At 73.4% G+C, this 55051-nt stretch carries 55 protein-coding genes, 1 other RNA gene and 2 pseudogenes (1 of these 58 cut by a window edge); 27 read left to right on the top strand and 31 right to left on the bottom strand.

Features of this window, described 5'->3' with window-relative positions; all coding sequences use genetic code 11:
- From IE251_RS38600 to tgmA, 5 genes are all read right to left on the bottom strand, one after another.
- A protein-coding gene (locus IE251_RS38600; RefSeq protein WP_189757614.1) for a sensor histidine kinase crosses the window boundary here: on the bottom strand, nt 1-539 show its beginning. The gene continues 649 nt to the left of window position 1, outside the view; 539 of the gene's 1188 nt are visible here — the first part of the coding sequence; its start codon is at nt 537-539; its stop codon lies beyond the left edge, outside the window.
- A gap of 51 nt (nt 540-590) precedes the next feature.
- Nucleotides 591-2798, bottom strand: a complete 2208-nt coding sequence (locus IE251_RS38595; protein WP_189757613.1) for an MMPL family transporter — start codon at nt 2796-2798, stop codon at nt 591-593.
- A 416-nt stretch (nt 2799-3214) separates the two neighbouring features.
- A complete protein-coding gene (gene tgmC, locus IE251_RS38590) occupies nt 3215-4339 on the bottom strand; it encodes an ATP-grasp peptide maturase system methyltransferase (protein WP_189757612.1) in 1125 nt (374 codons plus the stop codon).
- The gene (tgmB, locus tag IE251_RS38585; protein ID WP_189757611.1) at nt 4336-5301 is read right to left on the bottom strand and encodes an ATP-grasp ribosomal peptide maturase; all 966 of its coding nucleotides are present in this window, start codon (nt 5299-5301) and stop codon (nt 4336-4338) included. The genes tgmC and tgmB overlap by 4 nt, the downstream gene beginning before the upstream one ends.
- Nucleotides 5301-5567: a putative ATP-grasp-modified RiPP gene (tgmA, locus tag IE251_RS38580; RefSeq protein WP_189757610.1), complete on the bottom strand. Its 267-nt coding sequence runs from the start codon at nt 5565-5567 to the stop codon at nt 5301-5303. The genes tgmB and tgmA overlap by 1 nt, the downstream gene beginning before the upstream one ends.
- Nucleotides 5568-6014: 447 nt before the next feature.
- Between tgmA and IE251_RS38575 the strand changes: the two genes are divergently transcribed.
- Entirely contained in the window at nt 6015-7193 is a 1179-nt protein-coding gene (locus IE251_RS38575; RefSeq protein WP_229897128.1) for a tetratricopeptide repeat protein, read from the top strand.
- Nucleotides 7190-7711, top strand: coding sequence for an NUDIX domain-containing protein (locus IE251_RS38570; protein WP_189757608.1), 522 nt, complete (start codon nt 7190-7192; stop codon nt 7709-7711). The genes IE251_RS38575 and IE251_RS38570 overlap by 4 nt, the downstream gene beginning before the upstream one ends.
- 157 nt (nt 7712-7868) lie before the next feature.
- On the opposite strand, the gene rnpB is transcribed toward IE251_RS38570, so the two are convergent.
- The 4 genes from rnpB to IE251_RS38550 all read right to left on the bottom strand — a co-directional run bounded on the left by rnpB (nt 7869) and on the right by IE251_RS38550 (nt 9974).
- Nucleotides 7869-8269: RNase P RNA component class A (gene rnpB, locus IE251_RS38565), an RNA gene on the bottom strand.
- Between the two features lie 58 nt (nt 8270-8327).
- Complete coding sequence (locus tag IE251_RS38560; protein WP_189757607.1) at nt 8328-8849, bottom strand: TetR/AcrR family transcriptional regulator; 522 nt, start codon at nt 8847-8849, stop codon at nt 8328-8330.
- Nucleotides 8842-9270 carry a DUF4260 family protein gene (locus IE251_RS38555; RefSeq protein WP_189757606.1) on the bottom strand — a complete coding sequence of 143 codons (429 nt, stop codon included), beginning with the start codon at nt 9268-9270 and terminating at the stop codon, nt 8842-8844. The genes IE251_RS38560 and IE251_RS38555 overlap by 8 nt, the downstream gene beginning before the upstream one ends.
- Nucleotides 9271-9347: 77 nt before the next feature.
- On the bottom strand, nt 9348-9974 hold the full coding sequence (locus tag IE251_RS38550; RefSeq protein ID WP_189757605.1) for a TetR/AcrR family transcriptional regulator: 627 nt from the start codon (nt 9972-9974) through the stop codon (nt 9348-9350).
- Between the two features lie 62 nt (nt 9975-10036).
- Between IE251_RS38550 and IE251_RS38545 the strand changes: the two genes are divergently transcribed.
- The 5 genes from IE251_RS38545 to IE251_RS38525 all read left to right on the top strand — a co-directional run bounded on the left by IE251_RS38545 (nt 10037) and on the right by IE251_RS38525 (nt 14880).
- On the top strand, nt 10037-11650 hold the full coding sequence (locus tag IE251_RS38545; protein ID WP_189757604.1) for an FAD-dependent oxidoreductase: 1614 nt from the start codon (nt 10037-10039) through the stop codon (nt 11648-11650).
- A gap of 333 nt (nt 11651-11983) precedes the next feature.
- Nucleotides 11984-12730, top strand: coding sequence for a MerR family transcriptional regulator (locus IE251_RS38540; protein WP_189757603.1), 747 nt, complete (start codon nt 11984-11986; stop codon nt 12728-12730).
- Nucleotides 12727-13293 carry a hypothetical protein gene (locus tag IE251_RS38535; protein ID WP_189757602.1) on the top strand — a complete coding sequence of 189 codons (567 nt, stop codon included), beginning with the start codon at nt 12727-12729 and terminating at the stop codon, nt 13291-13293. The genes IE251_RS38540 and IE251_RS38535 overlap by 4 nt, the downstream gene beginning before the upstream one ends.
- Before the next feature lie 68 nt (nt 13294-13361).
- Nucleotides 13362-14144, top strand: a complete 783-nt coding sequence (gene yaaA, locus IE251_RS38530) for a peroxide stress protein YaaA (protein ID WP_189757601.1) — start codon at nt 13362-13364, stop codon at nt 14142-14144.
- A gap of 73 nt (nt 14145-14217) precedes the next feature.
- On the top strand, nt 14218-14880 hold the full coding sequence (locus tag IE251_RS38525) for a bifunctional 4-hydroxy-2-oxoglutarate aldolase/2-dehydro-3-deoxy-phosphogluconate aldolase (protein ID WP_189757600.1): 663 nt from the start codon (nt 14218-14220) through the stop codon (nt 14878-14880).
- Here IE251_RS38525 and IE251_RS38520 read toward each other — a convergent pair.
- Genes IE251_RS38520 through IE251_RS38510 form a run of 3 tightly spaced genes read right to left on the bottom strand, consistent with a single transcriptional unit; the run spans nt 14852 to nt 17905 of the window.
- On the bottom strand, nt 14852-16288 hold the full coding sequence (locus tag IE251_RS38520; RefSeq protein WP_189757599.1) for a bifunctional RNase H/acid phosphatase: 1437 nt from the start codon (nt 16286-16288) through the stop codon (nt 14852-14854). The genes IE251_RS38525 and IE251_RS38520 overlap by 29 nt on opposite strands.
- 19 nt (nt 16289-16307) lie before the next feature.
- Complete coding sequence (locus tag IE251_RS38515) at nt 16308-17051, bottom strand: zinc ribbon domain-containing protein (RefSeq protein WP_189757629.1); 744 nt, start codon at nt 17049-17051, stop codon at nt 16308-16310.
- 17 nt (nt 17052-17068) lie between these two features.
- On the bottom strand, nt 17069-17905 hold the full coding sequence (locus tag IE251_RS38510) for a Nif3-like dinuclear metal center hexameric protein (RefSeq protein WP_189757598.1): 837 nt from the start codon (nt 17903-17905) through the stop codon (nt 17069-17071).
- A 188-nt stretch (nt 17906-18093) separates the two neighbouring features.
- Between IE251_RS38510 and IE251_RS38505 the strand changes: the two genes are divergently transcribed.
- Nucleotides 18094-19398 carry a hypothetical protein gene (locus IE251_RS38505; RefSeq protein ID WP_189757597.1) on the top strand — a complete coding sequence of 435 codons (1305 nt, stop codon included), beginning with the start codon at nt 18094-18096 and terminating at the stop codon, nt 19396-19398.
- A 95-nt stretch (nt 19399-19493) separates the two neighbouring features.
- Nucleotides 19494-19652, top strand: a complete 159-nt coding sequence (locus tag IE251_RS38500; protein WP_189757596.1) for a hypothetical protein — start codon at nt 19494-19496, stop codon at nt 19650-19652.
- A 99-nt stretch (nt 19653-19751) separates the two neighbouring features.
- On the opposite strand, the gene IE251_RS38495 is transcribed toward IE251_RS38500, so the two are convergent.
- The 3 genes from IE251_RS38495 to chsH3 all read right to left on the bottom strand — a co-directional run bounded on the left by IE251_RS38495 (nt 19752) and on the right by chsH3 (nt 22722).
- Nucleotides 19752-20690, bottom strand: a complete 939-nt coding sequence (locus tag IE251_RS38495) for a 3-oxoacyl-ACP reductase (protein ID WP_189757595.1) — start codon at nt 20688-20690, stop codon at nt 19752-19754.
- A 12-nt stretch (nt 20691-20702) separates the two neighbouring features.
- A complete protein-coding gene (locus tag IE251_RS38490) occupies nt 20703-21779 on the bottom strand; it encodes a Zn-dependent alcohol dehydrogenase (protein WP_189757594.1) in 1077 nt (358 codons plus the stop codon).
- A gap of 85 nt (nt 21780-21864) precedes the next feature.
- The gene (gene chsH3 / locus IE251_RS38485; protein WP_189757593.1) at nt 21865-22722 is read right to left on the bottom strand and encodes an enoyl-CoA hydratase ChsH3; all 858 of its coding nucleotides are present in this window, start codon (nt 22720-22722) and stop codon (nt 21865-21867) included.
- 324 nt (nt 22723-23046) lie between these two features.
- On the opposite strand from chsH3, the gene IE251_RS38480 reads away from it, so the two are divergent.
- Together IE251_RS38480 and IE251_RS38475 are read left to right on the top strand one after the other, a co-directional pair.
- Nucleotides 23047-24516, top strand: coding sequence for a sensor histidine kinase (locus IE251_RS38480; RefSeq protein WP_229897127.1), 1470 nt, complete (start codon nt 23047-23049; stop codon nt 24514-24516).
- Between the two features lie 61 nt (nt 24517-24577).
- Entirely contained in the window at nt 24578-25219 is a 642-nt protein-coding gene (locus tag IE251_RS38475) for a response regulator transcription factor (protein WP_189757592.1), read from the top strand.
- 52 nt (nt 25220-25271) lie between these two features.
- Here IE251_RS38475 and IE251_RS38470 read toward each other — a convergent pair whose 3' ends face one another.
- The 3 genes from IE251_RS38470 to IE251_RS38460 form a co-directional block, all read right to left on the bottom strand.
- The gene (locus tag IE251_RS38470; protein ID WP_229897126.1) at nt 25272-26054 is read right to left on the bottom strand and encodes a hypothetical protein; all 783 of its coding nucleotides are present in this window, start codon (nt 26052-26054) and stop codon (nt 25272-25274) included.
- Nucleotides 26054-26593 carry a SigE family RNA polymerase sigma factor gene (locus IE251_RS38465; RefSeq protein WP_030789749.1) on the bottom strand — a complete coding sequence of 180 codons (540 nt, stop codon included), beginning with the start codon at nt 26591-26593 and terminating at the stop codon, nt 26054-26056. The genes IE251_RS38470 and IE251_RS38465 overlap by 1 nt, the downstream gene beginning before the upstream one ends.
- A gap of 77 nt (nt 26594-26670) precedes the next feature.
- Complete coding sequence (locus IE251_RS38460; protein ID WP_189757590.1) at nt 26671-27882, bottom strand: thiolase C-terminal domain-containing protein; 1212 nt, start codon at nt 27880-27882, stop codon at nt 26671-26673.
- A gap of 162 nt (nt 27883-28044) precedes the next feature.
- Here IE251_RS38460 and IE251_RS38455 point away from each other — a divergent pair, with 162 nt between their 5' ends.
- From IE251_RS38455 to IE251_RS38435, 5 genes are all read left to right on the top strand, one after another.
- Nucleotides 28045-29790, top strand: coding sequence for an MFS transporter (locus IE251_RS38455; protein ID WP_189757589.1), 1746 nt, complete (start codon nt 28045-28047; stop codon nt 29788-29790).
- 251 nt (nt 29791-30041) lie between these two features.
- Nucleotides 30042-30695, top strand: a complete 654-nt coding sequence (locus tag IE251_RS38450; RefSeq protein WP_189757588.1) for a class I SAM-dependent methyltransferase — start codon at nt 30042-30044, stop codon at nt 30693-30695.
- A gap of 22 nt (nt 30696-30717) precedes the next feature.
- Complete coding sequence (locus IE251_RS38445; RefSeq protein WP_189757587.1) at nt 30718-31653, top strand: N-acetylmuramoyl-L-alanine amidase; 936 nt, start codon at nt 30718-30720, stop codon at nt 31651-31653.
- Between the two features lie 83 nt (nt 31654-31736).
- Entirely contained in the window at nt 31737-32585 is an 849-nt protein-coding gene (locus IE251_RS38440; RefSeq protein WP_189757627.1) for a DUF5336 domain-containing protein, read from the top strand.
- Between the two features lie 106 nt (nt 32586-32691).
- Nucleotides 32692-33702, top strand: coding sequence for an LLM class F420-dependent oxidoreductase (locus IE251_RS38435; RefSeq protein ID WP_189757586.1), 1011 nt, complete (start codon nt 32692-32694; stop codon nt 33700-33702).
- Here IE251_RS38435 and IE251_RS38430 read toward each other — a convergent pair.
- Nucleotides 33699-34271 (bottom strand): hypothetical protein, encoded by a 573-nt coding sequence (locus IE251_RS38430; RefSeq protein ID WP_189757585.1) that lies wholly within the window; start codon nt 34269-34271, stop codon nt 33699-33701. The genes IE251_RS38435 and IE251_RS38430 overlap by 4 nt on opposite strands.
- 198 nt (nt 34272-34469) lie before the next feature.
- Between IE251_RS38430 and IE251_RS38425 the strand changes: the two genes are divergently transcribed.
- Nucleotides 34470-34763 (top strand): hypothetical protein, encoded by a 294-nt coding sequence (locus IE251_RS38425; protein WP_189757584.1) that lies wholly within the window; start codon nt 34470-34472, stop codon nt 34761-34763.
- A 91-nt stretch (nt 34764-34854) separates the two neighbouring features.
- Here the strand turns inward: IE251_RS38425 and IE251_RS38420 are convergent, their stop codons facing one another.
- From IE251_RS38420 to IE251_RS38410, 3 genes are read right to left on the bottom strand one after another with little or no spacing between them, the layout of a single operon-like run.
- Nucleotides 34855-35925, bottom strand: a complete 1071-nt coding sequence (locus IE251_RS38420) for a prenyltransferase/squalene oxidase repeat-containing protein (RefSeq protein WP_189757583.1) — start codon at nt 35923-35925, stop codon at nt 34855-34857.
- Entirely contained in the window at nt 35922-36668 is a 747-nt protein-coding gene (locus IE251_RS38415; RefSeq protein WP_189757582.1) for a class I SAM-dependent methyltransferase, read from the bottom strand. Before IE251_RS38415 ends, IE251_RS38420 begins: the two co-directional genes overlap by 4 nt.
- Nucleotides 36662-38161 (bottom strand): glycosyltransferase family 4 protein, encoded by a 1500-nt coding sequence (locus IE251_RS38410; RefSeq protein ID WP_189757581.1) that lies wholly within the window; start codon nt 38159-38161, stop codon nt 36662-36664. The genes IE251_RS38415 and IE251_RS38410 overlap by 7 nt, the downstream gene beginning before the upstream one ends.
- A 220-nt stretch (nt 38162-38381) precedes the next feature.
- On the opposite strand from IE251_RS38410, the gene IE251_RS38405 reads away from it, so the two are divergent.
- Complete coding sequence (locus tag IE251_RS38405) at nt 38382-39014, top strand: TetR family transcriptional regulator (protein ID WP_189757580.1); 633 nt, start codon at nt 38382-38384, stop codon at nt 39012-39014.
- 776 nt (nt 39015-39790) lie between these two features.
- Here IE251_RS38405 and IE251_RS38400 read toward each other — a convergent pair.
- The 4 genes from IE251_RS38400 to IE251_RS38385 all read right to left on the bottom strand — a co-directional run bounded on the left by IE251_RS38400 (nt 39791) and on the right by IE251_RS38385 (nt 43059).
- Nucleotides 39791-40849 (bottom strand): NAD(P)/FAD-dependent oxidoreductase, encoded by a 1059-nt coding sequence (locus IE251_RS38400; protein WP_189757579.1) that lies wholly within the window; start codon nt 40847-40849, stop codon nt 39791-39793.
- Between the two features lie 110 nt (nt 40850-40959).
- Nucleotides 40960-41193, bottom strand: a complete 234-nt coding sequence (locus IE251_RS38395; RefSeq protein WP_189757578.1) for a ferredoxin — start codon at nt 41191-41193, stop codon at nt 40960-40962.
- Nucleotides 41194-41196: 3 nt separating this feature from the next.
- Nucleotides 41197-42648 (bottom strand): aldehyde dehydrogenase, encoded by a 1452-nt coding sequence (locus IE251_RS38390; protein WP_189757577.1) that lies wholly within the window; start codon nt 42646-42648, stop codon nt 41197-41199.
- A gap of 54 nt (nt 42649-42702) precedes the next feature.
- A complete protein-coding gene (locus IE251_RS38385) occupies nt 42703-43059 on the bottom strand; it encodes a hypothetical protein (protein WP_189757576.1) in 357 nt (118 codons plus the stop codon).
- Nucleotides 43060-43120: 61 nt separating this feature from the next.
- Here IE251_RS38385 and IE251_RS41515 point away from each other — a divergent pair.
- Both IE251_RS41515 and IE251_RS38380 read left to right on the top strand, forming a co-directional pair.
- Nucleotides 43121-43291 (top strand): annotated as a pseudogene (locus tag IE251_RS41515) (XRE family transcriptional regulator); the annotation flags it as partial.
- Nucleotides 43292-43337: 46 nt separating this feature from the next.
- Nucleotides 43338-44363 carry a Strvi_7410 family MBL fold metallo-hydrolase gene (locus IE251_RS38380; RefSeq protein WP_189757575.1) on the top strand — a complete coding sequence of 342 codons (1026 nt, stop codon included), beginning with the start codon at nt 43338-43340 and terminating at the stop codon, nt 44361-44363.
- Between the two features lie 13 nt (nt 44364-44376).
- On the opposite strand, the gene IE251_RS41845 is transcribed toward IE251_RS38380, so the two are convergent.
- Genes IE251_RS41845 through IE251_RS38365 form a run of 3 tightly spaced genes read right to left on the bottom strand, consistent with a single transcriptional unit; the run spans nt 44377 to nt 46851 of the window.
- Complete coding sequence (locus IE251_RS41845; RefSeq protein WP_189757574.1) at nt 44377-45621, bottom strand: MAB_1171c family putative transporter; 1245 nt, start codon at nt 45619-45621, stop codon at nt 44377-44379.
- Nucleotides 45621-46256 carry a hypothetical protein gene (locus tag IE251_RS38370; RefSeq protein ID WP_229897125.1) on the bottom strand — a complete coding sequence of 212 codons (636 nt, stop codon included), beginning with the start codon at nt 46254-46256 and terminating at the stop codon, nt 45621-45623. The genes IE251_RS41845 and IE251_RS38370 overlap by 1 nt, the downstream gene beginning before the upstream one ends.
- Complete coding sequence (locus IE251_RS38365) at nt 46249-46851, bottom strand: helix-turn-helix domain-containing protein (RefSeq protein ID WP_189757573.1); 603 nt, start codon at nt 46849-46851, stop codon at nt 46249-46251. The genes IE251_RS38370 and IE251_RS38365 overlap by 8 nt, the downstream gene beginning before the upstream one ends.
- 244 nt (nt 46852-47095) lie before the next feature.
- Here IE251_RS38365 and IE251_RS38360 point away from each other — a divergent pair, with 244 nt between their 5' ends.
- Entirely contained in the window at nt 47096-48133 is a 1038-nt protein-coding gene (locus IE251_RS38360; protein WP_189757572.1) for an ATP-grasp domain-containing protein, read from the top strand.
- 10 nt (nt 48134-48143) lie between these two features.
- Here IE251_RS38360 and IE251_RS41505 read toward each other — a convergent pair whose 3' ends face one another.
- Both IE251_RS41505 and IE251_RS41840 read right to left on the bottom strand, forming a co-directional pair.
- Nucleotides 48144-48305, bottom strand: coding sequence for a hypothetical protein (locus IE251_RS41505; RefSeq protein ID WP_307784800.1), 162 nt, complete (start codon nt 48303-48305; stop codon nt 48144-48146).
- 63 nt (nt 48306-48368) lie between these two features.
- Nucleotides 48369-48494 carry a hypothetical protein gene (locus IE251_RS41840; protein WP_267925009.1) on the bottom strand — a complete coding sequence of 42 codons (126 nt, stop codon included), beginning with the start codon at nt 48492-48494 and terminating at the stop codon, nt 48369-48371.
- A 411-nt stretch (nt 48495-48905) separates the two neighbouring features.
- Here IE251_RS41840 and IE251_RS38350 point away from each other — a divergent pair, with 411 nt between their 5' ends.
- The 6 genes and pseudogenes from IE251_RS38350 to IE251_RS38325 all read left to right on the top strand — a co-directional run.
- Nucleotides 48906-50108 carry an SCO2321 family membrane protein gene (locus IE251_RS38350; protein ID WP_189757571.1) on the top strand — a complete coding sequence of 401 codons (1203 nt, stop codon included), beginning with the start codon at nt 48906-48908 and terminating at the stop codon, nt 50106-50108.
- A complete protein-coding gene (locus tag IE251_RS38345) occupies nt 50105-50758 on the top strand; it encodes an SCO2322 family protein (RefSeq protein WP_189757570.1) in 654 nt (217 codons plus the stop codon). The genes IE251_RS38350 and IE251_RS38345 overlap by 4 nt, the downstream gene beginning before the upstream one ends.
- A gap of 235 nt (nt 50759-50993) precedes the next feature.
- The gene (locus IE251_RS38340) at nt 50994-52094 is read left to right on the top strand and encodes an energy-coupling factor transporter transmembrane component T (RefSeq protein ID WP_229897130.1); all 1101 of its coding nucleotides are present in this window, start codon (nt 50994-50996) and stop codon (nt 52092-52094) included.
- Nucleotides 52091-53773, top strand: a complete 1683-nt coding sequence (locus IE251_RS38335) for an ABC transporter ATP-binding protein (protein ID WP_189757568.1) — start codon at nt 52091-52093, stop codon at nt 53771-53773. The genes IE251_RS38340 and IE251_RS38335 overlap by 4 nt, the downstream gene beginning before the upstream one ends.
- The gene (locus IE251_RS38330) at nt 53770-54588 is read left to right on the top strand and encodes an ECF transporter S component (protein ID WP_189757567.1); all 819 of its coding nucleotides are present in this window, start codon (nt 53770-53772) and stop codon (nt 54586-54588) included. The genes IE251_RS38335 and IE251_RS38330 overlap by 4 nt, the downstream gene beginning before the upstream one ends.
- Before the next feature lie 346 nt (nt 54589-54934).
- A pseudogene (locus IE251_RS38325) lies at nt 54935-55051 on the top strand (lytic transglycosylase domain-containing protein); the annotation flags it as partial.

Raw genomic sequence — 55051 nt, 5'->3', positions numbered from 1 at the left:
AGTTCGGCGGTCAGTCGCTCCTGCCGCTCGTTGCTCTGGCCGACGAAGCGGTGGATCCACAGGCCGAGGCCGGTGCCGATGGCGTAGGCGGCGAGGGTGAACACCGTGTTCCCGGTGAGGAATTGGGGGCTCCAGCCCTGGCCGAGCGTGCCGCCGAACACGGTGAGGGCGGCGGCGCCGCCGCTGAGGGCGACCGCCTCGCGGGGTGTGCGGGTGTAGAGCCAGAACTGCGGCAGGGACACGACGTAGAAGGCGGCCCCGCCGTCGAGGAGGTACGAGCTGCTGCCGAGGGCGAGGGCGAGGAGGCCCAGGTAGGCCCGGCGGTTCAGGAGGCGGGTGCGCGGTCGGGCGAGGGTGAGGGCGTGGCACAGCGCGATCAGGGCGAGCAGGCCGAACATCCAGCCCTTGCGGGCCGGCGACCGGTCGAGCACACCTCCGGCCGTCGGCAGCAGTCCGAACAGGACCCAGACCGCCGTGTTCCACAGCCGGATCCGGTCCGGGGTGAGCCGGTCGCTCGGCTGCTGCTGCCCGTGGGCCACGCTGACTCACCTCATCCGTAAGGGTGTTCGGAATCCTATCGGCGGTGGTGGTCAGTTCACCGGCTCCAGGGGGCGGGCCGGGGGTTCGGCGGCGGTGGCGCGGGCGCGGCGCACACCCCGGGAGGGCCACCAGTTGGCCTCGCCGAGCAGGAGCATCAGGGAGGGCAGGACCAGCATGCGGATGACAAAGGCGTCCAGCAGGACGGCGACGGCGAGGCTGAAGCCGATCTGCTTCATCTCGATCAGGTGCAGGGCGGCGAAGCTGGCGAAGACGGTGACCATGACGACGGCGGCGCTGGTGACCACGCCGGCCGAGCTGCCGATGCCGTCGATGACGGCCTTGCGGGTGGGGACTCCGCGCAGCGCGGCCTCCCGGATGCGGCTGATCACGAAGACCTGGTAGTCCATGGACAGGCCGAACAGGATCACGAAGAGGAAGAGGGGGACGCGGGAGCCGATCGATCCGGTGGAGGTGAAGTCGACCAGGCCCTCGGCCCAGGTGTGCTGGAAGACCAGGACCAGGATGCCGAGCGAGGCGGCGGCGGACAGCAGGTTGAGGACGATGCCGACCAGGCCGAGGACGACGGAGCGGAACGCCCGGACGGTCATGGCGAAGGTGACCAGGAGGAGGGCGCCGATGATGAGCGGCAGCTTCTGTTCCTGGTGGGCCGGGTAGTCGGCGTAGCGGGCGACGTCTCCGGTCACGGCGGTCTCGGCGCCCGGAACCTGGCCGACGGTCTCGGGGACGTAGCGCTCGCGGATGTCCTCGAGGGAGGACTGGGCCTCGTCCGTGCTGACGTGGTACGGGACTTGGAGCTGGAGCATGCTGATCCGCCGGTCGGCCGAGGTGGTCAGGGCGGAGGTGCCGCTCAGGCGCGGGTCGTCCTTGACGTCGGCGGCGAGGGCGCGCAGGGCGGCGGTGACCTCGGCGGAGCGGCCGGCGTCGGCGCGTACGACGACCTGGTGCATGGACTTCAGCTCGGGGAAGGCCGCGTTGAGCCGGTCGTAGACCCGCATGGCGGCGATGGAGCGGGAGTGGGTCTCGCGGCCCATGTCGGTGAGTTTCAGACCGAGGACCGGGGCGGCCAGGGCGAGCAGCGCGAGGACCGTGACGAGGAGGGTGGCGGCGGGCCGCTTGGTGACGGGCCGCAGCACGGCGGCGGTGAACCGCCCGGGCCCGGTCCGGTACGTCCGCTGCTTCTTCGGCGCGAGCCCGCGGGCGGCCCGCCGCTCGGCCCGGCGCTCCGCCCGCATGCCCATCTTGGCGAGCAGCGCGGGCAGGACGGTCAGGGAGCTGACGACGGCGACGAGGGTGACGACGATCGCGCCGGTGGCGATGGAGGAGAAGATGACGTCGTCGGCGAGGTAGAGGGTGGCGCTGGAGACGGCGACGGCGAGCCCGGAGAGGACCACGGCACGGCCGGAGGTGGCGGCGGCGATCTCCACGACGGCCCGCGGGCTGAGCCGGCCACCGCCACGGGCGCGTTCCTCCCGTTCCCGCTTGAGGTAGAAGAGGGTGTAGTCGACGCCGACGGCGAGGCCGATCAGCAGGATGATGTTGGTGCCGACGCCCGCGTCGGGGAAGACGTGCGAGGCCACCATCGACAGCCCCACGGCCGCCACGATCGAGGACAGGGCGAGCAGCAGCGGTACGAGGGCCATGGCGATGGAGCTGAAGACGAGCAGCAGGGTGATCAGGGTGACCGGCAGGGCGATGACCTCGGTGCGCGAGAGGTCGTCGCCGCGCAGCTTCTCGACGCCCTTGCTGATGGAGGGCGAGCCGGTCTCCTCGATCCTCAGCCCGGGGTGGGCCTTCTGCACGGCGGCGGTTTGCGCGAGCAGCGGCTCGACGTGTTTCTTGCCTTCCAGCTCGGGCCCGTCGAGGGTGACGGTGACCCGTACGGCGGTGTGCCGCGCGTCCCGCACCGGTTCCGCGACGGAGCGGACCTCCGGCAGCCTCCGCATCAGGGCGGTGATGTCGGCGGCGGCCGCGTCGGCGTCAGCGGTGTCGAGCCGTCCGCCGCCGGGCTTGGCGGTGATCAGGACGTGTTCGACGGGCCGCTGCTGCAACCCGCCCTCGGCGGCGATCGCCTCACCGCGCCCCGCCTCGCCGATCCGGAAGTCCTCGGTGGTCGCCGCGTTGGTACCGACGGCGATACCGACCCCGAGACACAACACGACGAACACCAGCCAGCCGGCGATCCCCCGCCAGGGGTGCGCCGCACTCCAACCAGCCATACGCACAGGGAAATTCCTCATGCCGACCATGCTCTCGGCGGGGGGCACGGCGCCGACAGCGGCGACCGGTTGAACCTGGGGTCCACCGGGTGGTGGACGGGGGTACGGCGGAACGTACCTGATGGCCCCCATAACGCGGCAAATGGCGAGCGTCTTCGGCAACAACTCCGCGAAGACACGGGAGCAATTGGTTCAGCTCAGTGTCCGAGATCGAGGCCCGCATCGAGGATGTGCAGCACCTCATCGGGCGCCTCAGCCGCTACGAGGCTCGCATACGTGCCGTCGGTGTCCTCGATGAGACATGGTCGATCACATCCGGAATCCCGGGCACGGGCTTGCTTTTCTCTGATACACAGAGTGACCGCCGACTGGGAGTGGACCAGGGGCTGGCCAGGCCCGCCCCCGGCTTGGTGACGGACGCTCTTGTGATCGGTGAGTCAGACCGGCAGGTTCCAGGAAGGACCGTCGGGTGTTCCGAGCCACACGCGTTGGGTGCCGTCCAAGTCCACGGTCAGGCCGAGGTCCGAGTGCGGGGGTGAGCCCGCGTCCTGCCAGACAGTGAGAGCGTCTTCCACCTGGTCCCAAAGGCGAAGAGGGCCGTGCTGATGCACGGTCCAGCCGCCTCCGGCCGGTTCGGTCCATGCCTGTGACCCGGTGGCGACGTCCACGAGGATCACGCCCGTGCCGGTGGTCATGAGTTCGGCGGACGGTGCGGCGAGCTGAGCGAGGAACTGCCCGGTCCAGTCTTCCAGGAGTGCGGGGTTCACGCGGGTGGCGCGGGTGTGGCCGGCATGCTGGTGGAAGGTGGGGCGGGGTGGCCGTTCGTGGGGGCGGGCGAGCATGTAACCGATCTGGTCGGGGTGGAAGCGGCCGGTGGCGGTGCCGTCGTCCTGGACGGTGAGGCGAACGAGTCCGGAGGCGAGCATCCATCCGCTGATGGTGGTGGTGATGGTTCCGCCGGCGCGCACTTGGTACAGCCAGGCCGGAGGGATGTGACGGACGGCGCAGGTGGCCACGATGTGGTCGTATTCGGCGTCGTCCTTGTGCCCGGCGAGGCCGTCACCGGTGATCAGGGTGGGGTGATACCCGGCGGCGTGGATGTGGTCGGCCGCCGCGGCGGCCAGGCTCGGGTCGTACTCGATGGAGTACACGTTGTTGTCGCCGAGGCGGCTGCACAGGATGGCGGTGGAATAGCCGGTGCCGGTGCCGATCTCCAGCACCTTGTGACCCTCGCTGATCCCGGCGACGTCGAGCATGCGCACGATCAGGGAGGGCAGCGTGCTGGACGAGGTGGGGCGGCCGGTGACGGGTCCGGTGGCGTCGACGGCGGTGGTGCCGTCGACCTGGGTCACCCAGGTGGTGTCCTGGTAGACAAGCTCCAGCCACTCTCCGGGATCGGTCCGGTCGCGGTGCACGGGGGTCCACTGGCGGCCGTCGAACTGGAACAGGCCGCTGCCCAGGAAGAGTTCGCGAGGCACCGTTTCGAGTGCTGTGCGCCATGCCGGATCGTCCACGGGGACGGCGGCGGCGAGTTGGCGGCGCAGGTCGGCGGGGTCGGTCATGCGGAGGCTCCGTGTTGTAGGCGGTCGGCGATGGTACGTGTGAGGGGAGCGGTGATGTGGTCGGGGAACCAGGCCCATTGACCGTTGGGGTTGCACTCATACCAGTGCCAGACGCCATCACGGTCCAGACCGAAGTCGAAGGCGCCGAAGCTGAGTCCGAAAGCATCGAGGTAGGCGCGCACTCCTCTGGCAATCGCCAGGGGGATGGGCACGGAGGTGTAGGCGAGCCGGTCGTAGTGGCGGCGCCAGTCCACGCCAGGTGAACCGTCGATGCGGACGGCGGTGAGGTGGTCGCCAACGGCGGTGAGGCGGATGTCGGCGGACTTGCTGACGCGCTGCTGAAACAGGTGTGCGGTGTGCCGTAGACGGCTGTCGATCTGGCATGGGGTGACATCCTCGATCCACACGGTCACCGCGCGGCCGGTGTCGTCGGTGTATTGGGTTTCTCTCAGCGGCTTGTAGATGACCGGCCCATGTTCGGCGATGAAGGTACGGGCGCGGTCGGGGTCGTTGGTGATGAGCGTGGGTGGCACGGTGAAGCCGCAGGCGGCAGCCGTGGTCAGTTGTGCCGGCTTGTACTCGGCGTCCCGGTTGCGCCAAGGGTGGTTCAGGTAGTACGCACCGGGGAGAGCGGCGAGAATGCCGCCGAGCCCGTAGCGGGCTTCCTCGACAGCCCATCGGCCGGTCTGCTCGTCCATGGCGAGGTCGGCGGTGTAGGGGGTGGGCCGCCGCCAGTACACCGAGCGGACGTTCCCCAGGTCGACGCTCCGGGACGCGGTGGCGAGAATGCCGCCGGTCCCGGTGCTGGCGAACGTGCCGGACAAGGTCACTTCGCAGGGGAAGTCGCCGGGGTCCAGGCGGATCACTGGCACGCGACGCTGGTTGAGTTCGTTGATCACTTCATCCGCGGTCGCGTCGTCCAGGCGCGTGACGACGAGGACAGGCGGCCCACCCACAGCCATCAGTCAGAGTCCCCGTTCTGGTCGCTGCCCTGGTCCGGGGTGCCGTCCAGGCTGGTCTTCGTGCTCGTCTCCTGCGACGTCTCCGACCGCTTGTGCTTGGCCTCCGCCGTCAGCGGTGCGCCGTCGGGGCCGACCCACGCGGGGACCTGCGTGTGCGGGTCGAGGACGGGCTGGGCGGCGGAGAGGACGGCCGCAGTCGGGTAGGGCCGCATGCGTCCGAGTCCCCAGGGCTTGACCTGATCCAGTGACGTCAAGGGCTGCTGCATGGGTCTCCTCATCTCTTGGGTGATCCGGTAGTGACAGCCGTCGCCTGGGGCTCCGGGACAGCGGGGGAAGCTCAACCGGGGCAACTGGCGTGAACGAGCGTTGTGTCCCAGCCGGGGGATCATGATCGTCGTCACTCCTTGGCCTGGGCGGCTGAGGGGAGACCCCGCCCGCGTGCCTCCTGGGAGAAGCCTGCGGGCGGAGCGGCTCCGAGGTCCGTTCACGGATGCGCTCCCGGCGGGTGAAGCCAGTCAACGCGTAGAGGAGAGGTTGGGGAGACTCCAGAAGGTGACTCCAACGTGGAGTCGGATGAACCGCGTTGGCCCTAGCATCGGTCTCGGTCGCTAACCGGGGAGTTGCAGATGGGCCGTCTGTCACCGGACCCGCGTGAGGTCGTCGCCGGTCTGCTCGGGGATGAACGTCTGCTCCGTGCGTGTGCCGAGCGGGACATGGGCGCGGTGTTCCGGATGCTCAATACGCGCGGTGTCAGTACGCGGCGCATCGCCACCGCCGTCGACATCACGCAGGGGCGGCTGTACGACTACATGAACGGCAAGAGCCGGGTGGAGAAGCTGACCCTGTTCGAGCAGATCGCCGACGCCTTCCACATCCCCGGCCATCTGCTGGGGCTGGCTCGACGCTCGTGGGAGCCCGCGCCGGCGACCCCCGAGCACGAGAGGACGGACCGGCCGTCGCCGGACGGTGACGACCTGGTGGCGATGGATCATTTCCGCAGCGCTGACCGGCAGACCGGCGGCGGCAGGTTGTACGGGGCTGTCGTCCGGCACCTGTCGGACCGGGTGGCGCCCCGGCTGGTCGACATCGGCAGCGGTCCGCAGGTGTTCGCCGCCGCAGCCGCGCTGACCGAGATGGCGGGCTGGATGGCTCACGACTCCGGTCATGACGACCGCGCGGCCCAGCACTTCGCCCGCGCTCTCCCCCTGGCCCGCGCCTCTGGTGACCTCCCGTTGGCCGCGCACATCGCAGCGAGCAGCAGTCACCTCGCCCTTGAGACCGGGGATGCGGCCGGGGCTGTCGGCTGGGCGCGGGCCGGGCTCGACCTGGCCACCCAGGGGCCATCCATTGCGGCGCTGACGGCGCGGCTGCACACCATGCATGCGCGTGCGCTGGCCGCCGCGGCTCAGCGAGCCCCGGCCGCCCACGCGCTGGAGGCCGCGCACCGTGACCTGGCGGCTTCACCCGCTGCTGACCACCCGTGGCTGAGCCCGTTCGACGCCGCCGCGCTGGCCGGCGAGTCGGCTCTGATCCTCCGGGACCTGGAGCAGTACGACGAGGCGCTGTCGCACGCCGAACAAGCTGTTGCGCTGCGCGAGGCGGGGCGGGCGCGGTCCCTGGCTCTCAGCCGGATCAGCCTGGTGGACATCCACGTGCGCCGGGGTGACCTGGACGCCGCTGTGAGCGTCGGCCACGACCTGCTCAGCACGAGCCCGACCCTCGGTTCGGTCCGGGTGGTCCGGCAGCTCGACGGGCTGCGCCGGCTGCTGGAGCCGCACCGGGGGTACCGGCCGGTCCGGGAGTACCTGGCGCGGTTCGATGATGCACGCCGGGCCAGAATGCTCCTGCTGGCTGATCTGATTCCGCCACCCCGGAGAGGCACGACCGCATGAGGCCCACAGCGCCCGATCCCGCCGACACCGACGCGTGGAACGCGTATCTCGCGGAGGGCAACGCCAAGCAGGCCCGCAAGCGCGTGGCGGCCGATGTGCTGCTGCGGGACCCTTCCGGCCGTGTGCTGCTGGTGAACCCGACCTACAAACCGGGATGGGACCTGCCCGGCGGGATGGCGGAGGCCAATGAGCCGCCGGACGCCACGGTACGCCGCGAGCTGATGGAGGAACTCGGCGTACGCGTCACACTGCTCGGGCTGCTGGTGGTGGACTGGGTGTCCCCGCACGGCCCCTGGGATGACCAACTCGCGTTCGTCTTCGACGGCGGCGCCCTGGACGACGACCAGGCCGACCGCCTACGGCCACGAGACGACGAGCTGTCCGAAGCCGCCTTCGTCACGGCCGCCGAAGCCGCCGACCGCCTCCGGGACCGCGTCCGGCGCCGGTTCGAGCACGCCCTGCGGGCACTGGACGCGGGACGGCCGCTGTACCTCCGCGACGGGGCGCCCCTCATATGACGATTGCTCCGTCGGCTCCGGCACCCGAGGCACAGCTGCTGCCATGACTACGTACATAGCCGTTCGAACCAGTGTGAACCAGGAGCCGGCAAAACCCGCCCGACGTGCAAGAAAGGGCTCCTGACCCGTGTTTCCGCTGGTCGGAAGCCCTGAGCGGCAGACGAGTCGGGCTGTACGCCGGGTTCTGTTCCCCGGTTGCCTCGCGGCGGCCGGGGCGACGGCCATCCATCTAGGGCCGGCGTTGCCGCCGGCCTCGTGCGGTCTACCCGCGGACTCGGGCGGGCAGCCCTCGATCGTCCGCGCAGGGACACCGAGGTGTCCCCTCTTGACCTTGCTCCGGGTGGGGTTTACCTAGCTGCCCAGGTCACCCTGGGCACTGGTGGTCTCTTACACCACCGTTTCACCCTTACCAGGGACCGGAGTCCCTGGCGGTTTGCTTTCTGTGGCACTGTCCCGCGGGTCACCCCGGGTGGCCGTTAGCCACCACCCTGCCCTGTGGAGCCCGGACGTTCCTCGGGAAGCCCCTAGGGGGCTCCACGCGGCCGTCCGCCCGGCTCGTCTGCCGTGAGGACCATGGTACCGGGCGGCCGCCCCGGCACGGACCGCGCCCGCTCCCCTACGTGCCCAGCGCCCCGAGCCCCCGCTTCCACGCCGCCTCCAGGTCCGCGTCGGCCGGGAAGCGGCCGTGGATCTCCAGGGTGACCATGCCGTGGGCGAAGGCCCAGAAGGCGCGGGCCAGGTCCAGGTCGCCGGCGCAGGCGCGCAGCAGGGGCAGGGCGGCCCGGTCCTCCAGGCCGGCGGGCAGTTCGGCGCGGGGCAGGGGCCGCTCGGTGCCCAGGCTGTACAGGTGGGGGTGGGCGAGGGCGTAGCTCCGGTACGCCCCGGCCAGCGCCTCCAGCGAGCCGGGGGCGCGGGCCTCGGCGGCCTCCAGTGCCTCCGCCGTCTCCGTCAGCAGCTGCGCCACCAGTTCGACCTCTACGGCGTGCTTGTCGGGGAAGTGCTTGTAGAGGGACGGGGCCTTGATGCCGAGGCGGTCGGCGAGGGTGCGCATGGTCAGCTGGGCGGGTCCGGACTCCTCCAGGAGGTCCCGGGCCGCCGTCACGATCTCCCGTGCCCGGGGGGTGAGCCGGTCAGCCACGCTGGTAGCCCTCCTTGGTGCGCAGTCCGTAGCCGAAGACGCGATCGTACGAGATGTGGGCGAGCCAGCCGCACAGCGCGGCGAAGGCGGGCGGCCAGTCCAGCGGGAGCGCCGCGTAGGCGACGGCGAGCGTGAACGGGACCAGGGCACGGTGCAGGGCGTTGTAGTACGGCACCGCGCGGGGCGGCAGCTGCCCCTTCGCCATGCGGGGTGCCTCGTCGAGCGCGACCAGGAAGGTCAGGTCGGGCAGCACGAGGAAGGCCAGCGCGAGCACCGTGGCCGGCCAGCCGTGGCGCACGCATTCCACCACCGCGAAGGCCGACCAGAACAGCGCGAACGCCAGCCACGCCCCGCGTCGTAGGGCCGGACTGACGATGCGGCGGGTGACGGTCGCCGTCGTCGTATCGGCTGTCGTGGTCATGGCTGCCTCCCGGGTCGTCGTCACGGCGCGCCGGGTAGTGGCTAACGTCGTTAGCCATGACCGTACGGCTAACAGTGTTAGCCGTCAAGGTCCGTTCTCTCCAAGGCGTCGAACGCCCTCTCCAGTCGGCGCCGGTGGTCCCGGGCCACCTCCGTCACCGGGTCTCCCGCGAGCAGCCGGCGCACCGAGGCGACGAACACCGTCCGGTACGCGGCCATGGCCAGCGCCGCCGACAACTCCGGGTCCGCCACGCCCGCCTCGCCGAACGCGGCAGCCAGCGCCGCCTCGACCTCCTCCACACCCTCCCGTGCCCGCGCGCGCAGCGCGGGAGAGTCGGCGACGATCCGCCAGAAGTCGGCGAAGGTGTCCCCGACCCCGCCCAGCGGATGCCGCTCTTCGAGGAGCCGCAGCGCCAGGCGGCGCAGGGCGGCGAGCGGGGGTTCGCCGGGGGCGCGGTCTCGTACCGCCGACGCGAAGAGGCCGGCCGCCTCCGGGATGCGGTCCAGGAAGAGGTCTTCCTTGCGCGGGAAGTAGTTGAAGACCGTCATCGGGGAGACGCCTGCCGCACGGGCGATCTCGGTGACCGTCACCGCGTCGAAGCCGCGCTTCCCGATCAGGTCCGTCGCGATGTCCGAGATGCGCTGCCGGGTCTCGCGCTTCTTCCGCTCCCGCAAGGAGAGCTCCTCATCAGGTCTGGAATCCATGAGGGAACTGTATCCCAGAATCTATAGTCACTCGAAAGTTTTAGTGACTACAGTTACCGCCCATGACGACAGCCATGACGACAACCGAGTACGACTACGACGTGGTGGTGGCCGGTGCCGGCCCCGTGGGGCTCTTCCTCGCCTGTGAGCTGCGGCTGGGCGGGGCACGGGTGCTGGTCCTGGAGCGGCGGACCGAGGTGGACGAGACGATCAAGGCGGGCTCCGTCAACATCGCGACCGCGATCGCCCTGTACCGGCGGGGCCTGCTGCCCGAGCTGGCGGCGGCCTGGGAGGCGTCCCGGGCCCGGCTGCGCGCCTTCGGCGGGAACAACGGTCGCGCTCCCGGCCGGACCAGCGGTCGCGCCCCCGGTGGGTCCTCCGGACTCCCGCCCAAGGTCGCCGGGCACTTCGCCGGGATCATGCTCGACCCGGACCTCCTCGACGACTCCGATCCCGCCTGGGCGGACGCGGGCCCCGCCGCCCACGCCGGTCTCGTCGTGCCCCAGGCCGAGCTGGAGCGGATCCTCGGCCGGTGGGCCGGGCGGCTGGGCGTCGAGGTGCGCCGGGGCGTCGAACTGACCGGCTTCGACGCCGAAGCCGGTGGGGTGACCGTGCGCCTCCGCACCGACAACGCGCACAGGAGCCCGCGGAGTCTGCGGGCCGGCCGGCTGGTCGGGTGTGACGGTGGGCGCAGTACGGTCCGCAAGCTGGCCGGGTTCGACTTCCCGGGCACGGCACCGGAGATCACCGGCTACCAGGCGCTCGTACGACTGGCCGGGGCCGAGCGGCTGGGCACCGGCTGGCGGACCACCGACACGGGGACGTACGTCCACGGGCCGTTCCCGGGGCGCGTGCTCACCGTGGAGTTCGACGGTCCGCCGGCCGACCGGTCCGCGCCGGTCACCGCCGAGGAGCTGACGGCGAGCCTGCGCCGGGTCTCGGGCGTGCCCGAGGTGACCGTCACCGAGGTGCTCACGGCGACCCGGTTCACCGACAACGCCCGCCAGGCGACCGACTACCGCCGGGGCCGGGTGCTGCTCGCCGGCGACGCGGCGCATGTGCACGCGCCGTTCGGCGGGCAGGGCCTCAACCTCGGCATCGGGGACGCGCTGAACCTGGGCTGGAAACTGGCCGCCGTCGCACGCGGCCGGGCCCCCGAGTCGCTGCTGGACACCTACACCGCCGAACGGCACCCGGTCGGCGCCCGGGTGCTGGACTGGACGCGGGCCCAGATCGCGCTGATGCGCCCCGACCGGCACTCCCGCGCGCTGCGCCGGGTGGTCACCGACCTGGCGCTGACCAGCGCCGGCACGACCTGCCTGGCCACGCGGATCTCCGGCGTGCGGCAGCGCTACGACCTGCCCGGCGACCACCCGCTGACCGGTGTCTGCGCGCCCGACCTGCGGCTTGCCGACGGCACCCGGCTCGGCGAGCGGCTGCACACCGGCCGCGCCCTGCTGCTGGACCCGGCCGACGACGCCGGGCTGCGGGCCCGGGCCGGGGGCTACGGCGACCGGCTGGACGTGGTCACGGCCGCCTGCCCGGACCGGCCCGGGCTGCGGGGGCTGTTCGTGCGGCCGGACGGGTTCGTGGCGTGGGCCTCCGACACGGCGGGCGGCGAGGGGCTGCCCGAGGCCCTGGACCGCTGGCTCGGCGCACCCCGGGTCGCCGCTTGACCCACGTCGGCGTCAGCCGACCGACCGAGGCCCTGGAACGCTGGCTCGGTACACCCCGGGTCGCCGCTTGACCCACGTCGGCGTCAGCCGACCGACCGAGACCCCGCAACGCTGACTCGGTACACCCCGGGCCACCGCTCGACCGACTTCTGACGTCCCCCGACCGACCAAGGCCCTGGAACGCTGGTCGGTGCGCCCCGGGCCACCGCACGGCCGACGCCGACACCACCGGACCGGCCAAGACCCTCGACCACCGACCCGACACCACCGGACCGGCCCCAGCCCCGGCCCGCCGCTTGACCCCGCCGCGACGTCAACGTCTGTACTGGTCCCATGCGGATCGGAGAACTCGCCGCCGCCGTCGGCGTCACGACGCGCACCGTGCGGCACTACCACCACCTGGGCCTGCTGCCCGAGCCGGCGCGGCGTGCCAACGGCTACCGGCACTACGCGCTGCGGCACGCCGTCGTCCTCGCCCGGATCCGGCGGCTGACCGAGCTGGGGCTGGGCCTGACCGAGGTACGCGACGTGCTCGCCGACGACGCGGGCAAGGACCTCGCCGAGGTGCTGACCGAACTCGACGAGGACCTGGCCCGGCAGGAGACGGCGATCCGGGAGCGCCGGCGGCGGCTGCGGGCGCTGCTGGACGCCGGTGAGCCGCCCGCCGAGGGTCCCGTCTCGCCCGAACTGGCCGCCGTACTGGACATGTTGCCGGCCGACGGCTCCCCCATGGCCGTCAAGGACCGGGAGATCCTGGCCCTGGTCGACACGGGGGCGTCGCCGGAGGACCGGGAGCGGCTGTCGGCCGCGTTGCGCGGCGTCCTGGACGACCCGGACACGGTGGCCCGCACCCGCGAGGCGTACGCGCTGCTCGACGGGCTGGCCGACGCGGACCCGGGTGATCCGCGCGTGGAGCGGACGGCGCGCGCGCTCGCCGCGTGCGCACCGCACGGGTTGCCGACGGAGGGCCAACCCGACCTGGACAACGCGGTGTTGGGGGCTCTGTACACCGACCTCGCGCCCGCCCAGGCGGAGGCGGTGCGCCGTATGCTGGAGATCGTCCTGGGGGTGGAGCGATGACGGCGGTGTACCGGATGGCCCGGCACGAGATGCGGCTCTTCGTCAGCCTGGCGCTGTGGCTGGCCCGGCGCACCCAGGGCACCGCCGGCGGGCGGGCGTTCGGGTACGCGCGCGGGCAGGGCTCGACGCTGCTGGGGCTGGCCTTCGTCTGCGTCGTGGAGACGGTCGGGGTGTCCTTCATGCTGCGGGACATGCCGCTCGCGCACGACGTACTGCTGGTGGTGGACGTGTACACCGTGCTGTTCGTGATCGGCCTGCACGCGGCCGGCGTGGTCCGCCCGCACGTGCTGACCGGTGACACGCTGCGGGTGCGCCACGGCGCCCATGCCGACCTGCGGATCCCGCTGGCCTCGATCGCCGCCGTACGCCGGGAGACCCGGACCACGCACAAGCCGGAACCGGACGCCCTGGACCTGATCGTCGGCTCGCAGACCACGGTGACCCTCGAGCTCGCCGAGCCCGTCGCGCACACGTCCCTGCTGGGCCGGCGCAGGCCGGTGCGCGTGGTCCGGCTGCACGCCGACGACCCGGGTGCCCTGGTCCAGGCCCTCGCCGCGCGCTGAACCCCGCGGTCGAGGCCGTGCGCGGGACCGCCGTACCCTGGCGCGGAGGTCTACGTAAGGAGTACGTGTTGCTGGTCCTGCTGCCGCCCTCCGAAGGCAAGGCGAACTCGGGCGACGGCGCCCCGCTTGAGCTGGGCTCGCTGTCCCTGCCGGGGCTGACCGCCGCGCGGGAGGCCGTGCTCGGCGAGCTGGTCGGGCTGTGCTCCGGCGACCCGGAGAAGGCCCGCGAGGTGCTGGGGCTCAGCGAGGGGCTGCGCGGCGAGGTGGCGAAGAACGCCGGGCTGCGCACGGCCGGCGCCCGCCCCGCCGGGGAGATCTACACCGGTGTCCTCTACGACGCCCTCGGTCTGGCCACGCTGGACGCGGACGCCCGGCGGCGCGCCGCCGGCTCGCTGCTGGTGTTCTCCGGGCTGTGGGGCGCGGTGCGGGTGACGGACCGGATCCCCTCCTACCGCTGCTCGATGGGCGTGAAGCTGCCGGGCCTCGGCGCGCTGGCCGGGCACTGGCGGGCGCCGATGGCCGAGGTGCTGCCGGCGGCGGCCGGCGAGGGCCTGGTGCTGGACCTGCGCTCCTCGGCCTACGCCGCCGCCTGGAAGCCGAAGGGCGAGGTGGCCGGGCGCACGGCGACGGTACGGGTGCTGCACGCGCCCACCCGGAAGGTCGTCAGCCACTTCAACAAGGCGACGAAGGGCCGGATCGTACGCGGCCTGCTGACGTCCGGGGCCGCCCCGGAGAACCCGGCCGAGCTGGTGGAGGCGCTGCGGGAGCTGGGCTACGCCGTGGAGGCGGAGGCGCCCGGCAAGGCGGGCAAGGCGTGGGCGCTGGACGTGCTGGTGGACGAGATCCACTGACCGACACCCTCCATGCGTTGCAACATACGCAACGCTCATTGCGGGTGATGCAGTAGCTGGGCACGATGAGGGCATGACCTCGCCGCTGCCCCGCTCCGCCGACCCCTCCGTCCTGGATCTCGCGCCCGTCCTGCCCGTGGTGGTGCTCGCCGACGCCGCCGACGCCGTGCCGCTGGCCCGGGCGCTGGTGGCCGGCGGGCTGCCCGCGATCGAGGTGACCCTGCGGACCCCGGCGGCGCTGGAGGCGATCCGCGCCATCGCCGGCGAGGTCCCCGAGGCCGTGGTCGGCGCGGGCACGGTGGTGACCCCGGAGCAGGTGGGCGCGGTGACGGCGGCCGGGGCGCGGTTCCTGGTCAGCCCCGGCTGGACGGAGTCGCTGCTGACGGCGATGCGCGCGTCCGGGGTGCCGTACCTGCCCGGGGTGTCGACCGCCTCGGAGGTGGTCGCGCTGCTGGAGCGCGGGGTGCGGGAGATGAAGTTCTTCCCGGCGCAGGCGGCGGGCGGTACGGCCTATCTGCGCTCGCTGGCCGGACCGTTGCCGCAGGCCCGGTTCTGCCCGACCGGCGGCATCGGGCCGGCGACCGCGCCGGAGTACCTGTCCCTGCCCAACGTCGGCTGCGTCGGCGGCAGCTGGATGGTCCCGGCCGAGGCGGTGGCCGCCGGCGACTGGGACCGGATCGAGGAGCTGGCGCGGGCGGCGGCCGGGCTCAGGGGCGCAGGTGGGACGTGTCGTTGAAGAGCCGGACGCTGGCGTTGCCGTCCGCGTAGTACGCCACCGCCGACAGCGAGGCCGCCGACAGCTCCATCCGGAACAGCGACTCGGGCGGGGCGCCGAGGGCGAGGCGGACCAGCGTCTTGATCGGGGTGACGTGGGTGACCAGCAGGACCGTGCGGCCCTGGTAGGCCGTGACCAGCTTGTCCCGGGTGGCGGCCAGCCGTACGGCGGTCTCGGCGAAGCTCTCGCCGCCGCCGGTGGGGTGGGCCTCCGGGTCGGCGAGCCAGGCGTTCAGGTCGTCCGGGTGGCGCTCGCGTACCTCGCCGAAGGTCAGGCCCTCCCAGGCGCCGAAGTCCGTCTCGCGCAGGCCGTCCTCGATCGTGACGTCCAGGTCCAGCCGGGCGGCGACGATACCGGCGGTCTCGCGGGTACGGGCCAGGGGGGAGGCCACGATCGCCTGGATGGTGCCCCGCCTGGCCAGGGCGTCGGCGACGCGGTGCGCCTGCTCGCGGCCGGCCGCGGAGAGGGCGGGGTCGGTGCCGCCGCTGCCGGAGAAGCGTTTCTGGGGGGTCAGCGGGGTCTCGCCGTGGCGCAGCAGCACGAGGGTGGCCGGGGCACCGAGGTCGGGCGCGGCGCTCCAGCCGGGCGTCGAGGGGTGCGCCTGACCTCCGGTCACCGGCCGCTGCCCACCGGGCGCTGCCGCCGGGACGGCCTCCGCCCCACCGGCCCGACGGCCCGCGGCGACGGCGGACTCCGGCGCCGCCCCGGCCGTACGACCACCCGCGGGCACGGCGGATCCGGGCGCCGTCTCCGCCGCATGACTGTCGGCGGCCGTATCGCTGCCCTCGGCCGCTGCGGACGCCGTCTCGAGCGGGCGGCCGGCCGTCGGCGCGGAGGACGGCGGCTCGTCGGCGGGTGCCGCCCCAGTCGTGCGGTCAGCCCCGGCCCGGGCGGGTTCCGGCGTCGCCCCGGCCTTGGTCGCCAGGTCGGCGCGGGAGAGCGACGGGGACCACTGTTCGCCCCTCGCCCCCGCGTCCATCGCCTCGTTGGCCAGGCGGTCCGCCTGCTTGTTCCGCTCGCGCGGGATCCACTCGTACGTCACCTGGTCCGGCGGGAAGACCGAGCGTGCCTCCATGGCCAGGGGCTTCATGTCGGGGTGCTTGATCTTCCAGCGGCCCGACATCTGCTCCACGACGAGCTTGGAGTCCATGCGGACGCGGACCCGCGCACCGGGGTCGAGGGCGTGCGCGGCGCGCAGGCCGGCCAGGAGGCCGCGGTACTCGGCGACGTTGTTCGTGGCGGTGCCGAGGTACTCCGCCGCCTCGGCCAGCGTCTCCCCCGTCACCGCGTCGCGCACCACGGCCCCGTAGCCCGCGGGCCCGGGGTTGCCCCGTGACCCGCCGTCGGCCTCGACGATGAACTCCCGCACGCCCGCGCTCCCGGGTTCCTCAGATGCCGGACTCGGCCGTGCGCACCAGGATGCGCCCGCAGTTCTCGCAGCGGACCACCTTGTCCCGGGCCGCCGAGCGGATCTCGTTCAGCTCGGTGATGGCCAGCTCCTGCCGGCAGCCCTGGCAGGTCCGGGCGTACAGCTTGGCCGCGCCGATGCCGCCCTGCTGGGCGCGCAGCTTGTCGTACAGCTTCATCAGGTCCTCGGGCACGGACGCGGCGACGACCTCGCGCTCCTTCGTCACCGAGGCGGCCTCGCCGTCGATCTCCTCGAACGCCGCGTCCCGGCGCCCGGTGGCGTCGTCGATCTTCGCCTGCACGGAGGCGACCCGCTCGGTCAGTTCGCTCACCCGCTCCTGCGCGGCCTCCCGGCGCTCCATGACCTCCAGGACCACGTCCTCAAGGTCGCCCTGCCGCTTGGCGAGGGAGACGATCTCGTGCTGGAGGTTGGACAGGTCCTTCGGCGAGGTGACCGCGCCGGAGTCCAGCCGCTGCTGGTCGCGGGCGGCGCGCTGGCGCACCTGGTCGACGTCCTGCTCGGCCTTGGTCTGCTCGCGGGCGCAGTCGCTCTCCTCGGTCTGCGCGGCCACGAGCAGGTCGCGCAGCTGCGTGAGGTCCTTCGTCAGCGAGTCGATCTCGGCGTGCTCGGGCAGCGACTTCCGCTTGTGCGCGAGCTGCTGGAGGCGGACGTCGAGGGCCTGGACGTCGAGGAGTCGGATCTGGTCGGCGGGCGCGGCGTTCAGTTGGGGGCTCCCGTGGGCTAGAGGGTTGTGGAGGACGCCGCGTGGGCGGTCCAGGGGTCGGTGACCGTCTTGGAGACGTGGACCCGCAGGTCCCAGCCGTTGCGGTCGGAGATCTCGTCGAGCTGGCTCGCGGCCAGCTCGCACCAGGGCCACTCGGTGGCCCAGTGCGCCGCGTCGAGCAGCGCGAGGGGGCTCGTGGCCACCGCCTCGGAGGCCGGGTGGTGGCGCAGGTCCGCGGTCAGGAAGGCATCGACGCCGGCCGCGCGGACCTGGTCGAAGAGGCTGTCGCCGGAGCCGCCGCTGACGGCGACCGTGCGGACGACGGCCTCGGGGTCGCCGGCCACCCGGATGCCCTGCGCGGTGGCGGGCAGCCGCTCGGCGGCGCGGGCGGCCAGTTCGCGGACGGTGAGCGGGTGGTCCAGCTCGCAGACCCGGCCGAGGCCCCGGCGCCCGTGCGGGTCGGTGGGGTCCGGCACGAGGGGGCCCACGACCCTGAGGTCGAGGGCGCCTGCGAGGGCGTCGGAGACACCCGGGTCGGCGGTGTCGGCGTTGGTGTGGGCGACGTGCAGCGCGATGTCGTTCTTGATCAGCGTGTGCACGACCCGGCCCTTGAAGTGGCCGGCCGCGACCGTGGTCGTACCCCGCAGATAGAGCGGGTGGTGGGTGACCAGCAGGTCGGCGCCGAGCCGCACCGCCTCTTCGACGATCTCCTGGACGGGGTCGACGGCGAACAGCACCCGGGTGACCTCCTGGCCGGGGTCGCCCACCACCGTGCCGACCGCGTCCCAGGACTCGGCCCGCTCGGCGGGCCACAGGTTCTCCAGCGCGGCGATGACTTCAGACAGACGGGGCACGGGCCAAGGCTACCTGGCTGTTCGGCGGGGGTGTACCGCATGCGTCCGGTCTGGCCCGGCTCAGCACACCCGTCCCGGTTTCCCCTGGTGAATCGCTTCTGCGCCACCCGTATGTGTGAAGCGGGCCTCGGCGCCCGCGCGCGCCGGTGCGGGCCGAAACTAGCGTCGTCGCCGGAGGTGACCGAACGATGACGGCCTGTGCTATCGAACCCCCGTCCACGAGCGGGGCCGAGGGCGTGCCGGAGGCGGGGTGCGTGATCACGGCGGACGGCGCGTACGCGGCCCGGCTCGCGCCCGCCGGTGACTGCTGGTTCCCCGAGCGCTGGACCCTGGACGGCCCGGAGCCCTACGCGGTGCCGCTGCCCGGCAACCAGCCCGAGGAGCCCGGCACCGGGGTGCAGCCGATGGGCGACGGCCGGGTGCTGATCCACCGGCCGTCGGCTTCGCGGCACCTGTTCTCGCTGCTGTACCCGACCGGGCCCGGCACCGGCGAGCTGCCGCTGGGCGCGGTGGAGTGCCCCGAGCCCGGCACCCGCCTCGTGCTGCTGCCGCCCGCCCCGGGAGGCGCCCGGGCGTACGCCCTCGCCAGCGGGCCGCGCTCCAGCGTGGTGTGGCTGGTCGCGGGCGGGGCGTTCGGCCCGGAGCGGCTGGCCGAGGTGCCGGGGCGCTGCTCGGGCGGGGTCTGGCTGGACGGCACCGGGCGGCTGCTGGCGCTCGACCGGGAGCTGGGCGGGCGCACCAAGACGGTCGTGGTGGACCTGGAGCGGGCCGTGGTCTCGCCGCTGCTGCAGATCGCGGACGACAGCGACGACCGGCTGCTGCTCGCCGACCCCGACAGCGGGCTGCTGCTGATCTCCTCCGACGCGCCCTCCCCCGGGCAGGAACGATTGGGCTGGGGCGTGCTGGGCAGCACCCTGCCGGTGCGGTTCCCGGAGTGCCTGCGGCTGCCGGACTGCGTGGTGACGCCGTTCGCGATCCAGCCCGGACAGGTGCTGATGCCGGAGAACTGCGCGGTGGGCCTGCGCGTCGACGGCGCGTTCGGCACCTGGGTGGGCGTCTGGCGGCCCGCCGAACGCCGGGTCCGCCACCTCCCGGCGCCCGAGGGCTGGCTGGCCGGGTCCGGGGTGTGGACTTCGGAGGGGCTGCTACGACTGCCGTACGCGACCCGGTCGACACCGTGCGGCGTGGCGACCCTGACGGCCGCACGGGGGAACGCGGGGGCGACGGAAGCGGACGGGAAGGCCAGGGCGGCGGAAGCGGACGGGAACGCGGGGGTGACGGGACCGGACGGGAACGCGGGGACGGCGGGACCGGGCCGGGCCGAAGGGGTGGCGGGACCGGATCGGACCGCAGGGGTGGCGGGACCGGATCGGACCCCCCTGCCCCCGGAAACCCGGGCCCCCGTGCCCCCGGTGACCCGCGTCGCCGGGCCGGTGCCGGCGCGGCCCGTGCCCCTGCAACAGGCCCCTCTGGGGCGTCTTGTAACGAACTAGTGCCGGTTGGCGTGTGCGCCTGGATTCGACCCGTGGTGCGCCGGTTACACTCCCCGGCTGTACCGAAGATCATGTTGACGGGGTGAATACGTCCGATGAGCGACACCAGCACGACCGAACAGCTGTCTGCCGGCTCTTCCCAGACCGCGGGCCACGGCCGGCACCGGGGCCCGGTCGCGGCCCAGGAGAGGGAGACCGCTCCGCACGGCCGGCACCGCAAGCCGGTCCAGGAAACGGCCGAGGCGGCAGCCTGACGGCAGTGAAGAGGAGGGGGCGTCCGACCGGGCGCCCCCTTTTTCCCTTCTCCACGCCTTGCTCTTTCTCTACGCCCGCCTTCTCCGTGTCCCCCGGCGTCATCCGCGCCTGAGCGACAGCACCTCCGCCGCCGCGAACGTCTCCCCTTCCGGCCGCTCGGCGAAGTGCGGGGTGAGCAGCGCGTCGAGTTCGTCGTAGGTGAACGTCTCCTGCTCGCTGTCGTACTTCGCCTGTACGCGGGGCCGGTCGAGCACGGCCACCATGCCGCCGTGGACGACGAACAGCCGGCCGTTGACCCCGGCGGCGGCCGGCGAGGCCAGATAGCCGACGAGCGGGGCGACGTGTTCGGGGGCGAGCGGATCCAGCCCCTCCTCCGGCTGACCGAAACCCGCGAAGACGTCCTCGGTCATCCGGGTCCGGGCGCGCGGGCAGATGACGTTGGCCGTGACGCCGTACTTGGCCAGGGCGAGGGCCGTGGAGGTGGTCAGGCCGACGATCCCGCCCTTGGCCGCCGCGTAGTTGGGCTGGCCGGCGGATCCGGCCAGGAACGCCTCCGAGGAGGTGTTCACGATCCGCCCGTACACCGGTTTCCCGGCCGCCTTGGACCGCTGCCGCCAGTGCGCGGCGGCGAACCGGGTGGTGTTGAAGTGCCCCTTCAGATGGACGCGGATCACCGCGTCCCACTCCTCCTCCGACATGGAGAAGACCATGCGGTCGCGCAGGATGCCGGCGTTGTTGACGAGGATGTCCAGCTTCCCGAACGTGCCGGCCGCCAGCTCCACCAGTTCCCCGGCCTGCCGGAAGTCGGCGACGTCCCCGGTGTGCGCCACGGCCGTGCCGCCGGCCGCCCGGATCTCGGCCGCGACCTGTTCGGCGGGCCCCGCCGACGCGGCACCGGAACCGTCCCGGCCGGGCTGTCCGTAGTCGTTGACGACGACGGCCGCGCCGAGCCGGGCGAGTTCCAGCGCCTCGGCCCGGCCGAGCCCGCGCCCGGCACCGGTGACGATCGCGGAGCGTCCCTCGAGTGGCAGTGTCATGCGCCGGCTTCCTCAGATCTCGATGCAGGTGCGCAGGGCGGTCCCGGTGCGCATCTGGTCCAGCGCCTCGTTGATCCCGGTGAGCGGCACCCGGTGGGTGATCAGGCCGGCCAGGTCGACGCGGCCGGCCCGCCACAGGGCGATCGCACGCTCGTAGGAGCGCAGTACGTCCCCTCCGCCGTACAGGGACGGCAGGATGCGCTTCTCATCGAAGAACAGCTCGAACATGTTCAGCCGGAGATGGTCGTCCAGGGCGCCGGCGCCGACCACGACGAGGGTGCCGCCGCGCCGGGTGGTCTCGTAGGCGGTGCGGGCGGTGGCGGACTTTCCGACGACCTCGAAGACGTAGTCGAAGCCCTCGCCGCCGGTGATCCGCTGCTTGGCGTCGGCCAGTTCCTCCGGTGCGACGGCCCGGGTGGCGCCGAAGCCGAGGGCGGACTCCCGCCGGGAGGCGACCGGGTCCACGGCGACGATCTCGGCGGCGCCCTTCAGGCGCGCCCCCTGGACCACGGAGATGCCCACGCCTCCGCATCCGATGACGGCGACCGACGATCCGGCCGCCACATCGGCGGTGTTGAGGGCGGCGCCGAGTCCGGTCGTCACCCCGCAGCCGATCAGCGCGGCGATGTCGAAGGGCACGTCCTCGGGGATCGGCACCGCGCAGCCGGCGTCGACCACGACCTCCTCGGCGAAGGTGCCGGTGCCCGCGAAGCCGAAGACGTCGCCACCGGGGCGCCGGAAGTTGGGGGTGCCCGCGTTCATGAAGCCGGCCAGGCACAGCCGGGTCTGCCCGCGCCGGCAGGCCGGGCAGCTCCCGCAGGCCGGCAGCCAGCACAGCAGCACCCGGTCGCCGGGCTTCAGGTGCCGTACCCCGTCGCCCACGTCCACGATCTCGCCGGCGCCCTCGTGGCCGGGGACGAAGGGAGCCGGCTGGGGCAGCACCCCGTTCATCGCGGACAGGTCCGAGTGGCACAGGCCGGTGGCGCGCACCCGGATCCTGACCTTTCCGGGGCCGAAACCGACCGCCTCGACGTCGTCGAGGACCTCCAGCTTCTCCCGGCCGATCTCGTGCAGTACGGCGGCGCGCATGCTGCGGCTCCCCTCACTGGCTGCTCAAGCGTGCGGAAACGACGGCTTATGACGGCTGCTGACGGCTTCCCGGGAGTGACACCGGTCAGGAGTGCTCCACGACCGTGTCGGTGAGCACCGGCGCGTCGTCCCGGTCGACGGCGGCGGCCTCCACCCGCACCCGCCCCTGCTCGCGCCACATCCGGACGCGCAGGGTCTCGCCCGGGAACACCACCCCGGCGAACCGGGTGCGGTAACCGCGCACGCGGGTCACGTCCCCGTCGAGCAGCGTGTCCACGACCGCCTTGAGCGTCATGCCGTAGGTGCACAGCCCGTGCAGGATGGGCCGGTCGAACCCGGCGCGCTTGGCGAAGTCGGGGTCGGCGTGCAGCGGGTTCCAGTCGCCGCTGAGTCGGTAGAGCAGGGCCTGGTCCTCGCGGACGGTGCGCTCGACGGTCCGGTCGGGGTCGCCGGCGGGCGGGTCGAGCCGGCCGGACGGGCCGCGGTCGCCGCCCCAGCCGCCCTCGCCTCGGACGAAGATCCGGGCATCGCTGGTCCACAGCGGGCCGTCGGCGTCGGCGACCTCGGTGCGCATGACCAGGACGGCGGCCGTGCCCTTGTCGTGGACGGCGGCGATCCGGCCGGTGGCGGTGGCGGTGCCCCGTACCGGGATGGGGCGGTGGACCTCGATGCTCTGCCCGCCATGCAGGACGCGTGCCAGGTCGACGTCGATCCCCGGCATGGACAGTCCGCTGATCACTCCGGGCGAGCCGTTGCCCGCGACGGTGGCGAAGCTCGGCAGGACGTGCAGCCGGGACTCCAGGGTGTAGCGCAGCTCGTCGGGGTCGGTGGCGGGACGTCCGGCGCCGATGCCGAGGTGGTAGAGCTGTACGTCCTTGTGGTCCCAGGTGATCTCGCCGGTCCGGGGTTCGGCCGCGAGGGCCTGCGCTGCGTCGATGGGCATGGGGCTCCTGACACGGTGGCGACGGTGGCAGCGGTCGTGGCGGAAGACCCCGGCGCGGACGTCCGCACCGTCGGCCGCACCGGGGCCGCCACGAGCCGATCTAGAACGCGTTCCAGTCCGGCGCCCTCTGTATAGCCGAGCGCTCCGCAGTTGTGAAGGCTCCTGACGCCTCGTCAGCCCGGCGCGCGGGACCGTGACATTTGTACTGCTCGTTTCCGTATCTCCGTCCCTGCCGAAGGCGGCGTCCGGTTCCTTACGTTCGCTCCGTACGCTGTGCGTCCCGACGCCGTACGGCGGGGACCATTCGACCGGGGGGACACGGAGATGACGGGGTGGCGCGGACCGCGGGACCGGGGGGCGGCCCGGCAGGGCGCGATGGAGCGGTGGCGGGTGCGGCGCGAGTGCTACCGGGCCGCGCGACGGGCCCGGTGGGAGGGCGGGAAGTCCGGCGCCGGCCATCCGGGCCCGGCGCCCACCGGTTTCTCCCTGCTGCCCTGGCTGCTGCTGGGCATGGGCGCCTTCTCCAATGTGATCCAGGGGGACACGCCGAATCCCTGGATCGGCGTCCTGGGCCTGCTGGCCTTCAACTCCCTCTACGTCCATGTCACCTTCCGTGCCTTCGACCGGGCCAAGCGGGAGTCGGTGTCCAACCGGGTGGCCCTGGGGCTGCTCGGCCTGGTCACCACGGGACTCGCCCTCGGCTACGGCGGAAACTGGCTGATGTTCTTCCCGCTGCTGGGCCTGGCCACCGGCGCCACCCTGCGCGGGCCGTGGGTGGGCCGGGCCGGGTTGCTGCTCACGCTGTACGCGGGGGCGGTCTCCTGGCTGCGGGCCGGCTGGGACGAGGCGACCGGCATCGCCTACGCCACGTTCCTGTCCAGCATGGTGACCGCCGCGATCCTCGGCCTGTCCGAGGCGGTGCGGGAACTGCGGGCCGCCCGCGAGGAGCTGGCCCGGCGCGCGGTGGAGAAGGAGCGGCTGCGCTTCTCCCGTGATCTGCATGATCTGCTGGGTCACACCCTTTCCGTGGTCGTGGTGAAGTCGGAGGCGGCCCGCCGGCTGGCCTCCCGCGATCTGGACGCGGCGCTGACGCAGATCGCGGACATCGAGACGGTGGGCCGGCAGGCGCTCACCGAGATCCGGGAGGCGGTGACCGGTTACCGCGAGGGCAGCCTGGCCACCGAGCTGACCCGGGCCCGGTCGGCGCTGTCCGCGGCGAGCGTGCGGCCGGTGGTCCGCCAGTCCGGCACGCCGCTCTCCCCGGAGACCGAGGCACTGCTCGGCTGGGTGGTCCGCGAGGCGGTCACCAACGTCGTCCGCCACAGCGACGCCACCCGCTGCGAGATCACCGTGGAGTCGGCCGCCGAGCGGGTACGGCTGACAGTGACGGACAACGGCACGGGCGCCTCCGGCGGCGGGGGCGGGGACGCCCTCGGTGACGGGGGCGCGTTCGCGAGCGAGAGCGTGCGCTTCTCGGGAGGCGAGCGTGAGGACGCCCCGGGCGGTGAGAGCGGGCGTTCCTCCGCCCGTGAGGGCGCCGATGTGTTCGGAAGTGAGGGCAAGGGCTTCTCCAGGGGTGAGGGCGGGGGCGCCTTCCGTGGTGGCGACGCGGGCGTCACCGCAGGCGAGGGCGCTCCCCTGCGCAGGGTCGTAGGCGGTACCGGACTGAAGGGGCTGACCGAGCGTCTCGCGGCGGCGGGTGGTTCTCTGACGGCCGGTCCCTCGCCCCGCGGCGGCTTCACGGTCACGGCCGTCCTCCCCGTCGGCGCCGACGAGTTGACGCTTGCGGGGTGACGCCCGGGGCCGAGGAGAGACGGGCCGCGAGCCCCGTCCGCGCCCGCCGTACGCTGGCCCCATGAGTGACACTCCCGGGAAGCAGCGCCCGGCCGCCCCCGTCCGGGTGTTGCTCGCCGAGGATCAGGGGATGATGCGCGGCGCGCTCGCCCTGTTGCTCGGGATGGAGGAGGACATCGAGGTCGTGGCCCAGCTGGGCTCGGGGGACGGGATCGTGGACACCGTGCTCGCGCGGCGCGCGGACGTGGCTCTGCTGGACATCGAGCTGCCCGGGATGAGCGGGCTGGACGCGGCGGCCGAGCTGCGGACGCGGGCGCCCGGGTGCCGGGTGCTCATCCTGACCACCTTCGGGCGGCCCGGATATCTGCGCCGGGCCATGGAGGCCGGCGCGGCCGGTTTCCTCGTCAAGGACGGGCCGGTGGAGGAGCTGGCCGCGGCGATCCGGCGGGTGCTCGCCGGAGAGACCGTGGTCGATCCCGTACTGGCCGCCGCCGCGCTCAGCGCCGGACCCAACCCGCTGACCCCTCGTGAGTGCGAGGTGCTGAAGGCGTCCGTGGACGGGGCGACCGTCGCCGATATCGCCGCCCGGCTGCACCTGTCCGAGTCCACCGTCCGCAACTACCTCTCCTCCGCGATCGGCAAGACCGGCACCCGCAACCGGGCCGAGGCGGTGCGCGAGGCCCGGCAGCAGGGCTGGCTGTGACGCCGTGAGCGCGGCGCCCGCCGTATCCGCGCCCCCGCCGTACCGGCGGCCGCTACTGGATCACCTCCGCCGCCTTGACGCTCTCTCCCTCCGGGGCCAGGCACAGGAACCATCTGTCCGGAGACCCGGCGGCCGCCACCGGCAGATCCACGGTGCTCTCGTCCTTCTTCCATGTGCACTTCACCTGCTGTGCGGTCCCGGCGACCCGGCCCACCGCGAGCCGGCCGGAACCCGTAACGCCCTCCTTCGCCAGCGGCAGCGCGCCGAACGAGACGTCCCGGCCCGACATGCGGTCCCACTTCTCGAGGTTGTCGAAGAGGAGCACCCTGGGCTTGCGGTCGTCGCCGAGGTAGAGGCTCGCGTAGTACGACGTCCGGTTGACGAGGCCGTCGGGTCCGGGCGGCAGCACCGTCTTGGTGAAGCCGAACTTCCGCATGGCTGTCAGCTGTCCGGCCGCCTCCGCCCGGTCGCGCGGCGCTCCCCATACGGTCAGCTCCACCCGCCAGTCGCTGCCCCGGTCCGTCCCCGTCCCCAACGGGGTGCGCTGTGGCCGGTACACATGGCGCGCCTGTGGTGTGGACGGTCCGGCGGCCACGCCCGTCTGCCGGTCGCCGCCGGGCAGCCCGGCCAGCGCCAGCGTCGCCCCGGTGGAGCCCGCCAGCACCGCGGCCGTGGCCGCCGCCACGGCCCAGCGCCGTGCCCTGCGCCGCCGCCGGCCGGCCTGGATGACCGCCTGGACCGGGGCTATGCCGATCTCGACCTCGTCCGCCGCGTCGGCGAGCAGGTGGGCGATGTCCGTCTGTGTCATGTTCTGCTGCTCCCGGTCCCCGGTCATCACTTCCGCCTCTCCTGCGTCACCGTCTCGGCCAGTACCGGTATGGCGCGGAGTTTCGCGATCCCCTTGGCCGCGCTGCTCTTCACCGTGCCGACGGAACAGCCCATGGCCTCCGCCGCCTGGGTCTCCGTCAGGTCCTCCCAGTAGCGCAGGACCACCGCTTCGCGCTGTCGCGCGGGCAGTTGGGCGAGCGCCTTGAGCAGGGCGCTGCGGTCGTCCGCCTGGGCGATCCGGTCTCCTGTGTCGGCCACCTCGCGCACCAGGCCGGAGTCGTCCTTCGGCGCCAGGAACTCCCTGAGCCTTCTGCGGTGTTTTCGCGCGTGGACGTTGATCATCACGCGCCGTACATACGCCTCCGGATCGTCTGCCGCGCCGACCCTGCGCCAGGCCGTATAGACCTGTTCGAGGGTCGACTGGACCAGGTCCTCGGCGGCGTGCTGTTCCCCCGTGAGAAGAAATGCCGTACGCATCAACCGCGGCCAGCGGCCGACCATGAAGCTCTGGAACTCCTCGTCCCGAGTCTGCTTCCCGTCCCCCATGGGCACCTCCTAGATGTCTAAAGGAGTCCATGAGCCGTCCGAACCGTTGCCCCGATCCCGGAACTCGGAGGATTTCCTCAGCGCGGCGGCGTACCGCCGTCCTCTACCGCCCGCAGCACCGTCACCACCGCCGCGCCGCCCAGCCCGATGTTGTGCGCGAGGCCCACCCGCGCCCCCGGTACCTGCCGGGCGCCCGCCTCGCCGCGCAGCTGCCACACCAGTTCGGCCGTCTGCGCCAGCCCGGTCGCGCCCAGCGGATGGCCCTTGGAGATGAGCCCGCCGGACGGGTTGACCACCCACCGGCCGCCGTACGTCGTCGCACCGGACTCGGCCAGCTCCCCCGACTCCCCCGGCGCGCACATGCCGAGCGCTTCGTAGGTGAGCAGTTCGTTGACGGAGAAGCAGTCGTGCAGCTCCATCACGTCGATGTCCTCGACGCCGAGCCCGGACCGCTCGAACGCCTGCCGGGCCGCCGCCCGGGACAGCGGCTGGCCGACGACGTCGATGCAGGAGCCGGAGGCGAAGGACTCCTCGGTGTCCGTCGCCATGGCCTGCCCGGCGATCTCGGCCAGGCCGGTCAGGGACCGCCGCCGTGCGAACCGTTCCGAGACCACCACGGCCGCCGCGGCGCCGTCCGAGGTGGGCGAGCACTGGAGTTTGGTGAGCGGGTGGTGGATCACGCGCGCGGCGAGGATGTCCCCGACCTCGTACACGTCCCGGAACTGGGCGTAGGGGTTGTGCTCGGAGTGCCGGTGGTTCTTGGCGGCGACCGCGGCGAGCTGGGCCTCGGTCGTGCCGTACCTCTCCATGTGTTCGCGGGCGGCGGCGCCGAAGATCTGCGCGGTGGGCGGGGTGGCGGTGAAGCCGTGCCGGGCGGCCATGACTCCGTAGTGCCGGGCCACGGGCGAGGCCGCGAAGTCGCCGGCCCCGGCGCCGTCGCCGAGCGCGCCCTTCCGCATCCGTTCGAAGCCGAGCGCGAGCACGCAGTCGCAGACGCCGCCCTCGACCAGTTGGCGGGCCAGCATCAGGGCGGTGGCGCCGGTCGCGCAGTTGTTGTTGACGTTGTAGACGGGCACGCCGGTCAGGCCGAGTTCGTACACGGCGCGCTGGCCGGCGGCGGAGGGCTGGAGGCAGTAGCCGATGGGAACCTGTTCCACTTCGGTGTAGTCGATCCCCGCGTCCGCGAGCGCCGCGCCGCCCGCTTCCCGCACCATGTCCCAGTACTGCCATTCACGGGTCTCGGGCTTCTCGAACCTGGTCATCCCGACCCCGGCGACATAGGCCTTCATGGCGCGCAGACTAGAACGCGTTCCATTGGTAGGCCAGACCTTGACGCGGGGTCAGAAACCCATGGAACGGTCAAGATTTCATTAGGGACCCGAAGCAACGGAATAGTTGCCTGTGCATACGAGGTTTACCCGGCACTTATGACACGTGGAAGGCCTCACTCCATGACAGACACGACGACCGACCAGCCCACCCGGAAAGCGGGCGGCGCGGTGGTCCCGGTGCTCGCGTTCGCGGGCATCGTCGTCGCGGTGATGCAGACGCTGCTCGTGCCGGTCATCAAGGACCTGCCGCAGCTGCTGGACACCGCTCCCAGCAACGCCACCTGGGTCCTCACCTCCACCCTGCTGTCCGGCGCCGTGGCCACCCCGATCATGGGCCGGCTCGGCGACCTCTACGGCAAGCGCCGGATGCTCGTCCTGAGCCTGGCCGTGATGGTGATCGGCGCCCTGGTCAGCGCGTTCACCAGCGAGCTGATCACCATGATCGTCGGCCGTACCCTCCAGGGCTTCGCCATGGGCGCGATCCCGCTGGGCATCGGCCTGATGCGGGACATGCTGCCGCGCGAACGGCTCGGCTCGGCGATGGCCCTGATGAGCTCCTCGATCGGCGTCGGCGGCGGACTCGCGCTGCCCGCCGCGGCCCTGGTCGCCCAGCACACGAACTGGCACGCGCTGTTCTACGGCGCCGCCGGCCTCGGCGTGCTCGCCATCGGGCTCACCCTCCTGGTCGTGCCCGAGTCCCCGATGCGCGCGGAGGGCTCCTTCGACCTGGCCGGCGCGCTGGGTCTGTCCACCGGTCTGGTGCTGCTCCTGCTGCCCATCACCAAGGGCAGCGACTGGGGCTGGTCCTCGGGCACCACGCTCGGTCTGTTCGCCGCGGCCGTCGTCGTACTGGTCCTGTGGGGCCTGTACGAGCTGCGGGTCCAGGCGCCGCTGGTCGACCTGCGCACCACCGCCCGTCCCGCGGTCCTGTTCACCAACCTCGCGTCGATCATGGTCGGCGTCGCGTTCTACGTCGTCTCGCTCGTCCTGCCCCAGCTGCTCCAGCTGCCCACCGCGACCGGGTACGGCCTCGGCCAGTCGATGGTCGTCGCCGGTCTGTGCGTGGCCCCGCTGGGCCTGACGATGATGTTCACCGCGCCGGTGTACGCGCGGCTGTCCGCCCGCTACGGCCCCAAGGTCACCCTGATCACCGGCCTGCTGATCATCGCGATCGGCTACGGCGGCGGGCTCGGCCTGATGGACGCGGCCTGGCAGACGATCGTCACGTCCGTGATCCTCGGCGCGGGCATCGGCCTCGCCTACTCCTCGCTGCCCGCGCTGATCGTGGGCGCGGTCCCGGCGTCCGAGACCGGTGCGGCCAACGGGCTGAACACGCTGATGCGGTCCATCGGTACGTCGGTGTCGAGCGCCGTCGTCGGCATGGTGCTGGCCAACACCGCGAACAACGTGGGCGGGGTCGCGATACCGACCATGCACGGTTTCCGGGTGTCCTTCCTGATCGCCACGGCGGCGGTGGCCGTCGGTCTGCTGCTGGCGCTCTTCCTGCCGAAGAGCCCGCGGCCGGCGCAGCGGCACACGCAGCTGCGGGCCAGCAGCGAGGAGGACGCCTCGCTGGAGCGGGCCGAGGAGGCGCTGCGGGGCTTCCGGGGACGGGTGCTGGGCGCCGACGGCGCGCCGGTGGCCCGGGCGAAGGTCACGCTGATCGACCGGCGGGGACGGCAGGCGGGGGCGACCGTCTCCGACGAGGAGGGGCGGTACGCGCTGGCCGTACCGGCGCGGGGGCCGTACGTCCTCGCCGCGAAGGCCTCCGGCCATGGGCCGCTCGCCTCTTCCGCGACGCATTCCGGCGAGGAGCGGGCCGTGGACCTGGATCTGTCACTGCCGGGGGAGACGGTGAACGCCTAGGAACCCGAGGGGCCGGGCGGTCGGCGGCCGCGGGTCCGTGGCGGCCGGCCGCGGGTTCCCTGCGGGGGCTGGCGCTGTGAACGCATAGAGCTCGGGGGCTTCCGCCGGTTCGCGGCCGCGGGTCCGTCGTGGCTTGTCGCGCAGTTCCCCGCGCCCCCTACGGGGCGTTCGGCGCACCCCCTGTCCGGAACACGGCCGAGCGTGCGGCAGCATAAGCGGGGTTCGGACAGTCGTACGGTCGAGAGGAACCCATGGCCACCGCCACGCCCAAGCCCGAGATCCTGGCCGCGTTCGAGGCGGCCAAGGGGTTCATGCCCGTGGACGAGGGGCTCGCCCTGTACGCGGCGGCGGTGGAGGCGGGGCGGCTCGGGCTGCCGTTGCTGGAGGTCGGGACCTACTGCGGGCGCTCCACGATCCTGCTGGCCGACGCGGCCCGGCAGGCCGGCGTCACCGCGCTGACCGTCGACCACCACCGGGGCAGCGAGGAGCAGCAGCCCGGCTGGGACTACCACGACCCGGAGACGGTCGACCCCGAGATCGGGCTGATGGACACGCTTCCGCTGTTCCGCCGCACCCTGCACCGCGCGGGGCTGGAGGAGCACGTCGTCGCCCTCGTCGGCCGTTCCCCGCAGATCGCGGCGTTCTGGAACTCCCCGCTCGGCCTCGTATTCATCGACGGCGGCCACACGGACGAACACGCCGGCGCCGACTACGAGGGCTGGGCCCCGCACGTCGCCGAGGGCGGCCTGCTGGTCATCCACGACGTCTTCCCGCACCCCGAGGACGAGTTCACGGGCCAGGCACCCTACCGGGTGTACCTGCGCGCGCTGGATTCCGGGGCGTTCACCGAGGTCACGGCAGCCGGCTCGCTGCGCGTGCTGCGGCGGGCGGGGGCGGGAATCTGAGGCCCCGGTTAGAGTCGCAGACGTGTCGTACACAGGCCCGGAATTCGAATCCCCGCAGCCCCGCCGGCCCCGGCGCGGCCCGCTGACCGTGGCGCTCGCCGCGCTGGTGCCCGGCGCCCTGCTCGGCTGGGGGGCGTACGCGGCGCTGGGCGACGGGGGTTCGGACAGCGCGGCGCACACCGCGTCCCGAACGGCCTCCTCCGCTCCCGCCCCGGCGGCCTCCCGCGGCGACGACGGCAAGGTGTCCGGCTCGCCCTCCGCGCCTTCCGGCGGCTCCGGCGCGCTCCAGGGGAAGGTCGTCGTCATCGACCCCGGGCACAACCCGGGCAACTTCCGGCACACGGCGGAGATCAACCGCCAGGTGGACATCGGCACCAACTCCAAGGAGTGCGACACCACCGGGACGTCCACCAACGACGGTTATACGGAGGCGTCGTTCTCGCTCGACCTGGCGCACCGGCTGCGGGACCTGCTGGAGCGGGAGGGCGTCACGGTGAAGCTGACCCACGACGGCGACAGCCCGCCGTGGGGGCCGTGCGTGGACGAGCGGGCGCGGTTCGGCAACGCCGCGCACGCGGACGCGGCGATCTCGCTGCACGCCGACGGCTCCGACGCCGGCAACCGCGGCTTCCACGTCATCCTGCCGGGGTCCGTGCACGCCGGGGCGGCGGACACCCGTCCCATCGTCGGCCCCTCGCACGAGCTGGGGGTGCGGGTCGCGGGCACCTACCTCCGCGCGACCGGCGAGCCGCCCGCCAACTACGTCGGCGGCGGCACCGGTCTGGTCACGCGGACGGATCTGGGTGGTCTCAATCTGTCAACGGTTCCCAAGGTGTTCATCGAGTGCGGCAACATGCGCGATAACACGGACGCGGCCCTGCTGACCAGCGGAAGCTGGCGGCAGCGCGCGGCGCAAGGGATCTCTGAGGGAATCGTGAGTTTCCTGCGCGTTTCGTGACCGGCGGCCATAACCGGCCGGACAGCCCGATCTTGCGGACTGTAGTGTCTACCGACGACGAGACGACCTACGAAGGACCTGAAGTGAATATCCGCTCCCTCACTAGAGGCGACGGCGTGGTGATCGGAGCAGCGGTGGTGCTGTTCATCGCGTCGTTCCTCGACAACTACTCGTACGACGGGCTGCCCGACAGCGTCGACCTGCCGAACCTCTGGGAGAGCGGACCGGTCCTGCTCAGCGTCGTGCTGGCGGGCATCATCGGTGCGGCGCTCATCGTCGTGAGCCGGGGCCTGCCGCAGCCGCGCAAGATCGCGGGTCTGGAACTCGGCGCGTTCGGCGTGGCGTTCGCGGTGTTCGCCGCCTGGAGCGCGCTGGGCAACATCATCGACCCGATCGGCGGTCTGGACAACATCGGCGAGGGCTCCGACCGGTCCCCCGACGCCGGCATGGGGCTGATCCTGGCCCTGATCGCCACCCTGGTGATGGCCGCCGCCGCCATCGCCACCCCGCTCGTCCCCGCCCTCCAGGCGTCCCTGGTCCCGGCCCCGAAGCCGCCGGCCCCGCAGCCCTACGGCGCCCAGCCGCCCGGTGGTTACGGCTACCCGGGCGCCCAGCCGCAGCAGCCGTACGCTGCCCAGCCGCAGCCGGGCCAGCCGTACGGGCAGCAGCCGCAGCCGGCCGCGCAGGGCGCCCCGGCCGCGCAGGGCGCCCCGGCCGCGCAGCCGCCGGCCGCGGACTTCTCGCCGTTCTGGTTCGCCGTGCCGGTGACCCGGCCGCTGTTCGCGGAGGACGGCTCGGGCGGCCAGATCGCCGAACTGGCGCCGGGCACCTGGTACCTGGCCGTCGAGCAGCGCGGTGCCGCGCTGGTCGCGCAGACCCAGGACGGCCGTCGTGGCGTGCTCCAGGACACCTCCGGCATCCAGCGCGGCTGAGCCGAAGCCCCGTAGCGCACCGGCCCCTCGCCCTTCCGGGCGGGGGGCCGTTGTCGTACAGTCGCCTCCCGGCTGACAGCTGACGGCGCGTCAGGAGGCAGGTCTCATGCGGCTCGGTCTCGCACTCGGCTACTGGGGGCGCGGCCCCGACGCCGGCCATGTGCCGCTGGCCCGGGAGGCGGAGCGGCTCGGCTACGACTCGGTGTGGACGGCGGAGTCCTGGGGCTCGGACGCGTTCACCCCGCTGACCTGGATAGCCGCGCACACCTCCCGGATCCGGCTGGGTACGGCGGTGGCCCAGATGGCCGCCCGTTCCCCGGCCGCCACCGCGATGCACGCGCTCACCCTGGACCATCTCTCCGGCGGCCGCCTCCTGCTCGGGCTGGGGCTGTCCGGGCCGCAGGTGGTGGAGGGCTGGTACGGCCGCCCGTTCCCGAAGTCACCGCTGACCGCGACCCGGGAGTACGTGGACGTGGTACGGCAGGTGCTGCGCCGCGAGGCGCCGGTGGAGCTGGACGGCCGGTTCCACTCCCTGCCCTACCGGGGCCCGGACGCGACCGGCCTCGGCAGACCGCTCAAGCCCGTCACCCACCCCCTGCGCCCCCGGCTGCCCGTCCTGCTCGGCGCCGAGGGCCCCCGGAACGTCGCCCAGACCGTCCGCGTCGCCGACGGCTGGCTGCCGCTGTACTGGTCGCCGAGCCGGCCGGAGGTGTACGGGGACGTGGTGCGCGAGTTGCCCGAGGGGTTTCTGGTGGCCCCAATGGCGCGGGTGAAGGTGTGCGACGACGTGGCCGAGGGACTGCTGCCGGTCAAGGCCATGCTCGGCTTCTACATCGGCGGGATGGGCCACGCGGCCCGCAACTTCCACGCCGACCTGATGGCCCGCATGGGTTACGAGGCCGAGGCCCGGCGGATCCAGGAGCTGTTCCTCGCCGGGCGCCGCGAGGAGGCCGTGCGGGCCGTGCCGGACGCCTTCGCGGACGAGATCTCCCTGGTCGGCCCGCGCGAACGCGTCGCCGAACGGCTCCAGTTGTGGCGCGCGGGCCCGGTGACGGACCTGCTGGCCCTGTCCCCGGACCCGCATACCCTGCGGGTGCTGGCCGAGCTGAACTCCTAGCCCTTCGTCAGCTCGGCGGCCGTCGGCACCTGTTCCTTCACCGGTGCGCCCGCGCTGCGGCCCGCGTCCTTGATCTGGCCGATGATGTCGTCGAACGGGCCGGCCGCGCTGTCGTCGCCCTTGCGGAGCTTGCTCGCCAGTCCCTTCAGGGATTCGATGCCGGCGCCGAGCGGGGCGAGGGCCTTGGAGAGCGTCGGGTCGCCCTCGGCGTTGCGCTGGGCGGCCTTGAGCCGGTTGTAGGCGAAGAGGCCGGCGGCGCCCGCCTTGACCAGGGCCAGCCTGCGGCCCTTGGTTCCCTTCTTGAACTTGCCGGCCTTCCAGGGCTTCACGATCCACTGGTAGGTCGCGCCGGCGGCGAGGCCCGCGTTCGCCACGAACCGGGTCTTGGCGAACTTCTGGCGTTCGGCGGACTTGCTGGGGCTGGGACTGTCGGCGGCGGGCACGGCCTGGGCGGCCGCCGAGGTGTTCTTCGTACTGCTCTGCTGGCCGCTCCCGCAGGCGGTGGCACCGGCCACCAGGGCGCAGCACAGGGTGAGCGCCACGAACAGGCGCCGTATCGGTACGGGCACGGGGTCCTCCCGACGTGTCCTCCCCGAGCGGTCTGGTTCCTCCGGCAGGTTCGCCCGGGGCGGGCGGTTGCGCCACTCGGGCGACGCCGTCAGGGGGACGGGGCGCGCTTGCCGTCCGGGTCGGGCCGGGGGCGTCTCCGGGGCGCGTCGGGGTCTTCTCCGGGGTTACAGGGCCCGCGGTGCGGCAATCCGGAGAGTATGTCCACTCGATATCGCAACGGTGCGAACCCGGCCGGACGGGTCGTGGCGATCGTCGCCGACGTCGCGGCGCTGATCCTCGGCCTGTGGATCCTGATGTACCTGCTGGAGGCGAACCGGGCCAATGACCTGGTCCAGTTCGTGCACGACGCGGCCTCCTGGCTGGCGGGGTGGTCGTACGACCTGTTCACCTTCGACGAGGCCTGGGCCCGCGTGGTCGCCGGGTACGGGCTGGCCGCCGTGGTCTATCTGTTCGCGGGCCACGCGATAGCCCGCCGAATACACCGGCACTGAGCGGTGTGCCCAGTGCCGGTGCGGGCGCGGGTGCCGGCCTCGGTGCGGGCCCGGGCGCCGGTCCCGGTACGGGTGCCGGCGCCGGCGTCGGTCAGGCGCAGCAGTCCGGGTCCAGGCCGGCCGGCAGGCGCTCGCCGCCGAAGACCGCGCAGGTGGCCTCGTGGCCGCCCAGCGCGGCCACGGCCAGCAGCAGCGAGCCCGCCGTCCAGGTGGTCAGCTCACGGGGCCAGATCGCGTCGTCCTCGAAGACGTAGCCCGTCCAGTAGAGGCCGGTCGCGGGGTCGCGCAGGTGCTGGATGGACTGGAGGATCTCCAGGGCCCGGTCGGACTCGCCGACCGCCCACAGGGCCAGCGCGAGTTCGCTGGACTCGCCGCCGGTCACCCAGGGGTTGGGGACCACGCAGCGCACGCCGAGGCCGGGCACGACGAACCGGTCCCAGCCCTCCTCGATCCGGGCCTTGGCCTCCGCTCCGGTCAGGGCGCCGCCGAGGACCGGGTAGTACCAGTCCATCGAGTAGCGGCCCTTGTCCAGGAAGCGCTCGGGGTGCCGGCGGATCGCGTGCCGCAGCGCCCCGGCGGCCAGCTCCCAGTCGGGCTGCGGTTCCTCGCGCTGCTCGGCGATGGCGAGCGCGCAGCGCAGCGCGTGGTGGACGGAGGAGCTGCCGGTGAGCAGGGCGTCGGCGGTGGGCGTGCCGTCGTCGTCGCGCCGCCAGCCGATCTGACCGCCGGGCTGCTGGAGCCGCAGCACCCACTCGACGGCCGCGTAGACGGCCGGCCACATCCGGTCCAGGAAGGTGTCGTCGCCCGTGGAGAGATAGTGGTGCCAGACGCCGACGGCTATGTAGGCGACGAAGTTGGACTCGCGGGCCCGGTCGGTGACGTCGTCGTGGGCGCCGTCGGCGTAGGCGGCGTACCAGGAGCCGTCCTCGTTCTGGTGCCGGGCCAGCCAGGTGTAGGCGCGCTCGGCGGCCTCGTGTTCGCCGGCCGCGTCCAGGGCCATGGCGGCCTCGGTGTGGTCCCAGGGGTCGAGGTGGTGTCCGCGGAACCACGGGATGGCGCCGTCCTCCCGCTGCCCGGCGAGGATGCCGGCGACGGTCGCGGCGGCCTGCTCGGCGGTGAGGACCCCGGGCAGGACGAGGTGTTCTGTCCGGGGGGTGGTCACCTGGCGTCCGCCTCTGCGCCGAGCGAGGGGAGGTGCGGCTTGGTCGCGTAGACGACGAAGCTCTTGCCGATCAGCGGGTTGAGCGCCTGTTCGGCGAGCCGGGTGGCGAACGGCTTCTTCATGATGTCCCAGACCAGCAGCTTGTGGTACGCGCGCACCGGCAGCGCCTTGTCGTTGTCGACGCCGAAGGCGCACTTCAGCCACCAGTAGGGGGCGTGCAGGGCGTGGGCGTGGTGGCTGCCGTAGGGCTTCAGGCCCGCCTCGCGGAGCTTGCCGGTCAGCTCGTCGGCCTTGTAGATGCGGATGTGGCCGCCCTCGACCTCGTGGTAGGCGTCGGACAGGGCCCAGCAGACCTTCTCGGGGCCGTAGCGCGGCACGGTGACGGCGATCCGGCCGCCGGGCTTGAGCACGCGGACCATCTCGGCGAGCACGCCCTTGTCGTCGGGGATGTGCTCCATCACCTCGGAGATGATGACGACGTCGAAGGTCTCGTCGGGGAACGGCAGGGCGAGGGCGTCGCCCTCCATGGCGGTGGCGGTGGCGCCCTCGGGGGCCTCGCCGGCCTCCTTCATCGCCGCGAACCACTTGGCGACCTCGCGGATCTCCTCGCCGTTGCGGTCTAGGGCCACGACCCGGGCGCCGCGCCGGTAGCACTCGAAGGCGTGCCGGCCGGCCCCGCAGCCGAGGTCCAGGACGCGGTCGCCCGGGGCGAGCGGGAACCGGGAGAAGTCGACGGTCAGCACGTGGCCCTGCTTTCGGAGGAGACGCTGGTGTCACTCGCCGAGGTCGCGGACGCGGCGCTTGGCGGGGCCGCGACGCTCGCCGGGGCCGCGGAGCGGCCGGAAGAGGGGGCCGCGGCCGGGGTGCCCCCGCGCGGGCCGGTCCGGGCCCGGGGGCGGCCCGGGGCCGCGGGGCGGGCGGGGCCTGCCGCGCGGGCGGCGCGGGCGATGGCCTCGCGGTAGTGGGCCACGGTGCCCTCGGCGGCGCGGGCCCAGGTGAAGTTGGCCAGCACCCGGTCGCGGCCCGCCGCGCCGAGCCGGGCCCGCAGCCCGGCGTCGCCGAGCAGCCGGTTCAGCGCGGCGGCCAGCGCGTCCGCGTCGCCGGGCGGTACGGCCAGGCAGGTCTCGCCGTCGCGGCCGGCGACCTCGGGGATCGCGCCGCCGGTGGTGGCGACCAGCGGGGTGCCGGTGGCCATGGCCTCGGCGGCGGGCAGCGAGAAGCCCTCGTAGAGGGAGGGCACGCAGGCCACCTCGGCGGAGCGGATCAGGTCGACCAGCTCGGCGTCGGAGATGCCCTTGACGAAGTCGACGGCGCCCGTGAGGCCGTGGCGCTCGATCGCCTGGGCGACCGGGCCCTCGGCGGGGCGCTTGCCGACGACGACGAGGTGGGCGGCGGGGTGTTCGGCGCGCACCTTGGCGAGCGCCTCCACGAGGAACACCAGTCCCTTGAGCGGCACATCGGCGCTGGAGGTGGTGACGATCCGGCCCGGCACCTCGGCGACGGCGGGATTCGGCGCGAACAGGTCGGTGTCGGCGCCGATGTGGACGACGTGGACGCGGTCGCGGCGGACCCCGAGGTGGTCCACGATCTCCTGGCGGGAGCTGCCGGAGACGGTGAGGACGGAGGGCAGCCGGCGGGCGACGCGCTTCTGCATCCGGGTGAAGGCGTACCAGCGGCGCACCGAGTAGCGGCGCTGCCAGGTCTCGGCCGCGTCCAGCTCCAGCTGCCGGTCCACGGTGATGGGGTGGTGGATCGTGGTGACCAGGGGGGCGCCGATGTCGCCGAGCAGGCCGTAGCCCAGGGTCTGGTTGTCGTGGACGACGTCGAACTCGCCGCGCCGGGCGCGCAGGTGGTGGCGGGCGCGCAGCGAGAAGGTCAGCGGCTCGGGGAAGCCGCCGGTCCACATGGTGGCGACCTCGAGGGCGTCGATCCAGTCCCGGTACTCGTCCCGCTTGGGGGTGCGGAAGGGGTCGGGCTGGCGGTAGAGGTCGAGGCTGGGCAGCTCGGTGAGGGTGAGGTTCGGGTAGCCCTCGTCCAGCACGGGGTACGGCTGGGAGCCGATGACCTCCACGCGGTGCCCGAGGCGGGCCAGTTCGCGCGAGAGGTGCCGTACGTAGACGCCCTGTCCCCCGCAGAACGGGTTCCCCTTGTAGGTGAGGAGCGCGATGTCGAGCGGTCGCCCCCCGTCGGCAGCGGGTTCCTGGTCGGCACCCGCTTCCCGGGCCTCAGCGGTCACTCCGTGCCCCCTTCTGCCTGCACTGTCCCGCGAGACTACGACGGGACGCTAATCTAGAACAAGTTTCAGACTTGATCGTTCAAGAGGCTCCGAATCTACCGGCAGGTAGGGGCGCTGTGAGCAGTGGATCGGGTGATTCGCGCCACGGCGCGCGGCCCTGCCATGCTGGCTGATCACGAGCCCTACAGACCCCCTCACCGACTGTCACGGAACGGGACCCATGCCTGCGGAAGCCAGCACCTCGCGCCCGGCCGCGCCACCCCTCACCGAGCGGCAGGAGGCCCGCCGCCGCAGGATCCTGCGCGCCAGCGCGCGGCTCGCCGGCCGGGGCGGGTTCGACGCCGTGCAGATGCGCGAGGTGGCCGAGTCCTCGCAGGTGGCGCTGGGCACGCTGTACCGCTACTTCCCGTCGAAGGTGCATCTGCTGGTCGCCACCATGCAGGACCAGCTGGAGCACATGCACGGCACGCTGCGCAAGAAGCCCCCGGCGGGCACCACGGCCGCCGAGCGGGTCGCGGAGACCCTGATGCGGGCCTTCCGCGCGCTCCAGCGGGAGCCGCACCTGGCCGACGCGATGGTCCGCGCGCTCACCTTCGCCGACCGCAGTGTCTCGCCCGAGGTCGACCAGGTCTCCCGGCAGACGACCGCGATCATCCTGGACGCGATGGGCCTGGCCGACCCCACGCCCGAGCAGCTGTCCGCGGTACGGGTCATCGAGCACACCTGGCACTCGGCGCTGATCACCTGGCTGTCCGGTCGCGCCTCGATCGCCCAGGTGAAGATCGACATCGAGACGGTGTGCCGGCTGATCGAGCTGACGGACCCGGCCGCCGCGCACTCCCGACGGCCCTGAGCCGCGCCGGAGGGGGCATGGAAAGACCTACGAGACGGGTTCCCTTCGCCGGTATGGCCCGGATCAGGTAATAGGGGTCGTCGTCCGGCGTCGCTGCCTTCCGACCTCTCAGCCCTACCGTCGCTGTCGGCCCGGGCGGATGCTCTTCGCGTCTCGCCTGAGTCGGCTACTCCGGTCGGACTCCCTCACTCGCCTCGTAGGCTGATATCAGGATATAGCGGAAACCCCCTGACGGAACCGCCCAATTCCCACCAATTGCCAACGCAGTACCGCTTGGTGTGCGCGGTTCAGCAGACCGCCTCCAGCCCCTCCCGGCGCCGCCCGCCGGGCCTGCAACAGGCGCACAGCAGCTCGAAGCCGCCGGCCGCCATGGGCCACGGCGGCATGCTGTACTCCCTGCCCACCACCACACCGCGCTCCGCGGGGCGTCCGGGTGGTGGGCGAGGACCTGTTCGAGCAGGCCGGCCGCGGTCCGCCAGTCCTCGGCGTCCCAGGCCGCGCAGGCCCGCTCGATCAGCTGTTCCGCCTCGCCTCGCGCACGTCGCCGCCCCCACCCGGTATGCCGCTTCCGAACCGCAGGAGCGCACCCTGGCCCGGAAGCCGACCGCCTGGCGGGCCAGACACGCACCCCTGGCCTCAGGGGCCGACCTCCTCGCACCCCGCCCCCGGAAACCGACCGCCTCTGGAACCAGGCACACCCCGCCCCCGGAAACCGGCCGCCTCCCGAACCAGGCACGCACCCCGGCTCCAGCATCCCCGGCCCCAGGGCCCCGCCCTCAGGCGCTGACCGCCTTGCGGGTGATGTAGCGGGTGCCGGTGAACACCATCCGCTTGAACGCCACCGCCGTGAACCCCTTGAGGTGGCTGTCCTTGAGGCTGTCGTCGGGGTGGGTGAACTGGGCCACCGCGTCCTTGCGTCCGAGGCTGACGCACCGGGCCACGTACCGCAGGTCGTACGGCTCCGGCTCGCGTCCCTCGGCGAGGCGGGCCAGGGCGTCGACGGCGGCCTGGGCCTGCGGGGCGGCGGTCTGGCAGCCGAACCGGGCGCCGGCCACGCCCGCGCAGTCGCCCACGGCGAAGATCCGCGGGTCGGTGACGCTGCGCAGGTACGCGTCCACGACGGCCCGGCCGTCCGCGTCGACCTCCAGTCCGCTGCGCGCGGCGAGGTCGGGCACGCCCGCCACGATCCCCCACAGGGTCAGGTCGGAGTCCAGCTCCCGCCCCGACCGCAGCCGCACCACACCGTCGGCGGCCTCCGTGACTCCATCCTCCACGGTCTCCACCCGGAGCCGGTCCAGTGCCGCGAGGGCCCGCTGCCGCGCCCCGCCCGACAGGCAGTCGGCCACCGCCGGCGCGACGATCCGGACCCGCAGGTCGGGCCGGGCCTCGGCCACCTCGGTCGCGGTCTCCACGCCCGTCGCCCCGCCGCCGACGACCGTCACGGTGCTCCCGGCGGGCAGGGCGGCCAGCTCGGCCCGTGCCTGCCGCGCGCCCTCCCAGGTGCCGACCGGGACCGTGCCCGGCAGGGCCCGGACGGTGCTGCCGACGGCCAGGAAGAGGTGGTCGAACGCGAGGCTCTCGCCGTCGTCCAGGACCACCGTGCCGTCGCCGATCTTCTCCACGCTGCCGATCCGCACGGCGATGCCGGGCCGCAGCATCCCGGTGAGCGGAGTCGCCGCCGTGGCCGTGCCGGCGACCTGCTGGTGCAGCCGGATGCGCTCGACGAACTCGGGGCGCGCGTTGACCACCGTGACCTCGGCGCCCTTCACCTTCTTGGCCACCCGGTTCGCCGCGAACGTGCCCGCGTACCCGGCACCCACCACCACTACCTTCATCTCGGCCTCCCATCGGAGCAGTTGGTCACTCCCGAGACGAGGCGGGCCGGTCCCCCGTGACATGGCGGCCGTGTGAGCCGCGCCACAGGGCGGGAAATCCCCGAACCGCCCTATTCCTCCGGCGGGAACACGGCTTCCCCGCTGTCCGCCAGCGTGATCACGATGGCCTCCACCGGGCACCCCTCGGCCGCCGCCAGGAGCTGTTCGCTCGCGTCGGTGTCCGGTGCGGCGGGCCGGGACTGCCGGGCGGAGTCCAGCCGGAAGCCACCGGGGGCGTGGTGGAGGCACTGGGCCGAGCCGACGCAGAGGGACCGGTCGACCTCCACGTGCCAGCGGTCGCCCACGGCTCAGGCCCCCGCCGGCAGGTGGATCATCTTGTGCTCCAGGTAGGCGCCGTAGCCCTCGGGGCCGAACTCCCTGCCCAGGCCGGAGTTCTTGTAGCCGCCGAACGGGCCGAGCATGTCGAGGCTGAAGGTGTTGACGGAGTAGGTGCCGGTACGGACCCGCCGGGCGATGTCGGTGCCGTGTTCGACGTCGGCCGTCCACACGCTGCCGGACAGGCCGTAGTCGGAGTCGTCGGCGATGCGTACGGCCTCCCGTTCGTCGCCGTAGGGCAGCAGGCAGACGACCGGGCCGAAGATCTCCTCGCGGGCGACGCGCATGGAGTTGTCGACGTCGCCGAAGAGGGTCGGCTCCACGTACCAGCCGCGCGCCGGCCCGGCCGGGCGGCCGCCGCCGGTGAGGATCTTGGCGCCCTCCTCCTGGCCGACGCGGATGTAGTCGAGGGTGCGGCGCTGCTGGCGTTCGGCGACGAGCGGGCCGACCTGGGTGGCCGGGTCCAGCGGGTCGCCGACCTTCAGCGCGCCGGCCGCCCGGGTGAAGGCGTCGGCGAACTCGTCGTAGCGGGAGCGCGGGAGCAGGATGCGGGTCTGGGCCACGCATGCCTGGCCGTTGTTCATCCAGGCCGCCGGGACGATCCCGGCCACGGTCGTCTCCAGGTCCGCGTCCGGCAGCACCACGGCCGCGGACTTGCCGCCCAGTTCCAGGGTGACCCGGGTGAGGTTGCGGGCGGCGACCTCCATCACGCGTTTGCCGGCGGCGACCGAGCCGGTGAAGGAGACCTTGTCGATGCCGGGGTGGCCGACCAGGTATTCACTGACCTCCCGGTCCGCGGGGAGGATGGACAGCACACCCTCGGGCAGGCCGGCCTCGCGGGCGATCTCACCGAGGAGGTAGGCGTCCAGCGGGGACTCCGGGGACGGCTTGAGGATCACCGGGCAGCCGGCCAGCAGCGCGGGCGCGAGCTTGGCGGCGGCCACGAACTGCGGGACGTTCCAGGGCACGACGGCGGCGACGACGCCGACCGGTTCGCGGCGCACCAGGATCGGGCCGAGGATCCCGGCCCGGCGTTCCTCGTAGGTGAAGTCACGGGCGACCCGGATGGCCGCGTCCCACACCATCATCGCGCCGAGCGCCTGGGCGAGGACGCTCCAGGAGTACGGGGAGCCGTTCTGGGCGGAGATCACCCGGGCGATCTCCTCGTGCCGGGCGGCGATGCCGTCCTTGATCCGGGTGACGGCCTCGATCCGCTCGGCGAGCGTCGCGTGCGGCCAGGGGCCCTCGTCGAAGGCGCGGCGGGCGAGGGCCACGGCCCGGTCGACGTCCTCCCGGGAGGCGTGCGGCACGCGGCCGATGACCCGCTCGGTGTGCGGGGAGATCACCTCGATGACGTCCCGGCCGTGCGGGTCGGTCAACTCCCCGCCGATGAACAGCTGTCCGTGTTCCACGAGCCCGGTCATGGCCGACTGCCTCCCGCCGCACGTCCTCGCGTCCCCGGCGTTTCTGACGCTGTGTCAGACTTGATACCAGCTCCCGCCTGAGGAGACCACCCGCGCGGCCGCGCCCGCGCTCTCCACGCCCAGGGCGACCACGACGTCCGTGCCGTCCGGCCGGCCGCGTTCGGCGATCGCCGCGCCGATCAGGGCCAGTTCGGCGGCCCGGTCGCGCAGGACGTACTGCTCACGGCTCTCCTCCCGGCCGCCCTCGGGGCCGCCGGCCTCCTCGCGCCGCCAGGCGGCCACCGCCGCGTCGGCCACGGCCTTCGGCAGCCGTACGTCGATCCGGGCGGCCTGATCACGCACGCACGCACCGACCGCCACGAGCACCTTCACGTCCTCGCGGTACCGCGCGTATTCCTCTTCGGCGTCCATACCGCGAGGCTAGCCAGGTCCCGCCATCCGTCACCACCCGATATGTCCGGCATCGCTGATCCATCGTGCGGATGATCAGGCGCTGGTCGACGCCCACGTCTGGGGAGTGAATGCCTACGGTGCGCCCGTATGGCATCTGCGTCGTAGCGGAGAGGGTGGCATGTTCGATACCTACGCCAGCAGCTTCGACGCGATGCGGGAAACCGCTACGCCGCTAAGCGAAGAAGGGTGACCATGGCCAGGACCGACAGTCAACTGAACAAGGGGCGGAGGACCGGATGGCGGAGACGTTCGATCACGGCGGGGGCGTGCGGTCCGTGCGGGTGCCGATCCCGGACAACCCCCTCGGTCACACGCTGGTGTACGTGGTGGACACCGACCGGGGCCCGGTGCTGGTCGACACCGGCTGGGACGACCCCGGGGCCTGGGACACGCTGACCGCGGGCCTCGCCGGCTGCGGTACGGCGGTGCGGGAGGTGTACGGCGTCGTCGTCACCCACCACCACCCCGACCACCACGGGCTGTCGGCGCGGGTCCGGGAGGCCTCCGGTGCCTGGGTGGCGCTGCACGCGGCGGACGCGGCGATCGTGCGCCGGACCCGGGAGGGACGGCCGGAGCAGTGGTTCGCGTACATGGCCGACAAGCTGGCGGCGGCCGGGGCCCCCGAGCAGCACGTGGCTCCGCTGCGGTCGGCCCGCGGGCGGACGCTGCCCGGTCTGGCCCCCGCCCTGCCGGACCGGGAGATCGTCCCCGGGGAACTCCTCGACCTGCCGGGACGCAGGCTGCGCGCGATCTGGACCCCGGGCCACACGCCCGGCCATGTCTGCCTGCACCTGGAGGAGGAGCATCCGGCCCGGCTCCCCGGCCGGGGCCGCCTGTTCAGCGGCGACCACCTGCTGCCCGGGATCACCCCGCACATCGGCCTGTACGAGGACCCCGGCGACGCCACGGTGACCGATCCCCTGGGTGACTACCTGGATTCCCTGGAGCGGGTCGGCCGGCTGGTCCCCGCCGAGATCCTCCCGGCCCACCAGCACGCCTTCACCGACGCCCCGGGCCGCGTACGGGCGCTGCTCGACCACCACGAGCGCCGTCTGGCCGGTCTGCTGGCCCTGCTCGCCGAGCCGCTCACCCCCTGGGCGCTGGCCGAGCGCATGGAGTGGAACCGTCCCTGGGGGGACATCCCCTACGGCTCCCGCACCATCGCGGTCTCCGAGGCCGAGTCCCACCTGCGCCGCCTGGTGAAGCTGGGCCGGGCGGAACCGGTACCGGGCAGCGACCCGGTGGCGTACGTGGCGGTGTGACAGCCGACGGGTGTCAGGCCGGGGCACTCAGGTCCCGTGCGCCGAAGCCTCCCCCGGCCCCTGAGCCCTCCCCGGCAAGGGCCTGCCGGTGGAATCTCTCTACCGCCGTCTCGTGGTTGCGCAGCGCGTGGGAGACGTTCTGCAGTTCGCTGTCGGGGACGCAGGGGAATGCGAGGAACTCGGCCTCGGCGTCCGGGTGTTCCGGGTCGTCCGGCGCGTGCAGTGCCGCCGCGGCGAACCGGAGGTCCACCGCCCCCGCGATGCCCCGCGCGACCGGCTCCGGGTAGCCCGCCTCCAGCGCCGCGGACCGTATCCGCTCGCGCCGGGACGTGCTCAGGTACGGCCCCAGCTTGAGGAGGCCGTCGTTGATGGCGGCCCGGCGCAGTTCCAGGCGCAGGGCGGCGCCGCTGACCCGGCCGGTGGCGGGCGCGGCGGGCGGGGTGATGGCCAGCATGGCCTGCCACAGCGGTTTCAGCCGCCGGTGTTCGCGGACCAGGCGGCGCCGCTCCGCCAGCACCGGACCGGCCTGGCCGACGATGAACGCGACCGCCACCAGGCCCGCCTCGGCGATGGCGAACGGCGGTGCCGCGTAGGTCGACAGCCAGTCCCAGTCCCGGCCGCTCCACCGGCCGGCGATGGCGGCGAACTTGGCGACGTCGAAGAGGAGTCCGAGGGCGTATGCCTCCTGGAGGAAGATCACCGCGCGGCGCAGCCAGGTGTCGGCGACCTCCCGGTACCAGGCCCGCAGCATCCCGGCGGCGACCAGCGCGGACGTCGTGTGGGCGACGACGTAGAGCAGGATGAACTCGCGCATCCACGGTGTGCGGGCGTAGTAGGTGTCGAGGTCGCGCAGCCGCTCCACGCGGTGGTCGGCGAGCAGGAACGTCACGCACAGTCCGGCGATGACGGCGGCGTACGCCAGCCCGACCTGGCGGGTGCGCCGGCGGCGGGCGGCGGACGGCGGTTCCCGCCAGGTGATGATGAGCCACAGGCAGGCCCCGCAGTAGGCGGTGGCCAGGCAGTACACCCACACGGCGGCGAAGTTGGGGACGCCGGTGAGGACGTTGATGCGGTGCAGGTTGGCCGGGGGCAGCGAGACGAAGACGAGCGTGCCGATGCCGAGCAGCACGGCGGTGGCCCGCAGGATGGGGTCCTGCCAGGCGCGCCGCAGCAGCGGCAGTTTGATCACGAAGGCGACGGCGAACAGGACGGCCGGGACGGCGTAGGAGACCCAGGAGCCGGAGATGTCCCAGCGCATCAGGGGCCGCCTATGTTGCCCAGCGAGGAGGACAGCCGGTCGGTGAGGGTGTCCTGGGTCATCCGGCCGGCCGCGCCGGGCCCGACGACCTTGGAGAACTTCGCCGCGAGGCGCAGCCCCCACTCCTCGGCCTCCCACTCGGCCTCGGCGGCCTCGGCGGCGGGCGACCGGGTGGCCATGGCGACCACCCGGTCCCAGGGGATGTCGTCCTCGGCGCGGGCCAGCAGCCGGCGGGCGGCGGCGGGCAGTCCGGGGGCGTAGTGGACGTCCAGGGTGCCGTAGTGGATGTGGCCGATCTCGTGCCCGGCGATGACGAACTTGTGCGGGTCGGGGGCGCGTTGCTCGACCACGACGATGTAGTCCTCCTCGCGGGCGAGGGTGATCCCGGAGATGTCCAGGCCCGGCGGGAAGGCGACGAACCGCAGCTTGACCGGGCGGTCCAGGTGGGGGCTGAGGGTGGCGCACAGCGCGTGCAGGAACGCCTCGGGGGTGGTCGGCGGGGTGAGGGTGCGGACGGTCTCGCGCACGAGCCGGTCCAGGAAGCGTTTCGGGGAGCCGAAGGGCCCGAGGGGCAGCGCCGACCGGGAAGTCCGCTTGGGCCTGGGCCTCGGGGTCTTGGCGGACTGTTCAGGCACGCCCGGTGTCTCCCGCCTTCTCCGACTTCTCCGAGGCGATGATCATCTCGGCCAGGTCGGCCAGGGTGGCGAGCTGCCGGGCGTTCATCTGCGGGGCCCGGGCGGCGAGCCGGATCAGACCGCTCTCGCGCAGTCTCAGCAGCGGGTCGGCCTCGGCCTCCAGGCTCTGCAGCACCGGTTGCAGCGCCTCGAACAGCGCCTCCGGTTCGTCGGCCGTGAAGAAGCCGGCGGGCAGGCCGAAGAAGCGGCGCAGCCGGTCGGCGTGTTCCAGGCTGGGCATGCCGCTCTTGCGCCACTCGCTCAGCCACTGCCTGCTGGTCCCGGCGATGCGGGCCAGTTCGTCCAGGGAGTACCGCTTGCCGTCCGGGCGGCGCCGGGTCTCCCGGATGAAGTCCAGCCGCTGGCGCACCCGGTGGGCGAGGCAGGTCTCGCCGGCCCGGCCGCCGGAGAGGAGTTCCACGACGACGCCCACGGGGATGCCGGTGCGGTAGGAGAGGCCGGCCACGTCGAGGGCCTCCGGCAGCCGGCCGGGTCTGCCGGTCAGCTCGCCGAGCCGTTCCAGCACGTCGGCCAGCGCGGCGTAGGCGTCACTCACCGAGTCCCCCCTGGGCGTGTCTTTCCGTTCGCTGGCTGGGCGCGAGGCTACTAGGTTGCCTCTTCGGCGACCAGGTCTGACAAGGCTCCCTGCGTAATTACGCAGCTATCGTTGACAGTTCAGGGCGCGGTGGGTGAGGATCACTGCACGGAGAGCAAGATCCGACCCGCCTCGGGTGCCGCCTATGGGGGAGCGGCACCCGGGGCGCTCCTGATCGCCTTCCCCCCGAGGAAGGTCCAGGCCCATGGCCCAGCCCGTCGTGCTCCTCGGGGCCGGCCGGGGGGAGATCTGCGGCGAGTTCCCGCTGGCACGCGTCGCCGCGGCCCGTCCGGTCCTCCTGGTCGACCCGTCCCCGCCCGCCCGCTGGGCCCGCCCGTACGCGACCGCCCACTTGGCGGCGGACCCGGCCGACACGGAACGGACGGCGGGGGTGTTACGGAGACACTCCCCCGCAGGCGTACTGGCCTGGTCCCCGGAGTACCTGCCCGCGGCCGCGTGTCTGGCCGCCCGGCTCGGACTGCCGGGCCTGCCGTACGGGACGGCCGTGACGTGCGCCGATCCGCCGGCGTTACGGGCGCTGCTGGACCGGCACCGGGTGCCGACGGCGGATCCGGCCGACACCGAGGGGGAACCGGTGTCGGCCGAGGCCGTCGTCCTGGACGACGAGGTACGCATCGTCGCGCTCACCCGTACGACCCCGGGCCCGCCGCCCGCCCGCGGCGCGCTGCGGCACGGCGTCCACGCCCACGACGTCCTGCTGCACAACCGTTTCCTGCGCCAGTGCGTGGAGCGGGCCGTGTGCGCCCTGCGGCTCACCCACACCGTCGCGCACATCACGCTGCGGCTGACCGCGCGCGGCCCCCGCGTCCTGGGCGTGGCCCCGTGCCCGCCCGGCGACCTGATCACGCTGCTGGTGGAGCGGGCCACCGGCGTCGACCTGGCCGGGGCCGCGGCGACCCTGGCCACCGGCGGGCTCCCGGACGTCACGCCGACCCGGCAGCGGGCCGCCGCCGTCCAGTTCGCCTATCCGACCGTGACCGGCCGCCTCACCCACCTCCACCTGGACCCGGCCGCCGCGGACGAGCCGTGCGCCGAGCGCATGGTCCTCACCCGCCGCGCCGGCGACCCGGTGACGGCGGCCCCCCACGCCGGGATCGCCGACCGCCTGGCCCACTGGGTGGCCACGGCCGACACCCCGGCCCAGTGCGAGCACGCCCTGCGCCGCATGTCCCGCCACCTCACCGCCGCGGTCCACCCGGCGACCCACGTGCACGCGGCGTAGGGATCCTGGTTCAGCGGTAGTCGTCGGGGTGCCCCTGCATCCAGCTGTCGATCCGGTCGCGGACGCCGGTCAGCTCGGTGCGGTGGGCTTCCAGGTTCTCCGTGGAGGTGTCGTCGAGCGTGGCCTGGAGGCCGGCGAAGGCGTCGCGGACGCGTTCCGGTCCCGGGGACACGGCGGGGGCCGGGGTGGCGGGAGGCTCCTGCGCCCCGGTGTCCGCCGGAGCCGGGGCGGACGATCAGCGGGAGGCGTCCCGCGTCCCGGCGCCTTGCGGGGTGTCGTCCGCGTCGGTGGAACAGGACAGCAGACAGGCCGCGAACACCGTGACGGCGATCGCCGCCCGCCGCACACTCCGGATCCGCATGAGGCCCCCCTCGTAGTGAGCCGCCGACACTACTGCACGGCGCGTCGGCCAACTCCGTAACGACGCCACGGACATGCCGACCCCTCCCGCGCGCCGTTTCCCGGTGGCGTGTTTCCTGTGCACGCGCGCCGCCCGGCACCTGCCCACGGCCACCGCCGGGCCCGCTCGGGGCGGCCGGTAAAGTGGCGGGGTCGTCACACCCGTACGGGGGAAAGCCGGTGCAATTCCGGCGATGTCTTCGCCGCGTCACCGGCTTGGCCGGAGCGGGCGGGACCGCCCCGCCGGGTCGTTGACGGCTCGCGTGCGCCGGTGGTCCGCCGCGCACGGCACCGTCGAGGTTGACGGAGCCGAGCCGCCCGGGGTGTCACCCGCGCGCTGCCCGGCTCCCCGCAGGAGAGGCAGTCGCCGACCATGAACGTCCGCCGCAGTGCCGCGGCTCTCGCCGCCGTAGGCGTGCTGGCCGCCGCCGCGCCCGCCACGGCCGCCGACCCGTCCCCGTCGCCCGAGGCCACGGTCCCCGCCGGGCTGTACGGCAAGGGCGACCCGACGTACGACGGCGTGTGGCGGCAGTCGCTGACGCTGGTCGCGCAGCGGACCCTCGGCTACAAGCCCGCCCCCGCCGCCGTGGACTGGCTCACCGGCCAGCAGTGCGCGGACGGCGCCTTCGCCGCCTTCCGGGCCGCCCCCGGCAAGCCCTGCGACGACAAGCTGAAGACGGACACCAACAGCACGGCCGCCGCCGTCCAGGCCCTCGCCGCGACCGGCGGGCACGGCGGTGTGGTGGAGAAGGCCGTGAACTGGCTGAAGTCCGTCCAGAACAAGGACGGCGGCTGGAGCTACTACCCGGGCGACCCCAGCGACACCAACTCCACCTCCGTCGTCATCGGCGCCCTCGCCGCCGCCGGCACCGACCCGGCGTCCGTCCGCAAGTCCGGCAAGTCCGCGTACGACGCCCTGCCCGCCTGGTCCATCCCCTGCGACCAGGACGGCGGCGGCGCCCTCGCCTTCCAGCCGGACAAGAAGGGCGAGCTGCTGCCCAACGCCGACGCCACCGCGGCCGGTCTGCTCGGCGCGCTCGGCAAGGGCTTCGTGGCCCGCGCCGGCCAGGCCCCCGCCAAGGACACCTGCGTCGAGGCCACCTCCCGCACCCAGGTCGCCGACAACGCCGGCGCCTACCTCGCGGCGGCCCTCGGCAAGACCGGGCACCTGGAGTCCACCCTGCCCGGCGCCAAGGCCCAGCCGGACTTCGGCAACACCGCGGACGCCGTCGTCGCGCTCGCCGCGAACGGCCGTACCGAACCGGCCCGCAAGGCGTACGCCTGGCTGGAGAAGAACGCCAGCCCGTGGGCGGAGCAGAGCGGGCCCGCCGCCTACGCCCAGCTGATCCTGGCCGCCCACGCCCTCGGCGAGCAGCCGGGCGACTTCAACGGCACCAGCCTCGTCAGCGCCCTCAACTCGCAGGGCCCCGCCCCGCAGATGGACTCCTCCGGTCAGCAGCACGAGGAGAAGAAGAAGGAGTCCCGGAACTGGGGCTGGTGGATCTTCGGCGTCTGCCTCGTCGCGAGCATCGGTGTCGGGTTCCTCCTCAGCGGCCGGAAGAAGCAGCAGCCGTGACCGCCGTCCGCCGTACCGCGCCGGTGCTCGTCGCCGCGCTGCTCCTCCTCGTCTGCGCCGGGCGGGCCGGTGCGACCGGCTACCGCTACTGGTCCTTCTGGGAGCGCACCGGCGGCCACTGGACGTACGCGACGCAGGGCCCGGCCTCCGTCCGGCCCGACGACGGTACGGTGCAGGGGTTCCGGTTCACCGTGGGCGCGGACGCCGCGGACGCCGGCCGGCCGCGCGGTACGGCGGACTTCGGCACGATCTGCGCGGACACCCCGGCGAAGGCCGGGTCCAAGCGGGTGGGGCTGGTCCTCGACTTCGGTACGCCCGCGGACGCGCCGTCCGGGGAGGCCCCGCCGGAGCGCCGGGCCGTGTGCGCGCGGGTGCCGTCCGACGCGTCCAGCGCGGATGCGCTCGCCGCGGTGGCGGGGCCGCTGCGCTACGACACCAACGCTCTGTTGTGCGCCATCGCGGGCTACCCGCACAAGGGGTGCGGCGAGCAGGTCTCCACGGACCGCGAGTCCACCGCCGCGCCGGAGTCCGGCTCCCCCGAGTCCGACTCCGGGCCGTCCCTGGGTCTGCCGATCGGCGTGGGGGTGGTGGCCCTGCTGGCAGGCGCGGCGATATGGCAGTCCCGACGGCGGCGCAATGCGTCCGGGTGACCCCGGCCCGTCCTGCGACTGCGACGCGATGCGTCCGGGTGAGCAAGGCCCGTCCTGCGACTGCGGCCCCGCCGTGGCCGGTCGCGCAGTTCCCCGCGCCCCTAGGGAGTCGCGGTCGCCGCACGACGAGAACGGCACCGTACATAGCTGCGGGCAGTCGTGCCGCTGGGGCGGCACGGGTGGGCGATGGGGGTCCCCCCGCGCGAGCGAAGTCGAGCGTGGGGGAGGCACCCCGCTGGCGCGGGTGAGCGAAAACCGGCCCCGCCCAGCCGCAGCACCGCGCACTCTCCACCCCGGTGCCTGGTGGCTCTGGGCGATATCCCTCGGTGTCGCCGCGACCCGTACCACCAACCCCCTCCTCCTCGCCCTCCTCCTCGCCGCCTCCGGCTACGTCGTGGCGACGCACCGCTCCTCCGCGCCCTGGGCCCGCTCGTACACCGCGTTCGTCCGCCTGGCCCTCGCCGTCGTCCTGATCCGCGTCCTGTTCGCGGTGGCTCTCGGCTCCCCCATCCCCGGTACGCACACCCTCCTCACCCTCCCCGAAGTCCCGCTCCCCCACTGGGCGCAGGGCATCCGCCTCGGTGGCCGGGTGACCGCCGAGGCCGTGCTCTTCGCCGCCTACGACGGCCTGAAGCTCGCCACCCTCCTGGTCTGCGTCGGCGCCGCGAACGCCCTCGCCAGCCCGAGCCGCCTGCTCAAGTCCCTGCCCGGCGCCCTGTACGAGACGGGCGTGGCCGTGGTCGTCGCGCTCACCTTCGCCCCGCACCTGATCGCCGACGTCCGCCGGCTGCGCGCCGCCCGCCGACTGCGCGGCCGTCCCGACCGGGGGCTGCGGGGCCTGCTCCAGGTCGGTCTGCCGGTCCTGGAGGGCGCGCTGGAACGCTCGGTCGCGCTCGCCGCCGCGATGGAGGCCCGCGGCTACGGCCGTACCGCCGAGGTCCCCGCCCCCGTCCGCCGTACCACCACCGCCCTCACCCTCGGCGGCCTGCTCGGCGTCTGCGCGGGCACGTACGGACTGCTGACGGCGGAAGGCGGCACCTACGGGCTTCCCGTACTGCTCGCCGGGGTCCTCGCCGCGCTCGCCGGGCTGCGGCTGGGCGGCCGGCGTTCCCCGCGCACCCGGTACCGCCCCGACCCCTGGGGAGCGCACGCCTGGCTGGTCACCGGCTCCGGCGCCGCCGTGGCCGCGCTGCTGACGCTGGCCTCGGTCCGCGATCCCGAGGCCCTGCACCCCGGTGTCGTCCCCCTGGTCGCCCCCGCCCTTCCGCTGTGGCCCGCCGTGGCCGTCCTGCTCGCCCTGCTGCCCGCCTTCGTCGTCCCCAGGGAGCCGTCGTGATCCGCTTCGAGGATGTCAGCGTGACGTACGAGGGCGCCGCCGGACCCACTGTCACCGGCGTCGACTTCGAGGTGCCGGAGGGCGAACTCGTGCTGCTCGCCGGTCCGTCCGGGGTCGGGAAGTCGACGGTGCTGGGCGCGGTCAGCGGGCTGGTCCCGCACTTCACCGGCGGCACCCTGCGCGGACGCGTGACGGTGGCCGGCCGGGACACCCGTACCCACCAGCCGCGCGAACTCGCCGACGTGGTGGGCACGGTGGGCCAGGATCCGCTCGCGCACTTCGTGACGGACACCGTGGAGGACGAACTCGCCTACGGCATGGAGTCCCTGGGGCTCGCCCCGGCGGTGATGCGGCGCCGGGTGGAGGAGACGCTGGACCTGCTGGGCCTGGCCGCCCTGCGCGGCCGTCCCATCGCCACCCTCTCCGGCGGGCAGCGGCAGCGGGTCGCCATCGGCTCGGTCCTCACCCCGCACCCTCAGGTACTGGTCCTGGACGAGCCGACCTCCGCGCTCGACCCGGCGGCGGCGGAGGAGGTGCTGGCCGTCCTCCAGCGCCTGGTGCACGACCTCGGCACGACGATCCTCATGGCCGAGCACCGCTTGGAACGAGTGATCCAATACGCCGACCGCATGGTCCTCCTCCCGTCCCCCGGCGCCACCCCCCTCACCGGCACCCCGTCCGAGATCATGGCGGTCTCCCCGGTCTACCCCCCGGTGATCGCGTTGGGCCGCCTGGCCGACTGGACCCCGCTTCCGTTGACGATCCGAGACGCCCGCCGCCAGGCGGCTCCTCTACGGGCCCGCCTGGCCGACAGTCCTTCTCGCCGCGACTCTCCTACGCCGGCAAGCGGCCCCATCCCCGCCCCGCAGCAGCACCGGTTCCGCTCCCGGTTCCGCCGCACCACCCCCACCCCGGCCCCCGACCACCAGCACCTCGCCCGGATCCACGCCCTCTCCCTCCGCCGGGACACCACCCAGGCCCTGCGCCACATAGACCTGACCATCTCCAAGGGCGAGACCATCGCCCTCATGGGCCGCAACGGCGCAGGCAAGTCCACCCTCCTCAACACCCTCGTCGGTCTGCTCGCCCCCACCACCGGCACGGTCACCGTCGGCGGCCTCACCCCCCACCGCACCCCGCCCCCGACCCTGATCCGCCAGGTGGGCCTGGTCCCCCAGGACCCCCGGGACCTGCTGTACGCCGACACGGTCGCCGCGGAGTGCGCCGCCGCCGACAAGGACGCGGGCGCCACCGAAGGCACCTGCCGCGCCCTCGTCTCCGAGCTGCTCCCGGACATCACCGACGACACCCACCCCCGCGACCTCTCCGAGGGCCAGCGCCTGGCACTCGCGCTGGCCGTGGTGCTGACCGCCCGTCCGCCGCTGCTCCTGCTGGACGAGCCGACCCGCGGCCTGGACTACGCGGCCAAGGCCCGCCTGGTCTCCGTGCTGCGCTCGCTCGCCGCCGAGGGGCACGCGATCGTGCTGGCGACGCACGACGTGGAGCTGGCCGCCGAGCTGGCGCACCGCGTGGTGCTGCTGGCCGAGGGCGAGGTGATCGCCGACGGCCCGATGGCGGAGATCGTCGTCTCCTCCCCCTCCTTCGCCCCGCAGGTGACGAAGATCCTGGCCCCGCAGCACTGGCTGACCGTCTCCGAGGTCCGCGAGGCTCTCCGGTGAACCGCCGCCTGCACGCCGTCCGCCTGGGACCCCGCTCCCTCGCCGCCCTGGCCCTCACCGGCGCCGTCGGCCTGGTCGCCTTCTGCTGGCCGTTCCTCGCGCCGCCCCGCTCACAGCTGAGCGCCCACGCGCAGGACGCCCCCTGGCTCTTCGCGGGCCTGCTCGTCCTGCTGGTCGCGGTGGTCGCGGCGACGATCTCGGAGTCCGACCTGGGCCCGAAGGCGGTGGCGATGCTGGGCGTCCTGGCCGCCACGGGCGCGGCGCTGCGTCCGATCGGCGCCGGTACGGCGGGCCTGGAGCCGATGTTCTTCCTGATGGTGCTGAGCGGCAGGGTGCTCGGCCCGGGCTTCGGCTTCACCCTGGGCTCGGTGACGATGTTCGCGTCCGCCCTGCTGACGGGCGGGGTCGGGCCGTGGCTGCCGTTCCAGATGCTGGCGATGGGCTGGTTCACGATGGGCGCCGGGCTGCTCCCGGGCCCGGTCCGGCTGCGCGGCCGGGCCGAGCTGCTGTTGCTCGCGGTGTACGGCTTCCTGGCCGCGTTCGCCTACGGCACGGTGATGAACCTGGCCGGCTGGCCCTTCATGGGCGGCGGGGCCTCGGGCATCTCGTTCGTCGCCGGGGATCCGGTCGCCGCGAACCTGGCCCGTTTCGTCGCGTACTGCACGGCCACGTCCCTCGGCTGGGACCTGGGCCGGGCCCTGTGCACGGTCGTGCTGACCCTGGCGCTCGGTCCGGCGGTGCTGCGGGCGCTGCGCCGGGCCACCAGGCGTGCCGCCTTCGAGACCGCGGTCACATTCGACGGCCCCGGACAGTGACCCAGCGCGCGAACCCGGGCACGTGGCGTGTGCGAGCCGGTGAAGGACCCCACATGACCCACGTCACCTACGACCCGGCACCGTAGTACCTTTTACCCGATTCACCCCCTCCCGCACCCCGCCTGACCTGCGGATTGAGACGCACGCCACATACTTCGCGTTCCTCATGGATCCGGCCACCACTAGTAAAGGGGGTCATTGCGGGCACCTTCCGGGCCTGCTTATCTGGATGACGTCGCCAGGCGCCACGAGCCCACAGCGGGCCGCGGCGCCGACGTATGCGGGCCACCGCCCGTGGCCCACTCCATGCGGGCGATCCCCTATCCCCGAACGCAAGAGGTACTTCGTGACCGTCTCCGTCATCCGCCGCATCGCTTCCCCGAAGAAGGTCCTCACCACCGCCGCCGTGGCCGCCGCCACCGCCGGCATGGCGCTCACCGCCGCTCCGGCTCACGCCGCCCCG

Source organism: Streptomyces eurythermus (genome assembly GCF_014649115.1).
Lineage (GTDB): Bacteria > Actinomycetota > Actinomycetes > Streptomycetales > Streptomycetaceae > Streptomyces > Streptomyces eurythermus.
The sequence above is the reverse complement of the archived record's forward strand: the minus strand, read 5'-3'. Positions and strand labels throughout refer to the sequence as shown.

Excerpts from the sequence above, each read along its gene's own strand:
- chsH3 (WP_189757593.1), bottom strand. The coding sequence starts at position 22,722 with ATGCCCATCGACGCAGCGCAGGCCCTCGCGGCCGAACCCCGGACCGGC.
- IE251_RS38535 (WP_189757602.1), top strand. The coding sequence starts at position 12,727 with ATGACGGCGGTGTACCGGATGGCCCGGCACGAGATGCGGCTCTTCGTC.
- IE251_RS38500 (WP_189757596.1), top strand. The coding sequence starts at position 19,494 with ATGAGCGACACCAGCACGACCGAACAGCTGTCTGCCGGCTCTTCCCAG.
- IE251_RS38570 (WP_189757608.1), top strand. The coding sequence starts at position 7,190 with ATGAGGCCCACAGCGCCCGATCCCGCCGACACCGACGCGTGGAACGCG.
- IE251_RS38475 (WP_189757592.1), top strand. The coding sequence starts at position 24,578 with ATGAGTGACACTCCCGGGAAGCAGCGCCCGGCCGCCCCCGTCCGGGTG.
- IE251_RS38575 (WP_229897128.1), top strand. The coding sequence starts at position 6,015 with ATGGGCGCGGTGTTCCGGATGCTCAATACGCGCGGTGTCAGTACGCGG.
- tgmB (WP_189757611.1), bottom strand. The coding sequence starts at position 5,301 with ATGGCTGTGGGTGGGCCGCCTGTCCTCGTCGTCACGCGCCTGGACGAC.
- IE251_RS38525 (WP_189757600.1), top strand. The coding sequence starts at position 14,218 with ATGACCTCGCCGCTGCCCCGCTCCGCCGACCCCTCCGTCCTGGATCTC.
- IE251_RS38385 (WP_189757576.1), bottom strand. The coding sequence starts at position 43,059 with ATGGACGCCGAAGAGGAATACGCGCGGTACCGCGAGGACGTGAAGGTG.
- IE251_RS41840 (WP_267925009.1), bottom strand. The coding sequence starts at position 48,494 with ATGCGGATCCGGAGTGTGCGGCGGGCGGCGATCGCCGTCACGGTGTTC.
- IE251_RS38390 (WP_189757577.1), bottom strand. The coding sequence starts at position 42,648 with ATGACCGGGCTCGTGGAACACGGACAGCTGTTCATCGGCGGGGAGTTG.
- IE251_RS38545 (WP_189757604.1), top strand. The coding sequence starts at position 10,037 with ATGACGACAGCCATGACGACAACCGAGTACGACTACGACGTGGTGGTG.
- IE251_RS38465 (WP_030789749.1), bottom strand. The coding sequence starts at position 26,593 with ATGGGGGACGGGAAGCAGACTCGGGACGAGGAGTTCCAGAGCTTCATG.
- IE251_RS38505 (WP_189757597.1), top strand. The coding sequence starts at position 18,094 with ATGACGGCCTGTGCTATCGAACCCCCGTCCACGAGCGGGGCCGAGGGC.
- IE251_RS38425 (WP_189757584.1), top strand. The coding sequence starts at position 34,470 with ATGTCCACTCGATATCGCAACGGTGCGAACCCGGCCGGACGGGTCGTG.
- IE251_RS38460 (WP_189757590.1), bottom strand. The coding sequence starts at position 27,882 with ATGAAGGCCTATGTCGCCGGGGTCGGGATGACCAGGTTCGAGAAGCCC.
- IE251_RS38550 (WP_189757605.1), bottom strand. The coding sequence starts at position 9,974 with ATGGATTCCAGACCTGATGAGGAGCTCTCCTTGCGGGAGCGGAAGAAG.
- IE251_RS38450 (WP_189757588.1), top strand. The coding sequence starts at position 30,042 with ATGGCCACCGCCACGCCCAAGCCCGAGATCCTGGCCGCGTTCGAGGCG.
- IE251_RS38400 (WP_189757579.1), bottom strand. The coding sequence starts at position 40,849 with ATGAAGGTAGTGGTGGTGGGTGCCGGGTACGCGGGCACGTTCGCGGCG.
- IE251_RS41845 (WP_189757574.1), bottom strand. The coding sequence starts at position 45,621 with ATGCGCTGGGACATCTCCGGCTCCTGGGTCTCCTACGCCGTCCCGGCC.
- IE251_RS38495 (WP_189757595.1), bottom strand. The coding sequence starts at position 20,690 with ATGACACTGCCACTCGAGGGACGCTCCGCGATCGTCACCGGTGCCGGG.
- IE251_RS38350 (WP_189757571.1), top strand. The coding sequence starts at position 48,906 with ATGAACGTCCGCCGCAGTGCCGCGGCTCTCGCCGCCGTAGGCGTGCTG.
- IE251_RS38555 (WP_189757606.1), bottom strand. The coding sequence starts at position 9,270 with ATGACCACGACAGCCGATACGACGACGGCGACCGTCACCCGCCGCATC.
- IE251_RS38490 (WP_189757594.1), bottom strand. The coding sequence starts at position 21,779 with ATGCGCGCCGCCGTACTGCACGAGATCGGCCGGGAGAAGCTGGAGGTC.
- IE251_RS38595 (WP_189757613.1), bottom strand. The coding sequence starts at position 2,798 with ATGAGGAATTTCCCTGTGCGTATGGCTGGTTGGAGTGCGGCGCACCCC.
- IE251_RS38455 (WP_189757589.1), top strand. The coding sequence starts at position 28,045 with ATGACAGACACGACGACCGACCAGCCCACCCGGAAAGCGGGCGGCGCG.
- IE251_RS38405 (WP_189757580.1), top strand. The coding sequence starts at position 38,382 with ATGCCTGCGGAAGCCAGCACCTCGCGCCCGGCCGCGCCACCCCTCACC.
- tgmC (WP_189757612.1), bottom strand. The coding sequence starts at position 4,339 with ATGACCGACCCCGCCGACCTGCGCCGCCAACTCGCCGCCGCCGTCCCC.
- tgmA (WP_189757610.1), bottom strand. The coding sequence starts at position 5,567 with ATGCAGCAGCCCTTGACGTCACTGGATCAGGTCAAGCCCTGGGGACTC.
- IE251_RS38435 (WP_189757586.1), top strand. The coding sequence starts at position 32,692 with ATGCGGCTCGGTCTCGCACTCGGCTACTGGGGGCGCGGCCCCGACGCC.
- IE251_RS38380 (WP_189757575.1), top strand. The coding sequence starts at position 43,338 with ATGGCGGAGACGTTCGATCACGGCGGGGGCGTGCGGTCCGTGCGGGTG.
- IE251_RS38360 (WP_189757572.1), top strand. The coding sequence starts at position 47,096 with ATGGCCCAGCCCGTCGTGCTCCTCGGGGCCGGCCGGGGGGAGATCTGC.
- IE251_RS38540 (WP_189757603.1), top strand. The coding sequence starts at position 11,984 with ATGCGGATCGGAGAACTCGCCGCCGCCGTCGGCGTCACGACGCGCACC.
- IE251_RS38470 (WP_229897126.1), bottom strand. The coding sequence starts at position 26,054 with ATGACCGGGGACCGGGAGCAGCAGAACATGACACAGACGGACATCGCC.
- IE251_RS38480 (WP_229897127.1), top strand. The coding sequence starts at position 23,047 with ATGACGGGGTGGCGCGGACCGCGGGACCGGGGGGCGGCCCGGCAGGGC.